We start from the raw sequence: 41,594 nt of genomic DNA on the forward strand, positions 1-41,594 counted from the left end.
CTACGAGCGCAAGGCCGACCACTTCCTGGCCTTCACCAGCATCGCCTGCACCCTCATCTGTTACCGCAGGCTCGCCAAATGAGATGTCCTCTAAGTGCCCGCCAGAGGCGGGCAGGTCGAGCTGGAGGAAGGCCGCCTCGGTGGCCTGCGGGCGGCCGAGGTAGCCCTCGGCCAGGCCCTGGCCGCCGAGGTAGAGCTCCCCTGGCTGGCCCTCGGCGACGGGGTGGTGCTGCTCGTCGAGGACCCAGGCCCGTACGCCGGGCAGGGGGCAGCCGATCGGGGCGGGGTCCTCGCCTGGGCAGATGTGCTCGGCGAACACGGCATCCACGCACGCCTCGGTCGGGCCGTAGGCGTTGGACACGCGGTAGCGCGCGATCCAGGCAGCGAGCGGGGCGGGGTGCAGGGTCTCGCCGCCGCATACGATGCGGCGCAGCGCGGGCAGTTCGGTGAACGGGGCGGCCGCGAGGTGGGCGGGGGTGCAGGTGAAGGCGGTGATGTCGTACCGGGCGAGGAAGCGGGGCAGGGCCTTCCCGGGGGTGCGGTCGGCCGGTGCGGAGATCTGCAGCCGGGCCCCGGCGGCGAGCGCGCCGAAGACCTCCCAGAGCACGGCGTCGAAGCACGGCGCGGTGAACTGGGCGATCCGGTCAGTGGGGGTGAGCCGGGCCAGCCGGGGGATGGCCGCAGCTCGGGAGGCCAGAGCCCGGTGGGAGATGAGGACCGGCTTGGGCAGGCCGGTGCTGCCGCTGGTGTGCCAGATACAGCCGACCGTCTCCTCACTGACCTCCGCTGCCTGGGCTGGTGCTGTCAGCGGCGTCAGCCGCTCGGGGGCATCGGCTACCGGAACGGGACGGGGGAGAGGGAGGCGGCCCACTTCGGCGGGCGCCCGTTGGCGGTGAGGACTCCGGCCGCCGTGCACGCGGTAGCGATCTGGGACAGCCGCGCGGCCGGATGCGTCACGTCGACGGGCACCGCGGCGGCGCCGCTGAGCCACGTGCCGAGCAGCCCGATGATCCAGCGGGGGCCGGGCGGCAGGCCCAGCAGCACCGGGCGCCCGCCAAGGCCCGCCGCCTGAAGGCGGCTCGCGGTGGCGGCCGCCGCCGACCACAGTTCCTTGTAGCTGAACACCTGGTCCTGCTCGGTGACCGCGACGCGGCGGGGATGGGCGGCGGCGGTGGCCTGGAGCAGGCGGGTCAGTTCGCTCATCTCAGGCCGCCTCCGCCCTCGGCAGCGGCAGGACAACACCACGGTGCGCCTCGCGCAGCAGGTCCAGCGTGGTGACCAGGTCCCGGTGGGGGACCGAGAGGTTCACCCGGATCCGGGGCGGCCCCGGATACAGGGTGTGCCAGGACTCCTTGGTGCCGCCGAACAGCAGATGAGGGTTGAGTTTGAGCTGGAACTGCTGCCCGACGGCGTTGACCCAGGCGACGGTCTCCTCGGGCCGGGTGAAATCGGCGGACAGACGGGGCAGAGCGAGTACCCGGCGACCGGCCGCAGGTGATCACCCATCTCCAACAGACCGGCGGCGTGTTCGCTCAGCAGGTCGAAGCCGCGCGCGAAGTGGCCGCTCATCGCGTCCAGGTGGTCGACGATCTCCCGGCAGTCGCCCTCGGAGGGAACGGTGGGCACCTCGTGGCCGGCGTACTGGCGCACGAGCCAGCGGTAGCGGCGGGCGAAGGCCTTGGGGTCGCGGTCGTGGGCGGCCTCGGCGAGCAGCAGCACGCTCAAGTAGAGCAGGACGAGCTGCCCGGCCAGCGGGCTGGAGGAGGCGGTCCGGTCGAATACGTCATCGCGGACCGCGTCGATGAGGGAGCTGTGGCCGCTGATCAGCAGCCCGGGCCGGATGCCGGGAACGCACAGGTCCTTGGACGGTGTCATCAGCACGGCGGTGTCGGCGACCGTGCCCGCGAGCCTGCGGCGGACTGTCTCGGTGATCGCGTGGGGCTGCTCGGCGGCGCCGCCCGCCAGGAACACCACGTCGATGACCCGAAAGTCGGGCGTCACCGGGGGAGGGGAGTACAGGGTACCGGTCACACCGTTGGGGAAGATCTCCACCAGCGCCGTGCGCGCCGCGACGGTGCTGGTCACCGCGAGGTGGCCGTCGTGCCGATAGCGGCCCTGGATGGTGCCGCCCCAGCGACGGGGGGTCTGCTCAAAAGCGTAGTAGCAGGGCGCGGGCAGGATCAGGCCCGCCTCGCAGGCGGCCAGCCAGCGGGTCACCAGGCCGATCCCCTCGGTGGCGCCGTTGGTGAACACGACCTGCCCGCCGTCCAGTTGGACCCCGAGGTAGGTGCCCGCGAGCTTCGCGGCCAGGGCACGATCGTGCGCATCGTGCACGGTGCCGTACTCGTGCAGCCGGCCCAGGTCCGCGCACACGGCAAGCGCCCGGTGCAGGAAGCGGTGGGTGGCCCGGGCGGCCGGGTAGAGGTTGTAGCCGTAGCCGATCTGCGCGCTGGAGCGGGGCACATCGTCGCGCAGCTCGCGGTAGACGGCCACGCACGGCGCGTCCTCGGTGATCGGGGCGATCAGGGCGGTCATCGCGGCACCTCCGCCAGCGCCGACCGGATCACTGCTTGCGCGGACGCGACCGCCTGCGTGCCGAGTTGCGGCACATACGGATAGGGCCGGGCCGGGCGTAACGCGGCTGTCTGGTCAGCGAGTTCGTGCACCGGGCGGGTGCCGTCGCGGGCGTCGGTCATGATCTGCGCGAGACGGGACATGCCGGCCGGGAGCAGGCCCCGCCAGGTGGCCTCGGCCAAACCCAGGCGCAGCGCGGGCTGGGGGAGGGGGGAGGTCGGTGAGCCAGTTGACGTGCAGCCCGGCCGCATACAGGCGCGCCGCGGCCTCCCGGGCGTCCAGGTGCGGGGTGGTCGTGATCCACAGCTGGTGGGTGTTCGTGTAGCCGAACTCGGCTCCGGCCACCTCCCAGCCGCTCTGCGCGAGGTGCTTGCCGAGGGCGCGGGCGTTCGTGATGACCGTGTGCGCGTAGGCGGCGCCCTGGTCGGCGAAGGCCGCCAGGGACAGGCCCAGGGCGGCGACCGCGCCGAGCTGGTGGTTGGACACCAGCTGCGGCTGTACGGCCTTGACCTGCTGGGCCGCGGCTGGGTCGCGGGTGGCGATGATGCCCTTGTGCGGGCCGGGGAACGTCTTGTGCGTGGAGGCGGAGATGCTTCCGGCGCCCGCGTCGAGCGGGTTGGGCAGGGCCCCGCCGAGCACCAGGCCCAGCGTGTGGGAGATGTCCGTGTGCAGAAAGGTCTTGGTGCCCGCCCGGCGGATGGTGTCCGCGACCGGTGCCGCGTCCAGGGCGGTGAGGACATGGCACTGGTCGAGGTAGACCAGTGCGGGCCGGTGCTCGCACAGGAAGCCCTCCAGCGCGTCGAGGTCCAGTCCCCCGGCGCCAACGGGCAGGTATACGGGACGGTGGCCGAGCCGGCGGGCGACATCGGCCGTGGCGTAGTGGCCGCCCTGCTCGGGGGCCAGGCACGCCAGAGTGCCGCTGGCCCCACCGCCCAGGGCGGCGATCGTCATCTCCATGGCGTGCAGCCCGGACAACGGGCGCACGTTCACGTGTTCGGCATCAATCAGGCGGGCTAGGAGCGGGACGGCCAATCCGCTCTCCAGCCAGGCGCCTGTCTTGGCGGAGGGGAAGCGCCACTCGCCCGTCGCCGGGTTCGGGTCCTCGTCGAAGAGGTAGCGGGCGTACAGGTCCGCGATCAGCGGCAGCCGGGCGAGCGGCGTCATCAGGTTCTCCGCGGGCACCAGGCTCAAGGTGCGCTCGGCGCGCTCCTGGTGGGCGGCCAGGACACCGAGCCCCTCAGCCAGCAGCGCGGCGCCGGTAGTGGGGGGTGCGAGGTGGTGTGGCACGGTCAGCCCTTCGTCGTTGAGGTGGGGGAGCGGGCGTACGGGGCGGTTCAGGCACGCGGCCGGGCGGTGAACAGACCGCGCAGCAGCCGGGGGACGGCGGGGGCGTCGCGGTAGGCGGTGCGACCGTGGCCGATCCGGGCGTTGGACACGATCAGGGCCTGACCCGCGCGCAGGGTGAAGTCGGTGCGGTACGCGCTGCCTTCACGGGCCGCGGAGTCCATGAACGCGATCGCCCGGGCCAGGGCGTCCTCGGCGCCGGGCAGTGCGTGGTAGGTGTCGGTGGAGGTGCGGCTGTAGCGGGTGGTCCACGCACCGGGCCGTTCCTCGGCGAACGCAGGACCGGACGACCAGGCATCGGCCGCGAAGGTGGAGGTGCGCTTCAAGACGGCGTCATGGGTGAGCTGGTGGGTGGCCTCGGGGTCGCGGCGGCGCAGCTGCGTGTAGGCGTCCAGAAGGAAGATCTCCCACCCGCCGACCGCCAGGACGTTGGTTCCAGCTGTCAGCGGATCGATCAGGCTGGCGCGGTGGGCGAGGCTGCTGCATCGGCTCGTGGACGCCACGGGCGATGAGTCCTCGCGCTACCTCGCGCAGGACGCCGAGGACTGTGCCACGGCCGCGCGAGCCGGAGCCGAGGCCCTGGCCGCCGAGTGCGGCGACCCGCAGCCAGCGCCGCGCGAGCCGTGAGAGAAGGCCAGGCGCCCGGCCGGAGGTCCGTCACGTCCCACCGTCCGGGCGGCTGGAGACTGCGGGACCGTCAGGGCCGGGGCATCGGCAGGCCGGGCAGGTGCGGGTGCCGCAGGTGCTGCCCGTCGTCGGAGACGTGCAGAGTGAACGCCTCCGGCCCCGGGCGGCCCGCCTCGTCGTACGCGGACATTACGCGCTCGATCCGCTCCCACAGTTTCACCGGACCGCCCTCCCGTACCTCCCACCAGCCCTCGACGGGGGTGAGGGTGGCGGCGGAGCCCGTGACGACGTCGACCAGGTGCACCACATCGCCGACGGTCGTCATCTGCGCGTCCGAGGCGGCGCACTGAGCGAGGAACCGCAGCTGGAACGCCTCCTCGGTCGCGGCCGTGATCCGCTCCGGGCTGTGCCGGGCCGCCCGGCCTGTCTCCGGGAGCCCGGCGGCCCAGTGGGCGGGGTTGCCGAACGCCGGCGCCGCGTGTGTACGGGCGGACATGAACGACACCGTGCCGCCGAGCAACTGCCCCTCGGCGGTGCCGTCGCCGTTCACGGTCAGCAGGACGCGGGCGTATCCGTAGAGCCAGCCGGACAGGGTGAGCAGAATCTTCCCGCCCGGCCGCGCCTGCGCGAGCAGCGCCGGGGGGACGGCGCGGAAGGAGCAGGCGGCCACGATCCGGTCGAACGACGCTTCGGGCCAGTACCCGTACAACCCGTCCGCCACAGCCAGCGTCGGGGTATACCCCAGGGAGTACAGCGCGGCGGCGGCCTGGTCGAGCCGGTGGGGGTCGACCTCGATGGACGTGACGTCGGCGGAGCCAAGGCGTTCGCAGGCCAGCGCGGTGGAGTAGCCGGTGCCGGTGCCGATCTCCAGCACCGTGTGCCCTTCCTGCACGTCCGCGTCCGCCCACATCCGCACCACCAGCGACGGCAGCGTGGACGACGAGGTCGGCGCCCCCCCGTGCCGGGTGGCCGGGGCCTTCCAGTCCGGCTCGTCGCTGTCGAACTGGGTGATCAGCGTGGTGTCCGAGTACGCGGCGGCCAGCCACCGGCCATAGTCCAACTCGGCGGTGACCGCCTCCCACACCGTCAGGCCCTGCTGATCGCGCTCGTCGGCGGGCAGGTAGAACCCGGGCACGAAGGCGTGCCGGGGCACTGTCTCGACCGCCTGGCGCCAGCCGGGATCGGCAAGGACGCCGTCGTCGGCGAGGGCCTTGGCCAGCGCGTCGCGCAGCCGGGCGGCGTCGGTCTCCAGGTCGGCGGGCATCATCGGGCTCCGCCTCCTTCCGTGCTCAGGATGTCGGCGAACGCCGTCGTGATGTCGCCGGCGTCGGGAAGCCAGCCCCACTGGCCGTTGGGGTTGCACTCGATGAACACCCAGTCCTCCGCCGCGTCGCCGTCGCCGGTGAGGGCGAAGTCGAAGCAGCCGAAAACCAGGCCGAACGCGCTCAAATAGCTGTGCAGCGCCGCCTCCACTGGGGCCGGGACGCCGATGGGGGCGTGCAGGAGCTCGTCCCAGTCGCCGCGGCGCCAGTCCAGCGCGCCGTCCGGCGCGGCGATCTGCTGGGCGAACACCCGCCGTCCGACCACGGTCGCCCGGACGTCGCCGGTCTTGGGGATCTCCGCCTGGAGCAGGTGCGCGGTCACCGTCAGGGAGTCGTCGAAGGCGTCCGGGTCGACGCGTTGGGCCCAGATCGCGCCGGCGTGCCCGTCCGCGCCGCGCGGCAGGCCGCGGAACGGCTTGTAGATCACCGGGCTGTGCTCGGCAGCGAACTTCCGGGCCTGCTCGACGTCGTTGGTGACCAGGGTCGGCGGGATGGTCAGGCCGAGCCGGGCCGCCTGCTGAAGCTGGGAAGGCTTGAAATCCGCGGCCGTCACGGCAGACGGGTGGTTGACGTACGTCGCGCCGTGCAGGTGGTTGAGTACCCCGCCGAGCCCGTGCCGGGCCTCGGCAGCGGCGAAGTCGCCCTGCTGGACGGGCAGGTGCGCGAAGCGGGAGACGTACGGGGTGGGGCGGCGGTAGTACACCGCCGCCACCTCCCCCAGCTCCACCTCGCGGCTGGCCGTCCGCAGCCGCCCGCCCCACACCGGCACCCCGGCACCGATGCGGGCGCCGAAGACCAGGCCGGGCCCGATGTCGGCCGGGTCGACGCGAGCGACGGGCACCTCACGCTCGTTCAGCGCGGTGATCACGCGGTCCGCGGTGACGTCCTCCAGGGACGTGATGACCAGGACTAGGGGAGCCGTCATCGGATCAGTCCGACTCGTAGTCGGTGGTGTTGTCGTCCTGCGTCTGTGGCTGCGGGTTCTGCCCGTCACCGCCGCCGGACATCGAAGCGGTGCCGGTCGTCTTGCTGGTGCCGTGCTTGCGCATCTCCACCACCTGGCCGGCGGCGTCGGTGTAGCGGGCGGTCTGCGTCGCCGGATCGAGCGTCACCGCAGCGTACGACGGCGGGCCGACCGGAAGCCGGTCGGTGACCAGCCGCATCGCCCACGGAACCTGGGGTGCAAGCGTCGCCATAGAGAGAATCCTTCCCCTTGCGCCGAAGCAGTAGCCGGGCGGCTACCACCTGAGCAGAATCGACCTTTCGCGCCCGCCCTGACCAGTACCGTAGGTGCCGCGAACCGTGGCGATATGCCACGCTCCGTGACAGAGGTCGGGGAGGGCGTAAGACGCGATGACCGGCAGAACAAGCAATACGCACGCCGGTGGCCGGCTCGGAGTCGGACCTGGCCGTGGACAGCCCTCTGATGGGGGCGCATTGGTTGCCCAGGACCAGCGCCTGCCACTGCGCGGGCAGCCCTTCAAGGTCCTTGAGCAGGGCCGCGGCGTCATCCCCGTGGGCAAGGCGCCCGGCGGATGACGGGGCCCACAGCTGTGTCAGCTCCGCTACGTCCCGGGCCAGGGCTGCGGCCGTGGCGGCACGCAGCGCCTGGCCGGAGCCGCAGCGGCTCAGTAACCGGTGCACCGCGGCCTGGTCGCATTCCGGGAGGTTGGCCCAGATACCGCGGGCGCGCAGGTCGTCCCAGGTGAGCAGCGTTGCGTTGTGGGCCGCGTCCTCGAGCGTGGGCTCGTCGTACTGGCCGGCGGAGGCCAGGATGCTCAGCGCTGCGTCGATCCGCTTTTCCCGTAGTGGATCTTCGCGCAGGGTATCGAGGTGGAACGAGTAGTCCCCGGGGTGGGCGGTGTACAGGCCGCACCGCTGGTCAGGTGCCGGGCCGGAGATGCCGCAGGCCGTGCGGGCGTGGCAGCTCGGCTCCTGTCCGTCAGCCCAGTGGGCCCAGACCGCGCCGCCCTCGGGGACCAGCCTGCGTCCGATCCCCCTATGGGGGTCTCCGTTGTGCTGGGCGAGCGCACACATGACCGTGCGGCGCGGGATGCCGGGCGCTTCGCGGCGCTCGGCGAGGAGCAGCTGGTCGAGGCGGAGGGTGACACGGATCCGTACTCCGCAGGTGCGTGGACGGACAGACGTCACGCTGAACTCCTTGCTTGGTCGGTGGGCTCAACTTGCTGGGCGAGAGGGGGCGTCAGCCCCGGGGTGAATCCGGTGAGAGCTAGGGCGTGGCGCGGGGTTTGGCCCGGCGCGTTCGACGGGCCGGGGCCCTGCGCGGCGGCACGAACGGAGTGCCGGTCAGGGCTCCGCGCAGACGTGCGGGATCGAGGGCCTGGTGCCCCTCGGGCCGGGTGAGCCAGTGGATGTCGGGGCCGTGCACGGCACCGACGGGCGGGATCTCGACGGATACGCCGTCGCGGAGGAAGCGCGTTCCCGGCACGTCCCAGTCGTCTCTGCTGGCGTGGGGAGGCAGCAGGAAGATCAGGTGGCCGCCGGCGTTGCTGCAGATCACCGGTGCGGACAGCAGCCCGGGGTCAGCCTGCAGAGCCCGTCGTGCGTCGGCGTGCGCGACCCGGGCGGCCTGGAAGTAGGTGCCGTTGGGTACGCGGCCCACGGAGCCGGGGCGTATCCATTCCGGGTGGCGGTTGACCGGTGCGGCGGTGTCCTCGAAGGGGGTCCCGGTTCGGGGGGGGGTGATCGCAGGCACGGTCAGACCCCTTCCAGGTCGGCGTACTTGTGGGGGCCGCCGGCCTGGACGTAGGCGTCGTTGAGCAGGGCGACGTGCTGGCGGTCGTGCACGTTGCGGGCCTGCGCCGCGCGTTTGCCCCGGGACAGCCCCCACATCTTGAGGGCGAGGGGATCGGTCATGAACGCTGCGGCGTTGTGCCGGATCAGGTTGGGCGTGTAAACGCCGAGGTTGAGGCCGAGGCGCCAGTGTTCAACCCACATCTGACACATCAGCAGCCCTGCAGCCTCTTCCTGCGTCACGTGCTCGGGGAAGCTCTTCTCCCAGACCGGGTCCAGGTGGGGATGCGTCACGGCGATCTGGAGGATGCGGCTGTGGGATTGGTGGACCGCCAGTTCCAGGAGCTGGCGGTGCTGCCAGTGGCGTTGGGCGAAGTGGGCGCCGGCTGCGACGGTGATGGCCGCGGCCAGGGGAAGAGCGGATGTACTCATCGTGGGCTCACAGGGTTGAGGGTGGACAGGGAGAGCGGGAAAGGGGAACGGGCCCGTCGGCGGGTTGCCGCGTAGCGGGCAGCGGCCGTTCGCCCCAGGTACGGGGGCGATCTCAGGAAAGGTCGCGGAGCCGTGTGCGCAGGCGTTCGGCGTCACGGGCATCGAGCAGCTGGTAGCGGTCGAGGGCCTGGGTGTAGCAGGTGATCGCGTCGGGGATGCGGTTGTCGCGCTGCGCCGCCTCTCCGAGCCATTCCAGGGTGCGCGCAGCCCAGTTCGGGGCCTGGACCGTGAGGAACTCGTCGTGGGCGGCCCGCAGGGTGTCCTCGGCTGTGGCGATGTCTCCCATGAAGGTGCTGACGCGGCCCCGCCAGGCCAAGGCGCGGGCGGCATCGTGCGGATCGTCCTCGTCGAGCAGTGTGGCGCGGGCATCGGAGAACAGACGGCTGGCCTGCCCGAAGTCATGCAGCTGGTAAGCGATTTGGCCCAGGATGATGTCGGTCAGAGCGACCCCCCGGGTGTAGCCCAGGTCCAGCCGGATCTCGCTGGCCTCGCGGAGGAACGGCCGGGCCTTGGGCAGTTTGTCGGCCTCGACGTAGGTGCAGCCGAGCTCGTGCAGCGCCTGCGCTTCCATGTACCGGTCCTTCAGGTGCCGGGCCCGCTCGCGCACCTGCTGGAAGTGGCCGATGGCCTCGTCCAGGTCCCGGGTTCCGCGAAGCCCGAGCCCCAGGGTGTTGAGGATCCGCAGCTCGGCGGCCGGGTTCTGGCAGCGCTGGACGGCATCCAGGGCGAGCCGGTGGATCTCGATCCACTCGCCGTAGCGTTTGTCCGCCCGCCACCAGGGCCACAGAGCCCAGGTGATGCGCCAGGCAAGCTCGTACTCTCCGGCGCCGTGGGCGGCCCGGATCAGTGCCAGCAGATTGGCGGCCTGGGCCTTCAGCCAGGACAAGGCGGCGGCCTTGTCCTGGAAGGGCGTCGTAAATCCAGGCCGGGGGCGCGGGTCGGGCAGGGACTGGCTGTGGCTCCGCGTGACCAGTGCATCGGCGGCGGCCGCCGCAGTGAGTGCCCAGCCAAGAGCCCGGCGCAGGACCTCGGCTGTTTCCCCGTCGGTGGCCTCGGCCAGCGCGCGTTGACGTGCGTGTTCGCGGACCTCGGCGGAGGGCCAGCGGTAGACGGCGCCGCGCAGGTCGTGCGGCGGGGCCGCTTCCAGCAGGTGTGCCGCTGCGAGAGCGGACAGGACGGAGGAGGCGTCGTGCCGTCCACCGGTGGTGAGGGCATCGGCCAGCGACGCGTCGATGTCGTGGACGGGCAGGAGCGCGAGGTAGCGGTAGTAGCGGGCGGCATCCCGCGACAGCTCGGCGTAGGCCGTATCGAGGTGGGGGCTCACGATCACTCCGGTGAGACGAGGGGCAGTGGGGGAGGCGGTGGCGCGGCGCTGGCTCTCCAGGAGCGAGCGGACCACGCTGGCCACGGGCCGGTCGGGGTGGCGGGCCAGCTGGGCGACGGTCAGCCACAGCGCCAGCGGCACTCCGGCGGTCAGCGCGATGAGGCGATCGGTCGGTTCGGGTTCGGCCGTCAGCCGGGCCTGGCCCAGGCAGTTGGTCAGATAGCTGTAGGCCGCGCTCGGTGGCAGGGGACCCAGTGCGTACAGGTCCGCGCCGTCGCCCGCGAGGTCGGCCAGCGGCTTCTGGCTGGTGACCAGGACCAGGTGGCCGCGTCCGCCGGGGAGCAGCCGCCGCAGGGCCGCTGGGTCCGAGGCGTTGTCGACCAGCAGGCACAAGGGGGCTCGTGTGGCGGTCATGGATCTCCACTAGGCCGCCAGTTCGTCCTCGGCCGCCGGCAGGGGTCCCGAGCGCAGGGCCCGCAGGAGTTGTCCCAGCGTGTCGGTGACGGAGCGCGGATCTTCGGGTTCGTAGCTGCGCAGATTCACATAGAGCTGCCCGCCGGGATAGCTGCCGTGCAGGTCGTTGAGGAGGCGGGCGGCCAGCGAGCTTTTGCCGATCCCGGCGCCGCCGGACAGCGCGATGATGCGGATCCCGGCCCGGTGCGGGGTGTCCGCGAGCGGCAGCAGGGTGCCGAGCTCCTGCTCGCGATCCACCCATGCCGGGGGGACCGGGGGTGCCTGAAGAGGCGGTGGCGGCTCGTAGCGGGGCTCGTGGCGGGTGTGGACCGTGAGGTCCGTGATGGTTCCGGCCTGCACGCTGGCTCCGTAAACCGTGCTGTCGCCCAGCGAGTTGGTGACGGCGGTACGGTGCGGGTCCGGTCCGACCGTGCTGGTCATCGCGCCTGGGCCAGTTGTCGCAGCCGCTCGGCATGGGTGGGGCGGATGAGGTCGTACAGCTCCGCGCTGCGCCGGTAGCAGTGCAGCGCGCGCTCGCAGTCACCGGCGGCCTGATGGGCTGCGGCCAGCAGCTCCCAAGTGCGCACCTGCCAGGGGATGCTGCCGGTCGCGGTGATGATCTCCAGGGCCGTTTCCATCTCGGTGATGCCCGTGGCGCTCTGGCCGAGGAGAATGTGGGCGTGGCCGAGCAGGACGAGCGCGCGGGCCGCTTCGTAGGGCTCGTTGACGTCCAGCAGCAGCGTCCAGGCCCGTTCGAGCCAGGCCAAGGCCTCGTCGGGCATTCCCTGGGCGAGTGCAGTTTCTCCCAGCACGATGAGCGTCAGGCCGATGCCGCGTCGGTAGCCGCACTGCTGCCACCGGGCGATGGCGTGAGCGAGCTGTTCCTTGGCCTCTTGCGGGCGTCCGGCCTGCAGGTGGCAGCGGCCGAGCCCCAGGTGGGCCTGTCCTTCGTCGCGCACGTCCGCGCTGTCACGGGCCGCGGCCAGCAGTTGGGTGTACCAGTCGACGGCAGCGTCCCAGCGGCTCGCTCCGGCCAGGCCCACGGCTCCCGAGGCAAGCAGCTGCCGTTGCGCGGCGGGGTTGTTCGCGCAGCGGGCGGCGGACAGCCCCATCTCGTGTGCGGCGGCCCACAGGGTGTAGGGGTGGCGGAAGTGGAAGTGCGGCCACCAGGCGTCGGTGAGTCTCCAGAGGGTGTCGTGCCATCCGGCGCTCTCCGCGGCGCGCAGGATGCCGAGGAGGTTGTGCTGGTGGGAGTCCAGCCAGGCCAGCGCCCCGGCGTCGTCGTCGAAGGGGAGGCGGACCGGCGCCGGGGGCTCTTCGGTGGTGCGGCGCAGCGTGGCCTGGGCCGGGGTGAGCCGGAACTGGATGTGGGTGGCGATCTGGAGCATCCACACGCACAGCCGTCGCCGGACATCCCGACGGTCCTGCTCCGAGTCCTGCTGGGCGGCGAGGTCGCAGGCGTGCTCCCGGGCGGCGGTGCTCATTCGGTACCGCACGGGCCGGGCGGGATGTCCGCCGTCGGCGAGCGGTTCCAGCAGCTGTTCGTCGGCCAGGACCTCCAGCCGCCACGCGGCATCGGCCTCGTGGATGGCGCAGGCGGCGGCCGCCATGTCCGGGTCGACGTCGTCGGACGGCAGGAGCCCCAGCTGCCGGTACAGGCGCTGCGCGTCCGCGTCCAGGCGCGCGTATGTCGCGCACAGAGCGGTGGTGATGCCCATCCGGACACGGTCCTTGGAGTGAGTGCGGGGCTTACTGCCGGACACCGTCGCGGATCCGCTGATCTCATGGGCGGTCATCGCGCACCCCTTGCGGCGCCGCGGCACGCCCGGCGTGGTGAGCGGGGAGACGCAGCGGCCCCTCGTAGAACGTGGCCGTCGGACCGGTGTACCTGCGGGCGCCCGGTGGCCAGGAGGCCAGCAGCTGGCGAAGCAGGAGAGTCACCAGCGGTTCCGCAATCCCCAGCGTGAGCGTGGTCATCGTCACTGGACGCACTCCAGAGCCCCGGGGCGGACGCGGTGGATACGGCCCGAACCGTCGCGCACGGCGCGATGCTCGGCCTGCGCGGGCGCGGGCGGGCCCTCGAGCCCGGCGGGTGACGGCGCGAGGGGCGCAGCGGCGGCCCGGTGGAGCAGGGCCATGACCTCGCTCTGGGTGCGCCCGTCGACCTTCTCCCAGACCCCGACGTCAGTGACGCCGTGGTGGGCGGGGCGGCCCTCGGACAGGACGGCATGCAGTCGGGCCAGCGCCGCACGGCGCAGCTGATGCGGGATGCCGGTGCGGTCCGTCCCGGTCACGCTCTCGATCGCTTGGCCGATCGTGCACGCCGGCACCCCGGTCACGACGTCGTCGGGCCGCTGGAGATACGGAGTCCACCCCCGGATAACCAGAAGATCGCGGGCGACCTGCAGGACGGCTGCGGCGGCCGCGGGTAAAGAGGGAAGGCCCTCCGTGGCGGCTGGGGCGGGGCCGGCCGCGAGGCGCACGTTGTCGCGGACGGCGGGCACGGTGACAGGCATGGGATCTCCGGACGTCGATCGGAAAAGGGGGGTAGCGGCACGAAGGAAGGAGCGCTCCCTCGTATGCGCGCAGGTCGCCAAATCGCACCCGCCCGCACGGCGGGGCTCGGGCGCCGGACGGCGAGTGCCGGGGCGCCGGGGGAGCCCGGCAGCGCGAACCGGGCCTGGGTGCGCCAGGCCGCGTACGCGGCAGCGTGTGCTGTGCACTCGTAGTCGATGAGCACGGTGGTCTCCACGCGCACACGACGCCGGGCCTCGTCGGTGTGGCGGAGCAGGAGGCCGGTGGCGGCTGCGAGGCGGGTGCTGCGGGTGGAGTCGGCGAAGAGCACCACCCGCTCTCCCTCGCGGCCCTGCGCGCAGCCGCCACCGACCAGGTAGGCGCCCGCCGGGGCTGGGCCAGCTCGGTGTCCTCAAGCGGGCGGCGAGCGATGACCGGGCCGTTAGCGGCGATGGCCTCGGCCAGGAGGGTGATGGCCTGGGCAAATTGGTTGCGCGAGAGGCGGTGCCACGAGGGGGCGAGCAGGGCTTTCAACCGGTCGGCCGACTCCTGCGCGGTGGGCCTGGTCATGGCGCCGCCGGTGTGACGGTCTGCTCCGCCAGGGAGACCGTGCTGCTGATCAGGGCGGACAGGTTGGGTATCTCCTCGGCCGGGCACTGCATGAGGACCACTGATGAGGTGGGTGAGGTGGCGGTGAGGTGGGTGACGGTCGTGTGGACGTTGACGCGTTGCCATCCGCATGCTTCTCGGAGGTAGGTGAGCAGCCGCGCAGTCTCCCCGCCGGGAGGCGAGGGAACCTCGGCGCGGACCCATTGGCGTCCCAGGCGGGCGGCGAAGTCGCGCGCCCACAGCGTCATGAGCCGGCCCGGGTAATCGGTGCGGCCCGGGATGACGCAGGCGGCGGAGACCAGCAACGTCGCCTCGGCCCGCTGCTCCGCGCTCCAGTGCTCGAGTGCCGGGGTGCGGTGGAGCTGCAGCAGGCCCACGAGATCGTCGTCCTCGAAGAACGCCACGACGTCGGCGTCCTGGCGGACGGCATCCCGGATGGCCCGGGTGTTGCGGGGCAGGCAACGCCGGTCCAGCCAGCGGGAGCGTGCATCGGCCACGGAGAACGCGGCGATGCGCTCGCTGGGGTCGAGAGGGCGGATCTGATAGATGGTGCCGGTGGTCATGGCGACGTCCTGGGAAGTGGTCAGCGAACGGAAGTCTGGGGTGCGCCGCGGGCCTCATGAGGCCCGGCGGTGCTACGTCGAGGTGAGGTGGCGCGGCGGGGCGGACAGGGGTCCGGACAGCAGCAGTTCAGCGGCCTCGATCACGGTCACCACCGTGTGCGTCGGGGCGGGGTCCCGGGCGGTGCGCTCTTGATCTCCCTTGATCCACACGGTGGTCAGTCCGGCCGCGTTGCCGCCCGCGATGTCCGTGTCGAGCAGGTCCCCGACCATGACGGCCGGGGTCGAGGCGTCGGCCTCCAGGTCATCCAGCGCCAGGCGGAACAAGGCGGGGTCCGGCTTGCGAACGCCGAACGCGCCCGAGATGACGACGCTCGTGAAGTAGGCGCTGAGACCGGCGACGTCCAATTTGAGCCGCTGAGCATCCGGGGTGCCGTTGGTGACCACGCCCAGCGCCCACCCCTCGGCGCGGAGCCGCCCCATGGCCTGGCACACCTCCGGCCGATGCGGAACCAGCTCGGCGGTGCGGATCCGGTAGTCGTCCATCAGGCTCAGCACGGACGGGCGGAGCCGGAAGGCGGTGCGCAAGGCGTGGAAGAACTCGTGGCGTGTGGGGTGCTTTTGGTCGGCCTCCAGGATCTGTTCCAGCGGAATGTCGTAGTCCGCACTGAACTCGGCGGACCAGTCGCTGAAGGCGCGGTCGTGGTCGGTGAGTGTGCCGTCCAGGTCGAGCAAGATGATGCGTGAGGGGGCAGGCATGGCGGGCAGCTCCGGGCCATGAACTAAGGGAAGGGAGGGGAAGCGCTGGCGACCAGGCGGTTGTTGCCGCAGATGGCCTAGGTGGGGGAGCTGTCGCCTTGCCCGGTGGGGGGAGAGGAACGGCTCGTGAGGGATGCTGGCGCCGGGGTGAGGGTGCGGGCTACGCCGCACCCGCCGAAGCGGGGACGGCGTTCGTACCCGGGGCCGGGCCGGGGCGGGCCGGGGCCGGGACCGGCACGTCACAGCGCAGCAGACGGGTGATGTCGGGGTCTCTGAGCGCGGTACACATCAGGCGTACGTACCGGTCCCCGACGCGGTCGGCTCCGGAAGCGGTCTCCCAGCCGCACGACCGCGTCAGGTGGGTAACCAGCCGGGTGTGCGCACCGCGGGTGTCCACGGGGACCTCATGACAGAGCTGTTCCAGGCCCGAGCGGGCGGCGAAGTCGCGGGCCCACCACGTCATCAGCGCACCGGTCAGACGGCGTTGGCCGGCGCGGGTGCAGGCGGACACAATCCGCAGGCTGGGCACGGCGCGGTGGGCGTCGGGCCAGTGGCCGGGCAGGGGGCCATAGTCCAGGAAGAGCAGGCCGTGCAGTTCACCGTCGGAGCAGAAAGCTATGAGCCCTTTGCCACCGGTATGGATGGCCGCACCCAGATCGCGGGTGTTGCACGGCTGGTTGGTCTCCATGGACTGGTAGACACGCGCATCCACGAGTCGGCAGGCGGCGTTCTCGTCGCCGGAGGTCAGGGGGCGTACGTGGTACATGGTGGTCATGGGCTGCGCATTTCCTTTCAGCTGGGGCAGCGTCGGCCGGGGCCGGTCAGGCTGTGGGGCCGCAGTGCGGGGTGAGGCGGGCGAAGCGCCCGGACCAGGAAGCGCGGGGCACACCGTGCTTTCGCTGGCGTTGGAGGTCGACAGGCCTCGCGGGGCGTGTAGGTCGCGGACCGAGCGGTCGGGTGGGTAGGCGGCGAACCCCGTGCCGTGTGCGCGGCCGGAAGCAACGGTGGCTGAGGCTGGCGGAGTCACGAGGCAGGTCCAGTGGCGTGCGCCCCGGCGGCGCCGGGTGTGAAGGAAGCCTCCGGGGTTTCCTGCTCCTGCAGTGCCTGCCGCGCGAGCAGCAGCGCCTGGACATCGTTAGTGCCTGCGGGGGGCTCGAGGCACCAGGCGTCACGGAAGAGCCGCTCGATGCGCTGCCCGGACTTCAGGCCATGTCCGCCGTGGAGCCGGAGAGCAGCCGCAGCGGAATCGTGCAGCGCCTCGATGCCGTAAAGCTTGGCGTGGCACAGCAGAGGATCGTGCTCGTGACGGTTGTCCAGGTACCCGATGCCCCCGTTTGCGTCCAGGGCCCCCGCCGCGGTGTACAGGGCGAGTTCCGCGCCCAGCAGGCGCGAGTGCATGCGGCCGAGGTCCAGCTTGACGTTGCGCAGGTGGTGCAGAGGCTTGCCGTAGCGGGGGCGGCGCTGGGTCATCTGCCGGGTGGTGTCCCAGATGGCGCGGTGGAGTCCCAGGGCGACGGCGGCCAAGTTGGGCCGTCCGTAGCAGAGGCTGGAGTCCAGGGCGATGTCCCGTCCTTGGCCCTCCTCGCCTAGCCGATGGGAGAGGGGGACTCTGCAGTTGGTGAAGTGGATGTCGTCGAAAGAGAATCCGCGAAGCCCCAGGCCGGGTACGTGCGTACCGGCACGGACGCCGGGCTGGTCGGCTTTCACCAGGAACATCGTCAGACCGTTGTCTCCTGGGGCAGTTCGGGCGAGCACTCCGTGGAGCGTCGCTCCGCGGGCTCCGCCGACCAGGACCTTGCGGCCGGAAAGAAGGTAGTGGTCGCCCTCGCGCCGGGCCGTCGTTTCCGCAATGCCGTCTATCTGGCTCCCCGAAGCATGCTCGGTGACCGCGATGGTTGGCAGGCACTTGCCCCGCGCGATCTTCGGCAGCCAGTGCCGCTTCTGGGCATCGTTGCCGTGCTGAATGATCAGAGACGAGCCCAGCTGGTACGCCTGCACGGAAGCCCCCACGGCCCCGCTGATGTAGGACAGTCGCTCCAGGATCATCGTCTTGGCCCTGTGGCCCATCCCCATCCCGCCGTAGTCGGGGCTGATGGTCACCCCGACCCAGCCCTGTTGCGCGATCTGGTCCACCAAGTCGCGTTCGGGCCGACACCGCGCTTCCATCACCGCCACGCGCGGAGCGATGACCGTCCGTGCGAACTCGGTGACGGCAGAGTCAAGTTCGTGCTCCCTTGGCGTCAGGCTGTTCGTAGTCAGCAACGGTGTCTCCTCCTGTCGGGGGTGGTCCGAGGCGGCATGGCGGGGAGCCGGGTATCACTGGCGGACGTTGAAGCCGGACCGGCGCAGGAGCATCACCAGAAGCTCGTCTCGCTTGGACTTGATCATGTGCAGGGTCGGCCTGCCGGTTTCCTGACCGCGGGGCTCCGGTCCCAGGAAGCAGACGGTCCCCAGGACGTGGCCGACGTGGATCAGCGGAGCTCCGGCGTAGGTGCGGGCGTCCAGGATGTCCACGACCTCGTTGGACGCCAGATCACGGGAGGCGTAGAGGTCCGGGTGTACACGGGCCAGCCCCGTCTCGACGACCTCGGGGCAGAATCCAGCGGTCAGTGCCATGCTGCGCCCGACCGTGGGCAGTTCGCTGTCCTCGCCGGGCGTGCACAGGCCGTCGAAGCACTGCTGCTGGGTGCGGAAGATGTTGACCATGCCGTAGGGCACACCGGCCTCGTGAGCCATCTGCTGCGCGAAGGCGTCGAGATCCGGGTCCGGGCCGGTGAGGCCCAGGTCGCGCAGCAGTGTGTCGCGGTCGGGGGCATGCGGCGCTTCGGGGAACAAGAGGCCAGATTCGGAGAGGGTCATCCTGTGGCTCCAGAGGCTGAGGGGTGGCTGTGCTGTCGGATGCTGTGCTGCTGGAGGCTGTGCTCGACCAGCGCGTACAGCACTTTCCAGGCCGAGGACCGCTCCCGGGCGTCGAACACCATGAGCGGTACGTGCGCGTCAAGGTCCAGGGCTTGGCGTATTTCGTCAGGCTCATAGGGAAGTGCGTCGTCGAACCGGTTGACGGCGACGACGAACGGCAGGCGCAGATGTTCGCACCAGTTGATCGCGACGAAACTGTCGCGCAGGCGCCGGGTGTCGGCCAGGACGACGGCGCCGACCGCGCCCCGGCCGAGTTCGTCCCACATGAACTGGAATCGTTCCTGGCCCGGCGTGCCGAAGAGATACAGGATGATGTCCTGCTCGGGAAAGGTGATGCGTCCGAAGTCCATGGCGACCGTTGTGGTCGTCTTGTTCGAGAGTCCGTTGAGATCGTCGACGCCTGCTCCGGCCGTGGTGAGACCGGCCTCGGTGGTGAGGATGTCGATCTCACTGACGGAGGCGATGGTGGTCGTCTTCCCAGCGCCGAACCCACCGGTGACCACAACCTTCAGCTCATACCGGGGAATGGGGCCGGGGTCGGTCGGTGCGGTGTCAGAGTCTGTAGCGCAGGCCATCGAGCAACTTCTCCATCAAGTGGGCTTCGGGGTCGGTGGGGCCAGCAGGGTTGAGAAGCCTGAGGGCTCCGCTGTCGATGAGGTCGCCGAGGAGAACCTTGGTGACCTGGACTGGAAGTCCCAGACGCGCCGAAAGTTCGGACACCGAGAAGGCGGAGTCGCGACACAGGTCCACCAACGCGCTGTGCTCTGCGCTGGGCATGAACGGCAGCGGGTCGGCCTCGCCGGGGATCAGGCGGGAGATCAGGTCCAGGGCGTGCCGGGGGCGGGTGCGTCCCTGGGTGAGCACGTACGGGCGTACATCACCCAGTGCCGGGTCGGTGATCGGCATCCTGCCGCCCTGGATCACTGCTGGGGGGACAAGTTGGGGTGGCGTGCGGCGATCACCAGGCTCTCCTGCAACTGCCTGATGAACCTCTTCATCTGGTGGCCCACCAGACCGACATCGGCGCTGATCGACACCTCGACCGCCAGCACCGTGTTCTCAAGGTCCGCGCCCTCGAGTCCGGCGTGTATGACGAACAGGTAGGCGCCGTCGTGCTCGTAGATAGCCTGCCGGGTGCGGCCGTTGCGGTCCTTGAAGTGGTGCTGGGCCAGCGACAGCATGCCGGTAATGGTGGCGGCCATCCGGTCGGCGTCATCCTGGGGCATCGCGGTGTGAGACAGCTTGAGACCGTCTCCCGCCCCCAGCAGGGCCTTCTCGGCTCCGGGGATGTCGTTCATCAGCCGGTTGAGCTGCCTGTCCAGTTCGGCGCGTGCCCTGCTGCGCTGGGCCTGGTCGGTGACTGCGCGGCTGTGCTCCATACCGTGATCGCTGTGCATGATGTTCCTGTCGCTCGAAGGGTGGGCCCGGGCATGGGCTGGCTCAATCGGTGTGTGCCGCCGGCCGGCCCTGGCGGGCCTGGAAGCTCGCCATCAGGTCGGCCGTGGGCTCCCTGGGCGGGAGCTGGTCCTCCGGCGCCGGCGTTGGGGCGGCTGCCACCGGACGGGTCCGTTGGGGCAAGGCAGGAAGGGCACGGGACGGTGCTCGCTCCGTGCCCTGGGCGGAGGACACCGAAGCCGCAGGGGAGACCTCCCCAGAGGTGCTGGTCCGCGGCGTGGGGGAAGGCGCGGCGGGGGCGGTGCTGCCTGGAGCAGGAGACGTCGACCAGACGGGCCGGGATGCCACCTCGGGGGACTCCACCAGGATCTTGCTGGGAACAGCGACCACCGCTCGGGTGCCCCCGACGAGGTTCGGCTGCAGGTGGATACGAATGTGGTGGCGGTGGCCCTGGAGCGCGGCCACCAGAAGGCCGGTCTGGCCCTCGCGGAGACGGGCCAGGGGGTTTTCCAGATCGGGACGTTCCAAGAGCCGGTTGAGCGTCGCCCGCTTCTCCGCCGACATGATGTCGCCGCGGTCGAGGATCTCGATGACGAGTCCCTCACGGTTCAGGTGGGCGTGGATTTCCACCTTGTCGCTGGAGTAGTCCGTGGCGTTCTGCGTCAGCGCGGCCACGATCTCGGTGACATCGGGAACCGCATACCCGACCACACCCTGGGTCGAGGGCAACTGCCCCAGGCGGGCCCGGTGGTATTCGGGGATCTCGGAGACCGCTCGGCGTAGCAGGTCGCGGATGCCCAGAGCCTTGCTCTTGTGGTTGACAGAGTTGCCGCTCAGGACCAGAAGGCTCTCGGACGCGCGGCGCAGCTGGGCGAAGAGGTGGTCGATGACGTAGAGCTCCTGGAGCAAGTCCGGGTCTTCCACCATCCGTTGGGCGCCCAGCGACCGGTGGAGGCCGCGGGTGACCAGCGTCAGGAGCCGTGGGGCCACCGTCTTGAGGATCTCCGCGAGCTCTGCCTTGGTATCGAACGACTGCTGTGTGCGCACGGCCCCCGTCATCACCGTCTGCCAGGCCTCCGTGAGACTGTGCGCCACCGCCGCCAACGCGTCGTGCCGGAGGTCACCGGTGGGACGCGGCGCCTCGGCCGGGGTGAAGCGGGCCTCCGCCCGGCCCTGCGTGACCTCCTCCAGCGCCCACTGCAGATGCTGGCGCCCCTGGGCCGTTACCCGAAGCACCTCCTCGAGCGCGCGTACCGCCGTATCGCGTTCGCTCACCAGGGCTGCCACCGTCTCTGCATGCCGGGCACGGGCGAGCCGTTCGCGTTCGGATTGTGCACGTTCCGCCTTCCGGCTGCGCAGAACGGCCCAGCCGATCTGGCCGCCCACCGCACAACCCGCCACAGCAACGGCGAGCGCTGGCGGCACGACGTTCAGCGACTCCGCACCCCACGCCGCGGCCACCGCTGCCGCACTCACGCTTCCACCGACCACGGACTGCGAGAACGGGACCGCAGCGTCGTGGTGCTGGATCCCGGAGCCGGACAGGTCGGGGGCCTTGTGTTCAGACATGGATTTCCTCAAGAGATGTATGACGGGTAGGGGAGCACCGGACCGAGCGGGCGCCGGGCAAAGGGCAGCCAGCCCGGTCGGCTGCCGCCGGCGGGGCGGGGCTCGTACAGGGCGGACGGGCGCTCGGTGTCGCCGACGAGTACGCCGCGAACCCACCGGTCCGCCGCTTGCCTCTCCCCGCCATCAGCGGGACCGGGCGGCCCGTCACCTGTCACCCTCCTGAGCCTGCGCCAGGTCGATGACCGTGAAGGAGAGCAGCGCGGACGAGCCGGGAGGCCGCGACCCAGTGCAGCTCGGGATGCCCGTAGGGGATGGGCGTGTTGGGGGTTCCAATGCCTCAAACCCGTCAGTGGTGAGGATGTAGGGCGTTCCGATGACGCCGCACATGCGGGCTCTCTGCGCCCGCACGGGGACATACCCGTGCTCAACAAGCTCGGGGTTGCTCTTCGCGGCAGCGGCCGCGTGCTGCCGGCAGACTGGCGGCTGGTCGGTGTGGATGCCGGCGCTGGTAGCGCTGGGCATACCGTTCTCCTTGCTCACCGGGAACAGAAGGCCTTCGGGTGTCCGCGCGGCCTGCCCGCAGTCCTGGCACTTGAGCTTGAGCATGTCCTCGCGCTGCCCGAGTGACTGGGAGGTGCGCGTCCACAGGACGTCGTGCATGTCCCGGTTCTCGGGCTCTTCGTCCCAGTAGCCAAGGCACATGACACCGGAGTCGGAGCGGGTGAACGCCGTGCGAAGTGGCAGATGGGCGTGGGCGGCTGCTTCCTCCCCCTCTCGTACGGTGACGTAGGGGACAGCGCGCTCGTGGACCGTGTTCACGCGGCCGCTCCCGTCATCCCAGCGGGACGGCACGGAGCCACGAGGCTGCCGTCGGGCAGCAGCTTGCCGGTGTCCTCGAAGAGCAGGACGCCGTTGCAGAGCAGGCTCCAGCCCTGTTCCGGGTGGCTCGCGGTAGGGAGCGCGGCATCCAGGTCGGAGGAATCAGCGGATGGGCACGGGGTCTCGTGCGGACACATCACAATGACCTATCTCAAGGGTCGGGGGCAGGGAGGCGCGTCGGGCCGGGCGTTGCAGAAGAGGGTGTGGCCGGCCGCCGCTCACCGCAGGCAGTGGCGGCGGCAGGGGCGCCTCCCGCGTGCGCCGGGCTACGGGAGCGCCGCTTCCTCCCGCGGTCGCCTCGGTTGCGTCCGTGCGGGGGACACGGCGTTCACGAGGTCAGAGGAAGCCCAGTCTGTGAAGGCTCATAGCCGCGCAGGAGGACTCAGGCTGTGGCCCGCCTCAACATCGGCCACACGTACGGCCTGGAGGAGCACCCCGCCCAGGCGAGCCAGGTTCTGCGTCCTTACGGCGGCTCGGCGCCGCTTGTGAAGCACCCGCTCCGTGAGCCGCCGGTGTCCTCACCGAGCGTTGTCTGCACGCGCCGGCGCAGATCCCACTCCCGCGGCATCCGTTCGACCGCGGTGTGCAGCACGTCGCTCAGGAGCGACGCGTACCCGGGGATTCCCTCGATGACCCCCAGCCTGAACGCCAGAACTGGCAGGTCGTCAACGCTGCGGAGGCCCAATACCAGAGCCTGCTCGACGAGCTGTCGCGGGGGCGCCGTTTCTACGCCCGGGTGGTTGTGTGTGCCGCTGTGATCAGACATGGCATACCACCCGTGGTCCGGCCCCCGCCGTTTGACGGGTGGTGTGCCGCAACTGGGTGCGCGTCAGGCCCAGGCTGTCGTACAGGCGCTGCGGATCGGTGGTCGCATAGACCCGGGGCTCGGGCGGCAAAACCCAGAACCGGCGGCCCACGCAGACGGATTCGGGGCCCTGAAGGGAGCAGTGCAGCATACGCCCGCGGCCATAATCAGAGTGCGGCGCACTCCACCAGGACGCCGTACCCGATACGACCGGCACAAGCAGCCGTTTATGAAGTGTGCAGCACAGTAGTGGTCCGACGGGCTCCCCGATATCGATCATCGCGTCGATGCTGGCCATACCGAGACCCCAGCCGACCCGGACCATATCCGTCTCGCGCGGCACCAGATCAGGCAGCGGTGTCTCTCCGCCGCTGAGCCGCCAGCAATGGCGGCTGCTCATAAGGGGAATCATCAGCTCTCCGGTCAGGAAACAGGACAGTGGATCCGAAAGTTGGGCCCCGGCAGGGAGTCCGACCCACCCGCCGGGCGGGCGGGGCCGTGCGGTGTGGCCGCCGCCCATACCTGACTGGGCGGCGGCCTATCGGCCGCTGCACACCTCGCCCGCATGCAAGGGGTGCGGCGGCACAGGCCCCTTCGATCGGTCACCGCATGGACGACGCGTGGCCGGGCACGTCGTCGGCGGGATCGAAGGGGGTTGGGCCGTCCGGTTGCTCCCCCACAGAGCACGGACGGGACGCCGGCAGGCGCCACCTCCCTCGTCGTAGCTGGTCTCGGCATCTGCCCGCGTGTGGACGGTCCGACGACCCCGAAGGGAGGCCCCAAGCCGGGGATCACCTGTGTGCGGGCGGGCTGTGCCCTGCGGCGATGACGGCGACGTAGACCCGCGGCCGCCTCGCGAAATAGGCGCAGGCGAGCGGTACTTGACGGGTCAGGACAGCCACGTGCGCACCTCCTCCTCCACGGTCACGAAGCGGTACTGCAACTGGCGGGTGACCAGGTGCGGACGAGTCGCCGCCTGCAGGACGCCCGTGAGTTTGCGGAAGTCATAACCGACAGATGCCGGAAACCGGCCCACCAGCAAGGCCATCTGGGCATAGGTCTTGCCCTGGATGACCAAGGGGAGCAGCCGGGCGTGCTGCTGAGTAAGGCGGATATCACCCGTCTCCGCGGGAGGTTCCGGAAGGACCTCGAATGCGTAAGCGGCACCGACGGTAGGAAGCTCCTTGCGTACACCCAACTTCCGCCCGGCCAGGTACAGATAAGCGCGCAGAGTCTGTGGCCTGAGTATGCAGTCTCGCGCAGCCTGGCGTGCGGTCAGGCCGTCGGCCGCCCACTGCAGTACGCGTACTTCCATCTCGGTTACGCCAAGGGGCGAAGTAGCAGTGGTCATCGCTGGGCACCCCCGCGCACAGCGGAAGACTGGCGGCACACCTGGATGAACCGGCTTTCATCGAGGGCGACCAACCGTTGCATGGGCTGCGGCCGGAGCGGCCCCAAGCGCCTTATCCACCGGAGAACGACGGCCACCAGAGCGGCGGCGAGCACAGAGACCCGGTGACGCGAACCCCGCTCGACGCGTGCTGGGTTCGAACTCTGGCCTCCGGTAGACCAGCACCGACGGAGCCAGGGAACCGAGGCCGCCGCCTCCCTCTCGATCTCCGCGCGGTCAGGAACGCATTCGACTACGTCAGGTAGGGCAGGTGGCGCATCCGGCGTTCGTACCGCCTCGGCAGTCGCTGGCCTCGGCCGCAGCAGTTCCTCCACGACCGCCTGGACACGCAATGCAAGGGCACGGAGGTACACCCGCGATGGCATGAAGCCCTCCGGCAATTCATCCCCAGCCAGGGCCCGGGCCTCATCGAGAGCCTCGGCCAGGGGCCTGGCAGGGCTGTCGAGTGCCGGGCCGAGCTGCGCAAGGTGGCCCCGCAGCCGGAGCACCAGGTCGCGGACGTCCTGATCGGTCTCGGGGACCGGGGATCCCTCGTCCAGGACGAGGGATACGGTCTCCTGCATCGCCACCACGAACGAGCGTCCGACGGCAGGAGTGGAAGTAGCGCGCTCCCGGAGAGCAGCGCCGGTTGGTCCGTCAAGGGTGTGCGCAGGGACAGGCACCGCTGCCACCCTGGTCTTCCGGGTCAGCCGCCCGGCTTTCGCTATCGCCATGAAGGGTCGTACCACGTCATGATCTCCCGACGGCGTAGAAGCAGGCCCATATGGTCTTGCCGTCGTCTTTGATGCCCCAGACGTCGCAGAAGGCATCAACGAGGTACAGGCCTCGGCCGTGCACGTCATCGGCACCAGCAGGTCCCGGGTGCATCGCCGGGGCGGTTGTGCTCTGGTCGGTGACCTCGATGCGCAGACCCGTGTGTTCCGGCCGCATCGTCACGTGGACGGGCCCTTCGCCGTGCACGACGGCGTTCGTCACCAGGTCGGACAGAACGAGCACCGCGTCCCCCGCCAGCCAAGCGGGCACCGCCCACTTCCACATCTGCTCAGCGAGATCGTGCCGTATCTCCGCAACGCGAGCGGGCTCCGGAGCGATGGTGCGATGAAAGCTGTCCGTCGGCTGTGACATCGGCTTCATACCTTCAGCAACGACGGCTGGGACGGGACTCATCGGGTACCTCCCGGGTGGGCGGTGTGGGGGAGTGCGGTGTCGCTGGCGCGCATGACGGATCTCGCACCATTGGGCAGGCGTGGGCTCTGCTGACCGGACCAGCGCCGCTTTCAAGGATTCCGTGTCCTGCGTGGCACGGATGCGCCATGGGAGTGCCATTTCGCTGCCATTTGAGACGGGTGACAGGCGACTTGCTTTGGCGAGCCGCACGTGTCAGCGAGGCGAACCGAGGCTGCCAACCGGCATCTGAGGCAGACCTGCTCGTCAGTTCGAGGAGACGCCGCTATGCGCAGGCGTGTGGCCCGCGCATAGCGGACTCCGACGCAACTGTTGCTGCGCTGCCCTCAGGTGGTGCACGTTCATCGGTGCATCTCCTCGCCTGCCGCCGGATGAGCAGCACTGCTGCCCAGGCTGGGACCCGTGGATGAGGTCGTTGATCCTCCTTGCCCTGTTGGGACTGGAGGAGTGTGCCCTGGGCGTGCCAAGAGTGTGACGGACTCGGGGATTCGCAGATATCGCTGTAGCGATATCAATGTCCGCATAGCCTGTTACCAACAGTATGCAGAGGAACTCAGTACGGCGGTGCTGCCATGAAGACGCCTGTCCGCGCGTGCGCGAAGTGCGGATCCCGGCTGAGTCAGTACAACCCTGACCCAGTCTGTGGAGTCTGCTCGCGCATCCCCTCCGACCTCAGGGTCCCGGATCGTGCCTGGCGTGATGAATGCGTCCAACAGGCCCTTGCGGGCTGGGATTTCGGCGAGCTGCTGCGCCTGCTGCGTCGTCGCTCGGGTCTTACACAGGTAAACGTGAGAGCGCTGACGGGGCTCACGCAGTCGCACATCTCGGACCTTGAGAACGGGCGAAAGCAGATCAGCGGACGTGACGCGATCATCGATCTGCTGAACGGCCTGGGGCTGCCTGCGGACCTTCGAATTCTGCTCTTGACACCGTTCAACGAACGTGCCCAGGGTCTCACTTCGGGCACCCTCGACCCTGCGATGCCGTGGACCGCGACTCGTATGGTGACGTCACTTGAAGTGGCAGTCGGAGGCCCCATGAAACGTCGAAGCGTACTGACCGCCGTAAGCGGCGCGGCTATCAGCCAGTACATCCTGCAATCGGCCATCGCCCCAACGGAGGCGCTGGCTACAGAACTACATGATGGGACTCCGCTCACACCGCCGCTGCTCGCCTCCTTGCAGGCCACGACGGATGAACTGCGTCAGCTTGACGCGAGCAGCGGCAGCGGCAAGCTCGCCCACACTGCGAAGCAGCACCTGCGGGTGCTGCTGGGACTGCTCAAGACCGGTACCTATAACGAGAGCCTGGGGCGCCATCTCGCTGCGGTGACCGCCGACACGGCCATCCAGACCGGCTGGTACACATTCGATGGTGGACAACACGCTGCGGCCTCTGAGCTCTTCCTCGGGGCCCTACGTGCAGCGCACGCCTCTGGGGACTCCAGGCTTCGTGCGGGCGCGCTGTCCTTCATCGCCATCCACGGCTATTCGGTCGGCGATCCCCGAGATGCGGTCACTGCCGCCAGGACAGCCCGCCAGAGCATCCGCGATCAGGATGCGCCGGCGCTCCACGCCATGCTCTTGACGAGGCAGGCAAGGGGTCATGCACGGCTTCGCGAAGAACGGCATGCGCTGACGGCTCTCGAAGAAGCTGAGGAACTGTGTGCGCGCGGCAGCGGTGAAGACGACCCTCACTGGCTGTACTGGATGAACCGCGGCGAGATCCTCGGCCAGCGCGCCAGTTGCTACCTGGAGCTCGGCCGCCCGGCGGAGGCGGCACAGGCCTTCGCTACCGCCCGGGGCGTGCTGAGTCGGGAGGAAGTCCGCACGCGAGCGCAGTTCCTGTCCCGCGCAGCGACCGCACAGATGCGTGCAGGGGACGCGGATGCGGGCTGCCTCACCGGACAAGAGGTACTTTCGCTGGTGGACGGCATCCGCTCAGCCCGCCTCGATGAACATCTGCAGGTGATGCTGCTGGAGGCCCAGCAGCATCGCAACGCAGGCCCCGTCAAGCCCCTCCTCGAACAAGGCGAGGCAGTCCTGAGGCAAAGGGCCCTGACATGATCTTGGTGCTCTGGGACATTGACCGAACGTTGTTGTACGTCGGGGACACCGATCGCCTGGTGTACCGTGAGGTGTTCCGCGAAGTGATCGGACGCGACGCCGAACGGCTGCCAGAACGAGGAACCGGCATGACAATGCCGATGGCGGTCCGGGAACTCCTCGCCGCGAACGACGTCCCCGACGCAGAGGCTGACCAGCTCGCTCGGCAAGTCATCGACCGTCTGCCTGGCCGTCTGAAGCGACACGGCGAACGAATGCACCGCAGCGGCCAGCTCATGCCCGGAGCGGTGGCCGCTCTGGCCGCGGTGCGTCAGGCAGAAGCCCTCGTGCCGACGGTCCTAACCGGAAATCTAAAGGCCAGTGCCGAGATCAAACTCTCTGCCTTCTCCCTGCTGCAGTACGTGGACACGGCTGTCGGCGGCTTCGCTTCAGACAATTCCTACCGACCTGCACTGGTCGCAGTTGCCCAACGGCGAAGCGCACGCGCGTACGGGCATCGGTTCGACCCTGGAAATACCGTGATCATCGGCGACTCGCTGCAAGACGTCCGCACCGGCCGAGAAGGCGGTGCCAAGGTCATCGGTGTCGCCTCGGGAACAACCTCCGCTCAGCAGCTCGCCGAGGCAGGAGCTGATCATGTGATGCCTGGCCTCACGGACGTGGAAAGCCTCCTGGAGACGATCTACGACCTCGGGAAGGACAGATCCTCGTAGGGCGTGCAACGCCGAACCCATGCTCAGACATCACGTTGCCCCTAACGCCTCCGGCTGCAGCAGCGCAGGTGCCCCCTGGACGGTAGCTCTGACCATCTTGAGCCACCTCTCCAGGCAGGGCGGACTTGGCAACGGCAGTGAAATGGCACCTCTATGGCGCACCTGCGCCACGCCGGATAGACCAAGGTGGAATTCGGCCCTGGTGAGCACCTACCGTCCAGCCGGTTCGGGCAGGAAGGTCGTAGCGGTGTACACCTGGAACGACGGGGAGAGCACCGGATCATGACCTCATCCACTGAATGCCCGAGATTTCTCGCACCGGGACTCACGGCACAGCCGCTGGCCGTCGGCTGCCGGGCCATCGGAGGACTATCCGTACAAGACGGAGTGCCGGTGAGGTGCAGCACCAGCTCAGATGATGTTGCTCTCGAGGGGTTACGCACCGCGGTGTCTACAGGAGCGAACCTGTTCGACACCGCTGACTCTTTCGGTCTCGGGCATTCCGAGCGGCTGTTGGGGCGCCTCGTCGCGGAGGTAGGACGCAGTTCGGTCCTCTTGTCTAGCAAGGCCGGCCAGGTGCGGGGCACTGCCCCGCACCCCTACGCCGGTCCGTCGCTGCGGCACCGGCTCGAGCAGACCCTGGACAACCTCGACACCGAGTACGTTGACCTGTACTCACTGCACACCCTGGACTTCGGACGGGAGGACCGCTACCTGCATGTCGCGATCGAGCAGCTGCGAGCCTTCCGTGATGTCGGCTGCGTGCGTGCGATCGGTATGCCCGGACCACCCTCCCCCGAGGGGGCGGGTGGTCCGGGCAACGCGGCAGTCTCTGACAGGCAAGCCCGATTCCGCCAGATTTTCGGCCTGCTGCGCCCCGACGTGCTGTGGACGAGCTGCAGCCCGTTGGCGGAGCCGCCGCATGTTGCGGGGGAGCCGCTCGCAGCGTTCGCTGCCCGGCACGGTATCGCGCTGCTGCTGACGGAGCCGCTGGCTCAGGGGCTGATCACGGGAAAGTACACGCCAAAGTGCCGTCCGCGTTTCGCACCCGGTGACCAACGTCGAAGCAGCCCGCTCTTTGGCACGTCAGCTCTGCGCGTCATCGACGAGGAACTCGCGGCACTGCGCGCACGGTTCGGGCCAGGACCCGATGACATGGCCAGAGTTGCCCTGGGTTTCGCCCTGCAGCAGGGCGACCACACCGTAGTCGCAGCAGGGTTTTCATCGCCATGTCAGGTCGCGGTGAACCACTCCCTTGGTCCCATCCTGACCGCGCAGGAGATGGCGTGCGTGGCCGGGGCCTACGGCAGAATTCGCCGTCGGCTGCATGAAGTGATCCACGGCCAGGGGCGCCGGCGGCTCCCTTCAGGCGACGCCTTGCAGGGGCACGGAGTGAAGGACATCCCACCGGTAGGTTCTGGCCGCGCGCCGTAGCTCGACCAGCTCCACGCTCTCCACCCGCAAGGAGATGGGGTGGCGCTTCCGCAGGGCCGCCACTGACCGGATCAAGGGGGCGGCTGGCTGTTCCTTGGGGCAGTAGAGGATGCCGAGATGGGGGCGGAAGAGGCTCGTTGGCCTTCCCTGGGAGGGGATCGCCGCGGTGTGGACGGCCTCGCCGAGGGCGGCGTGGAGCTCGACGAGCGGGGACCACGGCGTCACGCTGAAGCGGACAGCTCCTGGGGAGCCGGCCATGGGGTGCGCTTGGATGGCGAAGGGCGCGCCGGCCAGACGGGCGGCCTGGCGGGCCAGCTCGTCCACTCCGCGGGGGGTGATGTCGTGCGGGGAGCCGATTCTGTTCATGGTGAGGTGCAGGCCGTCCTCGGGGACGGGGTCCAGCTGGTGCGACGCCAGATGCTCCTGGCAGAAGAGGGCTTCCTCGATGAGGCTGGTCGCGGTAGGAAACGTGAGCATCCAGTACAGGGTGCGGTTCTTTGCGCCCCACCCGGGCCGCGCCCAGTGGTCAGTCATCCGCTCGATGCCGCGAAACGCCTCCCAGTCCGCTGCCAGGACGGAGCCGATGTCGTTCATGTCCAGCGGCGGGGCGGGCGGGAAGGCACGGCTGTCCGGGACCAGCGGGGCGGTCACGCATCTCTCCTTGCTCAGGGTGCGTTGGCGCTCACCAGCTCTGGGGGCGGGATGCGCTCCAGAGCGACGAGTTCCTCCGCATACTCGCGGACCGGACGTTCCGTGCGCCATCTGTCGGCCCGCGCGAGCAGTTCGCCAGCCCGCTGACGCACCGACTCGATCGGCCTGGCGTTGCCGGCCCGCACGGCAGCCTGCCCCAGGGAGATGGCGCGCTCCACGTCTGGCCGCGGTTGTTGCAGCAGGGCCGTTGCGACGTCGAGGCCCACGAGTGCTTTGGTCCATTGTGAATCCGAACCGGAGACCAGCCCCTCGATCTCTCCGGCGTACTGCAGCACCTGTTTGACGTCACCGGCTGACAGATGCGCCGTGATGGCGTTGGCGAGGGTGCGCGCGTAGCTGTAGGGCGCAAATGAAATGCAGGAGGTGATGCCCTGGGGTAGATGCGGCTGTCGCTCGCTCAGGCTCAAGGACCGGGCGACAGCGTGACCGGCACCCTTGCTGTCACCGAGACGCGCCAGTGCCCGCGCCTGACCGTTGGCCAGCAGACGGATCGCGTGCGGGCTCCGCGGGCCCAGGGCAATGCCCGCCTCAGCGGCTTGGTTGGAGAGCTGGTATTCGCCCATGTAGTAGAAGTTCAGCGCCCGTGTTCCCTGGACCCACATGCGCGACGGCGTATCTCCAGCCGCGATGGCAAGGGAGTCGGCCTCCGTGCAGTACCGCTCCGCGAGCTGGTGCTGTCCCGCGTTGACGGCCATGTAGGCGAGGAGCCCTGATGTCTTGGACGCCACGACCAAGTGGTCGGCCTGGGGGCGGGGGGCGGCCGCCATCATCGTGTGGAGGACTCTGCGCAGCAGGAGTGTCTCTCCGGCCAGTTGGTGTGGCCCCTGTGACTCGTATCGGTCCACGATGCTGTCGATGGTCTCCGCAGCCACACGTTGCATGCCGCTGCTGAAGCTCTCGCCCAGAGCTGCGCCAGGGGACGCCAGACCGCGAGATGCACCGGCACCGGTGTGTGCCGTGTGCGGGTCTGCGCCGGTTGGGGGGCGGCCCATGAGCGTGGCCACAGGAACACCGAAGATGTATTCCAGGATGCGTGCCGCATCTGGACGCGGTGGTCCGGCAATGTCACCGCTCAACCAATGAACGAACGTACGCCGTTTCACATCAACGCGAGCTAGCCGAGGGTCGCCGTCCAGCCGCGCGAGGTCTTCTCGTGAGCGCTTCCAGACGCTCGCGAACGCGGGGTAGCTCCAGTTGCGCTGACGAACCACGACGCTGAAGTAGGTGCCCTCCTTCGGCGCCGCCATCAGGTGCTCCACCGGCAGGCCGAAGAGATGCTCCAGTACGCGAGCGGCCGTGCGGCGCGGTCCCGCGGCGACCTCGCCGTTCATCCACCGTTGGAAGGTGCGCTTGGAGAGCGGAAGATGGGCAAGCTGCGGTTCCCGGTCCTGGCGCGCCAGGTCCTCGCAGGCGTTCCTCCACTGGAGGGCGAAAGCCGTCCAAGTCCAGTTGCGCCTTTGCACTTCTAACCGGAAGTTCGTCGTTCTGGGTTGCTGGGTCATCGCCACTTCGGCTTTCTCAACGGTGTGCTCGTTCGGTCCGGGCCTGGCGCGCAAGTAGGAAGAGATCCGCACGGTCAGCTCAGGACACAAGGGAACATGGACGGTCGCTGGTCAGGCCGCCGTCGGGTAGCTGCGCTCTACTTGTGGGCACCGTTGCGGAGAGACCGTGGCCTCCAGAACAGTCAGCACTGTGTGATCGCGGGACTGTCCCTCAGGCGGACCACCACAGGTCAGGGGCGACGGGTGCTCAGCACAAGGCCGGCCTTGGTCTCTGCCCATGAACCGGCGAGCCTGGGGAGCTTGGAACGCGCCGAATCCAGCAAGACACTGCTCGGGCACCTGTCGGCCCGGTGGGCGTCTTCCGTCAGCCGAGCCCGTAGGCGGAGGCAATGAAACGTGGCCTGTCGGTAGAGCATCTGGAACCTTCCTGGGGGTGAAGGCATGCCGCATGTGCAGTGTGAGCTGGCCCACACCCAACTATGCTGCCCACACAGACAAGTTGGCAAGTGGCACTCTGTTACTAACAGACTGTTCACGCGTCGAGAGCCGTGGCAGACTGCAGCACCGCCAGTGGTTCGACGGGGAGAGGGCCTCATGTGACCGAAGCGAAGTCGTCCCCGACCGTCCTGCAGATTGTTCTCGGTCGGCGGCTGGCCGCCCTACGAAACGCCGCAGGCCTCACCGCGGCCCAGGCTGCCGATGAACTACGCGTCACCCTGCCCACGATCACGAGGATGGAAAAAGCCGAGACCTCACTGAAATTCGCCAACGTCAAAACGCTCCTGGAGATCTACGGTGTCGGCCGGGCAGAGACCGAAGAGTTCCTTTCCTTGGTCGGCGAGGCTGCAACACCGGGCTGGTGGCAGAGCTTTCGCGACGTGCTGCCGAACTGGTTTGGTGTGCACGTCTCACTGGAGAACGCCGCCACCCACATTCGCACCTACGAGCCGGCCGTCGCCCCCGGCCTGCTGCAAACACCCGACTACGCCCGCGCCGTACTGGAACGCGGTCTGCCTCACGTACCCGCCGACGTCCTCGAACGGCGCGTACATCTGCGCACCAAACGCCAAGAACTCCTCACCCGCGAAGACCCCTCCCCTCCCCAACTGTGGGCGGTCATCGACGAGACGGTCCTTCGACGCCCCGCGGGCAGCCCGGACGTGATGCGCGGACAGATCGACCGCCTCATCGAGATGGCCGAACTGCCCAACGTCGCCTTGCAGGTTTGCCCCTTCGCTGCAGGACTGCACCCCGGCGCCTTCGGGCCTTTCACCATCTTCCGCTTCGAACAGCCAGAGCTGCCCGACATCGTCTGCACCGACAGTCTGAGCCGCGCCTCCTACGGCGAGGCAAAGGATGAAGTCGCCCTGTTTCGCGAAGCCCTGGCTGAAACAAGCGTATACGCAATGACAAAGAAGGATACCAAGGAATTCCTTGGTGACATCCGCAAGGAGCTGTACCAATGAGTCATGTCCCCAACGCCGCCTCTGACCTTGGAACAGGGGAATGGGTGAAACCCTGGAGCGGTACCAACGGTGGCAACTGCATCGAGGCGAAGAGGCTCGAGGACGGCCGAGTGGCCCTGCGCCAGTCGACGGCTCCTGAGGGACCAGCCCTCATCTACACAGCAGCCGAAATCAAAGCCTTTATATTGGGGGCCAAGTCCGGTCAGGCGGACTTCCTCCTCCTCTGACGCGCACCTGTGTCTGACCGGTCGTATGCACAACAACGCGCAGAGGAGCACAAACGAGCAATGAACTTAAAGCCAATCGACACCAGCCGCCCCCACTCGGCCCGCATGTACGACTATTACCTGGACGGCAAGGACAGCTACCCCATCGACGAGCAGGCCGCTGAGCACGTCATCTCCCTCGTCCCGGAAATCCGGACGGTCGCACGGGCCAACCGGAGCTTCATGCAACGAGCTTCACGACTCCTGGCCTCCCGCGGCATCGACCAGTTCCTGGACATCGGTACGGGCATTCCGACCGAGCCCAACCTGCACCAGGTCGTACAAAGCGTGAACCGTAGTGCTCGGATCGTCTACGTCGACCACGACCCCATCGTTCTGCGGCATGCCGAGGCCCTCTTGCGCAGCACGCCCGAAGGCCAGACTCGATACGTCGAAGCGGACGTCATGGAGCCAGAGGCGATCATTGACGCGGCCCGCGAGACCCTCGACCTTGGAAAACCGGTAGCGCTGTCGCTGGTCGCCCTTTTGCACTTCGTCCCGGACGACAAGAAGCCCTACGAGATTGTGCGCGAACTGGTGGGGGCACTCGCCCCCGGAAGCTACCTCACGCTCTCCCACGTCACAGGGGACTTCAACCCCCAGGGCTGGGCGAAGGCAGTGGACATCTACCGGAAAAGCGGAGTGCCGGCTCAAGTGCGCTCGCGTGATGAGTTCACCGCCTTCTTCGAAGGACTGATCCTCACCGAGCCAGGTGTCGAGACCGTCACACAATGGCGGCCAGAGTCCGACCATGGGCACGATGACGACCAGGTAGCCCTCTATGTCGGAGTCGCACGGAAGCCGTAGGCGCCGCCCGGCCCGGGCGCCGCGGGTGCGCCGAGCCGGTCATGAGGGGGCCGCGGGTGCGCCGAGCCGGTCATGAGGGGGCCGCGCCGTTCGACGAATCCGATATCGGCGCCCCACCCTGGCTCGATGGAGGTGCCTTCGCGGGCGCCGACCGCCGCGTACTTCCAGTGCAGTGTGTCCGTCCCCGTGCACGTGGTGACGACGCGCCGGACCCTGAGGAAGGACGCCCGGGAGTCCTTCAGTTCGGCGAGGTTCCGGAGCAGTCGGGGATGGACACCGCGGACATCAGCTGGCCGGTGACCGCCGATGGAGGCCAGGAGAAGTGCGGGCCGGGGGCCTCGATGACGGATGACTCCGCAAGATGCTGCCTGCGAAGGAGGAGTGGCCGAAGACGTCTCGTGATGTTCGCCGGGTCCCTACAGTCGCGCGGGTGAGTTACGTGAGCCTGCTGCGGCAGCGTCCGGTCCTGGTTCTGTGGCTCGCCGAGACGCTGCCCGTCTTCGGTGACCGCTTCTTCACCCTCGCGCTGGCGTGGACGGCGTGGCAGAGATCCGGTGCGGTGGCCATGGGCCTAGTCGTGGTGGTCGAGTCGGTGCCGCACCTGCTGATCGGGGCGTTCGGCCGGAAGCTGATCGCGCGCTTCGCCGCCTTCAGGGCCCTCGCTGCGGTGGAGGCCGTGCAGGTGGTCATCGTGGGCGCGATGCCGTGGCTGTGGCAGTCGCTCGGCCTGACGGGCGTGCTGGTCGTCATCATCCTGATCGGGACGTGTGACGCACTGACCGGGCCGAGCCTGTCGACGCTGGTGCCGGGGATGGTGGCCAAGGACCAGGTACGGCAGGTGAGCGGGCTGATGGATATCTCCAACCGGCTCACCTGGTTCCTGGGCCCCGGATCGGCCGCGGTGCTGCTGGCGTTCATGCCCGCCGAGAAGCTGTTCCTGCTAGACGCCGCGACCTTCGCGGTCTCCGCAGTGGCGTTCGCCTGGCTCGGCCGCCACATGGCGCCCCAGCCCGAGAGGGCGGAAAAGACCCCGGACGGGGACGCGGGCCCGGGCGTCGAAGGGGAGGCGCCCCGGGCCTTCGCAGTACTGCGAGCCCATCCGCGGATCGGATGCGCGCTCGCGCTCAGTGGCGTGGGGGAGTCCTTCTCCACCGTGCTCACCATCGGCATCCCGATCTGGCTGACCAGCCAGGTGCACGCCGGCGCCGGGGCGTATGCGGTGGTGCTGTCATCGATGGGCATCGGCGCGGTGGTCGGCAACCTGTTGACCGGGAACGTGTCCCTGCCGGGCCGGTTCCCGGACGGATACTGCCTGGCGTAGACGGCGCGGGGACTTCTGCTGGCCGCGTTCGCCTTCAGCGGCAGCCTCTACGAGGTGGCGGTCATCGCCGCGACCGTCAGCGCGCTGGTGCCGCTGACCTCGATCAGCCAATGCGGAGATCGGGTTGCTGCCGGGGCCGGAGCGGCTGCGGTTGTTCACCGCCGATTCCGTCAAGCTGCACGTGGCCAGCATGAGCAGCATGCTGCTGCTTCCCGTGCTGCTGGAGCGCGCGCCGCGGGCGTCCTTCGCGACGGGCGGCGTGCTCACCGCCGTCTCTAGGTTGGTGGCATGGATTGTGTCCAGGGCTGTGGCCCGGCGGTCGACGGCGGTGGAATACGGGCTCGCTTGATGCTCTCGCCGTTCAACTTCGTTGGAGTAGTGGGCATCGGGTAATCGGGCGCCGGTGCTCAGGGTGGGGTTGTCCGCTCCGCGGCTCTGCCCCGAGAGGTGCGCGGATCCCTGCCACGAGGCTGCTGTACTACGGGCGGGTAGCGGCTCCCTTCTGGCTTGGGTGCGGCAGGGTTCCGCTGGCTAGACATGCAGGATGACGTCTACAGGAGGGGCGGCTGAGGGGAGGCCGAACAGGTGGCGGCATCCGTCGACTCCTTCGGCCGGGGTGGCCGGCTGGACACTACGGGCCCAGTCGTGCGCGGTGATGACGGCGTCGTGGACTTCTACGAGGCGGCCGTCGGCGGTGAGGCGGCGGACGCCGTTGGGGGTGTAGCCGAGTTTCTCGGAGACGCGGCGCGAGGCCGCGTTGTCGGCGAAGGCGCAGGATGTGACGCGCTCGGCATCGAGGTGGTCGAAGGCGAGGTGGAGGGCGGCGAATCGCATCTGGGTGCCGAATCCGCGGCCTTGGTAGCGGCGGCCGAGCCAGAAGCCGGTGCGGGCCTCGCGGGTGATACGGAAGCTGCGGGCGGAAAGGTTCTGCTGACCGATCGGCTTGCCCTCGTGGAAGACGGCGAGCAGGAGGCGCCAGTTGTCCTCGCGCCAGTCGCCGCGCGCCCACCAGTGGTTCTGTACGACGTTGCGCGCCGTCTCCTCAGGGCTGCCGGAGGCCCAGGGTTGAGGGAAGTACACAGCCCCGGGCGGGAGGACGCCGTCGGCGGCGACCTGGGCGAGGACGTCGAGCTGGTCGTCGTCCGGGATACGCAGGACCAGGTCGGGAGTGGTGAGGATGAGCTGGGTCAGCGGCCAGTGGCGCATCGGTGTCCTCCAGAGGGGCGGGTCACAAATCCGTCGATCCCGAACACGTTGCCGAATGGATCTTGTAGTTGCGCGATGCGGCGGCCGGATCCGTCACCGACGTCGAGGGGGCCGCGGTGGTGGCTGCAGCCTGCGTCGAGGAGGTGCTGACGTACGGCGTCGATGTCGTCGACCGCCCAGTAGGGCACGGGGCTGGCGCCGCGCTTGTTGCGCTTCTCGTCGAGCGGGTGGAAGCCGAACTCGATGCCCGCGACGTTGAGCCAGGCGTAGACGTCGCCGTTCGTCTCGTTGACGTCGCGGTGGACTTCGGCATCAAGCACCTTGCCCCACCAGGTCGCTGACGCGTCCGGGTCCTCCGCGAAGATCATGATGGAGCGGATGCCGTTGAACACGAGGGTCTCCATGGGCTATTGGTCGACGCCGTGCAGGGAGGCGAGACCAGTAGCGTCGGCGAACGCGCGCAGCGCGCTGACGAGACCGGCGTCGCTCCACTGGGCGCCGAGGCGGTTGGTGTGACGACGGTACGTGTGGCGGACCGACTGCGGAGACAACGCGCGGCTCTCGCTCTGGCTGAGGTGGGCGAGGGTGATCAGGTCGGGCAGACCGGTCAGGTCAGGGCGCAGGGTCTCCGTGTCGATGAGGGCGAGACGGCCGTCGTCGCGACGCCGGGCGTGGTCGGCCTTGAGGTCGAGGTGGCCCAGCGGCACGTGGTCGTCGCCGTGCGCATCCGCAGTGAGCCGAACCAGGCGCCGCCACGCGGCCGGTTCGCGTAGCCATGCCGGAGTGGAGGAATTGGCCGCGACGTCCAGTCGCCACCGGTTCATGGCCTCGGCGGTGGCCGGACTCCAGCGGGAGGGGGCGGTGTGGATCGCCGCGACCGTGGCGATCAGTTCGTCGAATCCGTCCTCGGTGGTGATGTCCGCGTCTTCGTCGAGGAAGTCGACGACCAAGGTCAAGGTGGCGTCGCTCGCACTGTGCAGGTTCGGCAGAACCCCTTCGCCATGCAGGAGTTGATAGGCGAGGACTTCGCCGAGGTAGGCGGCCTCGTCACCGTGGCGTTTGAGGAGCTGGCGGGGCGGGGCACCGAGGGCGAAGGCCGCCGTGCGGTAGCGGGCGGTCAGGCAGCGCACCGGTCCAGGGGCGGCCGGGTGATGGCGGTAGATCAGCGAGCGGGCCTGCGCCTCGGCGTGCACGGGGTCGGTGGTGAGCGGGGTGGCGAGCCACCCGTCGGGCCGCATGCGGGCGGCGCCGGCGAGTGGCCCGGCCGTGGTGGTGGTCATCCCGTCGCCGCCTGGGTGTAGCCGAGGGCGGTCAGGCTGTGTTCGTAGCAGCGGGCGGCCAGGTCGGGGCGCTGGTGCTCGCCGAGCGCCGCGAACAGGGCGTAGACCGGGGAATCGAGAGGCTCGCCGATGTGCCAGCCCTGATACGAGCCACCGACGACGTCCCAGATCTGGGCGCGGCCCTCGAAGACCGCGAGCAGATCCTGGTAGAAGATTTCGATGCCGAACGGGAAGGCTGCCATGGCCTCCTCGCGGCCGGTGGACTCCACCAGCTCGAAGGCGGGGCCGGTGATGTTCCAGGCGTACGACTCGATGCCGTTCTTGCTTCCGGGCGGATCGAGCAGCCGCAGTACGGCCCGCTGTGAGCCGACCGGCCCCTGGAGGTAGTCGTGGATGCCGGAGGCCAGCGCCCCGGTGCGGGTGGCAATGAAGTCGCGGGCCAGTCGGGGAAGTTCGTCGGCGAGCCGGGCCCGCGCGGCCTCCCAGGTCTCCGGCGCCAGGGGCGGGGTGATCGGGGTGGGCGCTACGTCCTTCGGGGTTGCGAGGAAGTCGCGCTGTTTGGCCAGGGCGCTCGCCTCACTCCCGGCGTCGATGCGGACCCACTCGGCGCCGGAGCTGGAGAGCGCGCCGTCGTCGTACGGGACGGTCAGTCGCTCGCCGGGCCGTGGTCCGTGCACACGGAAGAGGTGCTGCAGAGAGTTGGCTGTGGCCGCGAGGGCGGTGTGGTCGGCGTAGAGGAAGGGGCCGTGCGGGCTGCGCGGGGCGGTGAAGCCGTTGCCGCACAGGGCGACATCGCGTACGCCGTCGAGCGGTTTAAGGTAGTCGATCAGCAGGCCGTTGAGGATCTCGATGCCGGTCTTGCGGTTGCGCGGGCCGTCCATGCCGGGCAGCAGGTTGTTGTCCGCGCCGAGCGCACCATAGGGCACGGTCTGGGCGTTGTTGGACACGATGGCGAGCCGGGGCGCTTTGAGTCGGCCGTCGGTGAGCTGCTCGATGTAGAGATCGGAGACATCGGCGTCGACGCCGATGAACACGTCATGGTCGGTGGTGCCGGCGCGGCGGACGAGTGGCTGGGCGACCCGCTGCTCCCAGAACAGGGTGCGGGCACCGGCCGGGAAGAGGGTGATCTCGATGTCGCCGATGGTGAGCGGGGTCGTGTGGTCGAGGCGTACCACGGTGAAGCCGAGGACCTCGATGGCGTCGGTGACGGCGGCCGGGGTGGTCATGCCGGTGTAGACCGGGACGGCCTTCGGCAACAGGTCGAGGGAGGGCAGGTGGAAGTGGTCCAGGTGCTCATGGCTGAGGATCACCGCGTCCGGCAGCGGCATCGTCTCGGTGTCGACGGTCCGCGGCGGCCAGATCGGGAACTCGAGGCTGCCAGCGCCGAAGGCTTCGGCGAGTATCGGATCGAGCAGTACCGTGGAGAGGCCATCGGTGATGTGCCACGTCTGGTGTCCCAGGAACGTGAACTCCAGTCCGGCGGGAGCGGCCATGGTGCTTCTCCTCTACATAGTCGTGAACGACGGGCAGAAAACAGCCGGGGGCGATACCAGCGCCCCCGGCCGCGTTTCCATCAGCAGCGGCACCTCACCGGTGGTACGTAGTCGGCGCATGGCTGGTGGCACCGGTCGCGGCGAACGCCTTCACCCGGCGCTGAAGCACCTGCACCGCCTCAACGGACACCTTCGGCGTCTTGGCCTTCTTCGGGTGGCTCATCGCGTACCTCCTCTCATCACTGAGCCCCGCCTTGGGAATAGCGAGGAACTTCTTGCAGTACAGCTCAACTGTTCGACGCCGCCCAGAAGCTGGGCGTAGTCCCGGTGTAGTCCCGCACGCACGCGCAGTACGCTGACCGTCACGCAGGATGATGGGATAGCTCCGTGGACGACTTGATCCGTCACCCCCTCACCCATGCCCGTATCGAACGCGGCTGGACCCAGCCCGACCTCGCCCGACAGATCCGGCGTGCCGCGCTGCGCCGCGGATTCCGCTCCGGCGTGGAGAGACAACGGATCTGGAAGTGGGAAAACGGTCGGGCCATCCCTGACGACGACTCCCAGCTGCTCCTCGCCGACGTGTTCGAGATCGACCAGGGCGCCATCACTGCTCTGGGCTGGCCTCACTGGTTGCCGGGCCGGGACAGCTCCATACCTCTGAGCCCCCACAGCACCGTTCCTGCTCTACGAGAGGCTCTGCGAAGCTCTATGGACCGCCGCACGTTCCTGACGTACAGCTCCGCCGCGTTAGTCGCCATCGCCCACCAGTGGGCTGCCACCGAACCGCAGGCCGTCGCCAGCGCGCTGGACGGCCAGGCCGTCGACGCCGAACTCGTCGACCTCCTTGAAGCCACCGGCCAGAAGCTCACCACCCTCGTCACCGAGCAGCGCCAGCACACCCGCACGCTCCTGGACGCCCACCTGGCGACCGTCACCGACCTGATCGAGGCCGGCAACTACACCGAGCCCGTCGGCAGGCGGCTGCACACCCTGGCGGCGCGGCTGTCGCAGACCGTCGGCTGGCACCGCTTCGATCAGGGCAAACACGCCGCCGCTGGCCGCTTCTGGCACGGCGCCCTTCACAGCGCCCACGCCTCCGGCGACCGCGACCTTGGAGCGGGCGTCATGTCCGATCTCGCGTACCAGGCCACCTGGTTGAAGGAACCCAAGACAGCCGCCGAAATCCTGGAAAGCGCCGTGACCCGCACTGAGCATCCAGCGGCCCGCTCCCTGCTGCACCTGCGCCTCGCCCGCGCGCGGGCTGCGCTCGGGGAAGCGCAAGCCTGCCGCAGCTCCCTGAGCGCAGCCGAGCGGGAACTTGCCCGGACTGCCGGAGAAGCCCCCGCATGGTGCTCGTGGATGTCGCCGGCCGACTTGCTGGTCGACAGCGGGCAGTGCCTGCTCGATCTCGGCCAACCTGAACGGGCTCACCAGCTCATCGGAGAAGGGATGGCACTGCTCCCCGGCGCCCGCGACAAGATCCGGGCGGTCTTCCTCACCTACGAAGCGGGCAGCTTCCTCAAGGCGGGGGAAGCCGACCAAGCTGCGGCCGCCGCATCCCAGTCCCTCACCCTTTCCAGCAAGATCGGCGCTCCCCGGTGCGTCTCCCTGGTGCGTGAACTCACGCCCGGCTTTGAGAAGTACGCAGGGACTGGCGACGTGGACGATCTCTTGGAACGAGTAAGAGCGAGCTGACCAAAACCGCCTAGTACTGCAACGGTGCTTGTTCTGAGTGTTGGGCAGTTGTCATGGGCTGTGCCCGCGTCGTTTGTAGTGACTGATGCGGGCTTGGTGTTGTCGTCTGCGGCGCCATGTCGACCAGTGCAGGATG

47 protein-coding genes are annotated in these 41,594 nt (G+C 69.3%); 10 read left to right on the top strand and 37 right to left on the bottom strand.

Annotated elements, in window-relative coordinates:
- The 5 genes from ACFVYR_RS35870 to ACFVYR_RS35890 form a co-directional block, all read right to left on the bottom strand.
- On the bottom strand, positions 1-871 hold an 871-nt coding region (locus ACFVYR_RS35870; protein ID WP_384261914.1), incomplete at its 3' end, for an AMP-binding protein.
- Positions 835-1,203 (bottom strand): AMP-binding protein, encoded by a 369-nt coding sequence (locus tag ACFVYR_RS35875; RefSeq protein WP_384261917.1) that lies wholly within the window; start codon positions 1,201-1,203, stop codon positions 835-837. The genes ACFVYR_RS35870 and ACFVYR_RS35875, both read right to left, overlap by 37 nt.
- Positions 1,204-1,305: 102 nt before the next feature.
- Positions 1,306-2,535, bottom strand: a complete 1,230-nt coding sequence (locus tag ACFVYR_RS35880; protein ID WP_384261920.1) for a hypothetical protein — start codon at positions 2,533-2,535, stop codon at positions 1,306-1,308.
- Between the two features lie 114 nt (positions 2,536-2,649).
- Positions 2,650-3,861, bottom strand: coding sequence for a hypothetical protein (locus ACFVYR_RS35885; RefSeq protein ID WP_384261922.1), 1,212 nt, complete (start codon positions 3,859-3,861; stop codon positions 2,650-2,652).
- A gap of 47 nt (positions 3,862-3,908) precedes the next feature.
- Positions 3,909-4,421 carry a TauD/TfdA family dioxygenase gene (locus ACFVYR_RS35890; protein WP_384261925.1) on the bottom strand — a complete coding sequence of 171 codons (513 nt, stop codon included), beginning with the start codon at positions 4,419-4,421 and terminating at the stop codon, positions 3,909-3,911.
- Between ACFVYR_RS35890 and ACFVYR_RS35895 the strand changes: the two genes are divergently transcribed.
- Complete coding sequence (locus ACFVYR_RS35895) at positions 4,411-4,545, top strand: hypothetical protein (protein WP_384261928.1); 135 nt, start codon at positions 4,411-4,413, stop codon at positions 4,543-4,545. The two genes, ACFVYR_RS35890 and ACFVYR_RS35895, sit on opposite strands and share 11 nt — an antisense overlap.
- 70 nt (positions 4,546-4,615) lie before the next feature.
- Here the strand turns inward: ACFVYR_RS35895 and tgmC are convergent, their stop codons facing one another.
- The 25 genes from tgmC to ACFVYR_RS36020 all read right to left on the bottom strand — a co-directional run bounded on the left by tgmC (position 4,616) and on the right by ACFVYR_RS36020 (position 25,636).
- Entirely contained in the window at positions 4,616-5,812 is a 1,197-nt protein-coding gene (tgmC, locus tag ACFVYR_RS35900) for an ATP-grasp peptide maturase system methyltransferase (RefSeq protein WP_384261931.1), read from the bottom strand.
- On the bottom strand, positions 5,809-6,792 hold the full coding sequence (tgmB, locus tag ACFVYR_RS35905) for an ATP-grasp ribosomal peptide maturase (RefSeq protein ID WP_384261934.1): 984 nt from the start codon (positions 6,790-6,792) through the stop codon (positions 5,809-5,811). The genes tgmC and tgmB overlap by 4 nt, the downstream gene beginning before the upstream one ends.
- Positions 6,793-6,796: 4 nt before the next feature.
- Entirely contained in the window at positions 6,797-7,063 is a 267-nt protein-coding gene (locus tag ACFVYR_RS35910) for a putative ATP-grasp-modified RiPP (RefSeq protein WP_384261937.1), read from the bottom strand.
- 1,034 nt (positions 7,064-8,097) lie between these two features.
- The gene (locus ACFVYR_RS35915) at positions 8,098-8,583 is read right to left on the bottom strand and encodes a hypothetical protein (protein WP_384261939.1); all 486 of its coding nucleotides are present in this window, start codon (positions 8,581-8,583) and stop codon (positions 8,098-8,100) included.
- Positions 8,584-8,585: 2 nt separating this feature from the next.
- Positions 8,586-9,053, bottom strand: coding sequence for a DUF6082 family protein (locus ACFVYR_RS35920; RefSeq protein ID WP_384261942.1), 468 nt, complete (start codon positions 9,051-9,053; stop codon positions 8,586-8,588).
- 112 nt (positions 9,054-9,165) lie between these two features.
- On the bottom strand, positions 9,166-10,851 hold the full coding sequence (locus ACFVYR_RS35925; RefSeq protein ID WP_384261944.1) for a tetratricopeptide repeat protein: 1,686 nt from the start codon (positions 10,849-10,851) through the stop codon (positions 9,166-9,168).
- A gap of 9 nt (positions 10,852-10,860) precedes the next feature.
- On the bottom strand, positions 10,861-11,331 hold the full coding sequence (locus tag ACFVYR_RS35930) for an ATP-binding protein (RefSeq protein ID WP_384261946.1): 471 nt from the start codon (positions 11,329-11,331) through the stop codon (positions 10,861-10,863).
- Positions 11,328-12,686: a tetratricopeptide repeat protein gene (locus ACFVYR_RS35935; protein WP_384261949.1), complete on the bottom strand. Its 1,359-nt coding sequence runs from the start codon at positions 12,684-12,686 to the stop codon at positions 11,328-11,330. The genes ACFVYR_RS35930 and ACFVYR_RS35935 overlap by 4 nt, the downstream gene beginning before the upstream one ends.
- A 183-nt stretch (positions 12,687-12,869) precedes the next feature.
- On the bottom strand, positions 12,870-13,406 hold the full coding sequence (locus ACFVYR_RS35940) for a hypothetical protein (protein ID WP_384261951.1): 537 nt from the start codon (positions 13,404-13,406) through the stop codon (positions 12,870-12,872).
- Between the two features lie 564 nt (positions 13,407-13,970).
- Entirely contained in the window at positions 13,971-14,576 is a 606-nt protein-coding gene (locus ACFVYR_RS35945) for a hypothetical protein (protein ID WP_384261953.1), read from the bottom strand.
- A 72-nt stretch (positions 14,577-14,648) separates the two neighbouring features.
- Positions 14,649-15,332 (bottom strand): HAD family hydrolase, encoded by a 684-nt coding sequence (locus ACFVYR_RS35950; RefSeq protein ID WP_384261956.1) that lies wholly within the window; start codon positions 15,330-15,332, stop codon positions 14,649-14,651.
- 160 nt (positions 15,333-15,492) lie between these two features.
- Complete coding sequence (locus ACFVYR_RS35955; RefSeq protein WP_384261958.1) at positions 15,493-16,107, bottom strand: hypothetical protein; 615 nt, start codon at positions 16,105-16,107, stop codon at positions 15,493-15,495.
- Positions 16,108-16,355: 248 nt separating this feature from the next.
- Positions 16,356-17,594 carry an acyl-CoA dehydrogenase family protein gene (locus ACFVYR_RS35960; RefSeq protein WP_384261960.1) on the bottom strand — a complete coding sequence of 413 codons (1,239 nt, stop codon included), beginning with the start codon at positions 17,592-17,594 and terminating at the stop codon, positions 16,356-16,358.
- Between the two features lie 54 nt (positions 17,595-17,648).
- Complete coding sequence (locus ACFVYR_RS35965; protein WP_384261962.1) at positions 17,649-18,191, bottom strand: GAF domain-containing protein; 543 nt, start codon at positions 18,189-18,191, stop codon at positions 17,649-17,651.
- Positions 18,188-18,826 (bottom strand): ATP/GTP-binding protein, encoded by a 639-nt coding sequence (locus ACFVYR_RS35970; protein ID WP_384261964.1) that lies wholly within the window; start codon positions 18,824-18,826, stop codon positions 18,188-18,190. The genes ACFVYR_RS35965 and ACFVYR_RS35970 overlap by 4 nt, the downstream gene beginning before the upstream one ends.
- Positions 18,804-19,157, bottom strand: coding sequence for a DUF742 domain-containing protein (locus tag ACFVYR_RS35975; RefSeq protein WP_384261966.1), 354 nt, complete (start codon positions 19,155-19,157; stop codon positions 18,804-18,806). The genes ACFVYR_RS35970 and ACFVYR_RS35975 overlap by 23 nt, the downstream gene beginning before the upstream one ends.
- A gap of 14 nt (positions 19,158-19,171) precedes the next feature.
- Positions 19,172-19,648: a roadblock/LC7 domain-containing protein gene (locus ACFVYR_RS35980; protein WP_384261968.1), complete on the bottom strand. Its 477-nt coding sequence runs from the start codon at positions 19,646-19,648 to the stop codon at positions 19,172-19,174.
- A gap of 43 nt (positions 19,649-19,691) precedes the next feature.
- Positions 19,692-21,215 carry a hypothetical protein gene (locus ACFVYR_RS35985; RefSeq protein WP_384261971.1) on the bottom strand — a complete coding sequence of 508 codons (1,524 nt, stop codon included), beginning with the start codon at positions 21,213-21,215 and terminating at the stop codon, positions 19,692-19,694.
- 204 nt (positions 21,216-21,419) lie between these two features.
- On the bottom strand, positions 21,420-22,034 hold the full coding sequence (locus ACFVYR_RS35990; protein WP_384261973.1) for a hypothetical protein: 615 nt from the start codon (positions 22,032-22,034) through the stop codon (positions 21,420-21,422).
- Positions 22,031-22,231 carry a DUF5999 family protein gene (locus tag ACFVYR_RS35995; protein ID WP_384261975.1) on the bottom strand — a complete coding sequence of 67 codons (201 nt, stop codon included), beginning with the start codon at positions 22,229-22,231 and terminating at the stop codon, positions 22,031-22,033. Before ACFVYR_RS35995 ends, ACFVYR_RS35990 begins: the two co-directional genes overlap by 4 nt.
- Positions 22,232-22,557: 326 nt before the next feature.
- The gene (locus ACFVYR_RS36000; protein ID WP_384261977.1) at positions 22,558-22,860 is read right to left on the bottom strand and encodes a hypothetical protein; all 303 of its coding nucleotides are present in this window, start codon (positions 22,858-22,860) and stop codon (positions 22,558-22,560) included.
- On the bottom strand, positions 22,853-23,299 hold the full coding sequence (locus ACFVYR_RS36005) for a hypothetical protein (RefSeq protein WP_384261980.1): 447 nt from the start codon (positions 23,297-23,299) through the stop codon (positions 22,853-22,855). The genes ACFVYR_RS36000 and ACFVYR_RS36005 overlap by 8 nt, the downstream gene beginning before the upstream one ends.
- 489 nt (positions 23,300-23,788) lie before the next feature.
- Positions 23,789-24,214, bottom strand: a complete 426-nt coding sequence (locus tag ACFVYR_RS36010; RefSeq protein ID WP_384261983.1) for a hypothetical protein — start codon at positions 24,212-24,214, stop codon at positions 23,789-23,791.
- Between the two features lie 32 nt (positions 24,215-24,246).
- Positions 24,247-25,152: a DUF6415 family natural product biosynthesis protein gene (locus tag ACFVYR_RS36015; protein ID WP_384261986.1), complete on the bottom strand. Its 906-nt coding sequence runs from the start codon at positions 25,150-25,152 to the stop codon at positions 24,247-24,249.
- A complete protein-coding gene (locus tag ACFVYR_RS36020; RefSeq protein ID WP_384262035.1) occupies positions 25,040-25,636 on the bottom strand; it encodes an ATP-binding protein in 597 nt (198 codons plus the stop codon). The genes ACFVYR_RS36015 and ACFVYR_RS36020 overlap by 113 nt, the downstream gene beginning before the upstream one ends.
- Before the next feature lie 431 nt (positions 25,637-26,067).
- Between ACFVYR_RS36020 and ACFVYR_RS36025 the strand changes: the two genes are divergently transcribed.
- The 3 genes from ACFVYR_RS36025 (at position 26,068) to ACFVYR_RS36035 (ending at position 29,708) form a co-directional block, all read left to right on the top strand.
- A complete protein-coding gene (locus ACFVYR_RS36025) occupies positions 26,068-27,561 on the top strand; it encodes a helix-turn-helix domain-containing protein (protein ID WP_384261989.1) in 1,494 nt (497 codons plus the stop codon).
- Entirely contained in the window at positions 27,558-28,274 is a 717-nt protein-coding gene (locus tag ACFVYR_RS36030; RefSeq protein ID WP_384261992.1) for an HAD family hydrolase, read from the top strand. Before ACFVYR_RS36025 ends, ACFVYR_RS36030 begins: the two co-directional genes overlap by 4 nt.
- A 282-nt stretch (positions 28,275-28,556) precedes the next feature.
- On the top strand, positions 28,557-29,708 hold the full coding sequence (locus tag ACFVYR_RS36035; protein ID WP_384261995.1) for an aldo/keto reductase: 1,152 nt from the start codon (positions 28,557-28,559) through the stop codon (positions 29,706-29,708).
- Here the strand turns inward: ACFVYR_RS36035 and ACFVYR_RS36040 are convergent.
- Together ACFVYR_RS36040 and ACFVYR_RS36045 are read right to left on the bottom strand one after the other, a co-directional pair.
- Positions 29,640-30,359, bottom strand: a complete 720-nt coding sequence (locus tag ACFVYR_RS36040) for a 2'-5' RNA ligase family protein (protein WP_384261998.1) — start codon at positions 30,357-30,359, stop codon at positions 29,640-29,642. The two genes, ACFVYR_RS36035 and ACFVYR_RS36040, sit on opposite strands and share 69 nt — an antisense overlap.
- A gap of 14 nt (positions 30,360-30,373) precedes the next feature.
- Positions 30,374-31,927: a hypothetical protein gene (locus ACFVYR_RS36045; RefSeq protein ID WP_384262001.1), complete on the bottom strand. Its 1,554-nt coding sequence runs from the start codon at positions 31,925-31,927 to the stop codon at positions 30,374-30,376.
- A gap of 590 nt (positions 31,928-32,517) precedes the next feature.
- On the opposite strand from ACFVYR_RS36045, the gene ACFVYR_RS36050 reads away from it, so the two are divergent.
- The 5 genes from ACFVYR_RS36050 (at position 32,518) to ACFVYR_RS36070 (ending at position 36,130) form a co-directional block, all read left to right on the top strand.
- Entirely contained in the window at positions 32,518-33,387 is an 870-nt protein-coding gene (locus ACFVYR_RS36050; RefSeq protein WP_384262004.1) for a DUF5753 domain-containing protein, read from the top strand.
- Entirely contained in the window at positions 33,384-33,614 is a 231-nt protein-coding gene (locus tag ACFVYR_RS36055; RefSeq protein WP_384262006.1) for a DUF397 domain-containing protein, read from the top strand. The genes ACFVYR_RS36050 and ACFVYR_RS36055 overlap by 4 nt, the downstream gene beginning before the upstream one ends.
- Positions 33,615-33,674: 60 nt before the next feature.
- Entirely contained in the window at positions 33,675-34,460 is a 786-nt protein-coding gene (locus tag ACFVYR_RS36060; protein WP_384262009.1) for an SAM-dependent methyltransferase, read from the top strand.
- 430 nt (positions 34,461-34,890) lie between these two features.
- Positions 34,891-35,781 (top strand): MFS transporter, encoded by an 891-nt coding sequence (locus ACFVYR_RS36065; protein WP_384262012.1) that lies wholly within the window; start codon positions 34,891-34,893, stop codon positions 35,779-35,781.
- Between the two features lie 124 nt (positions 35,782-35,905).
- Entirely contained in the window at positions 35,906-36,130 is a 225-nt protein-coding gene (locus tag ACFVYR_RS36070) for a hypothetical protein (protein ID WP_384262015.1), read from the top strand.
- Between the two features lie 182 nt (positions 36,131-36,312).
- Here the strand turns inward: ACFVYR_RS36070 and ACFVYR_RS36075 are convergent, their stop codons facing one another.
- The 5 genes from ACFVYR_RS36075 to ACFVYR_RS36095 form a co-directional block, all read right to left on the bottom strand.
- Positions 36,313-36,987 carry a GNAT family N-acetyltransferase gene (locus ACFVYR_RS36075; RefSeq protein ID WP_384262018.1) on the bottom strand — a complete coding sequence of 225 codons (675 nt, stop codon included), beginning with the start codon at positions 36,985-36,987 and terminating at the stop codon, positions 36,313-36,315.
- Positions 36,969-37,391 (bottom strand): VOC family protein, encoded by a 423-nt coding sequence (locus ACFVYR_RS36080; protein ID WP_384262021.1) that lies wholly within the window; start codon positions 37,389-37,391, stop codon positions 36,969-36,971. The genes ACFVYR_RS36075 and ACFVYR_RS36080 overlap by 19 nt, the downstream gene beginning before the upstream one ends.
- A gap of 3 nt (positions 37,392-37,394) precedes the next feature.
- Positions 37,395-38,267: a hypothetical protein gene (locus ACFVYR_RS36085; RefSeq protein ID WP_384262024.1), complete on the bottom strand. Its 873-nt coding sequence runs from the start codon at positions 38,265-38,267 to the stop codon at positions 37,395-37,397.
- Positions 38,264-39,760 (bottom strand): MBL fold metallo-hydrolase, encoded by a 1,497-nt coding sequence (locus ACFVYR_RS36090; RefSeq protein WP_384262026.1) that lies wholly within the window; start codon positions 39,758-39,760, stop codon positions 38,264-38,266. Before ACFVYR_RS36090 ends, ACFVYR_RS36085 begins: the two co-directional genes overlap by 4 nt.
- 94 nt (positions 39,761-39,854) lie before the next feature.
- Entirely contained in the window at positions 39,855-39,983 is a 129-nt protein-coding gene (locus tag ACFVYR_RS36095) for a hypothetical protein (protein WP_384262029.1), read from the bottom strand.
- Positions 39,984-40,147: 164 nt separating this feature from the next.
- Here ACFVYR_RS36095 and ACFVYR_RS36100 point away from each other — a divergent pair, with 164 nt between their 5' ends.
- A complete protein-coding gene (locus ACFVYR_RS36100; protein WP_384262032.1) occupies positions 40,148-41,458 on the top strand; it encodes a helix-turn-helix transcriptional regulator in 1,311 nt (436 codons plus the stop codon).
- The last annotated feature ends 136 nt before the right edge of the window (positions 41,459-41,594 follow it).

Origin of the sequence: Streptomyces sp. NPDC058284, from assembly GCF_042881135.1 — a bacterium.
Classification (GTDB): domain Bacteria; phylum Actinomycetota; class Actinomycetes; order Streptomycetales; family Streptomycetaceae; genus Streptomyces.

Bases quoted from the DNA above. Each gene is read 5' to 3' on its own strand.
- ACFVYR_RS36030 (WP_384261992.1), top strand. From the start codon at position 27,558: ATGATCTTGGTGCTCTGGGACATTGACCGAACGTTGTTGTACGTCGGG.
- ACFVYR_RS35975 (WP_384261966.1), bottom strand. From the start codon at position 19,157: ATGCCGATCACCGACCCGGCACTGGGTGATGTACGCCCGTACGTGCTC.
- ACFVYR_RS35955 (WP_384261958.1), bottom strand. From the start codon at position 16,107: ATGACCACCATGTACCACGTACGCCCCCTGACCTCCGGCGACGAGAAC.
- ACFVYR_RS36085 (WP_384262024.1), bottom strand. From the start codon at position 38,267: ATGACCACCACCACGGCCGGGCCACTCGCCGGCGCCGCCCGCATGCGG.
- ACFVYR_RS36075 (WP_384262018.1), bottom strand. From the start codon at position 36,987: ATGCGCCACTGGCCGCTGACCCAGCTCATCCTCACCACTCCCGACCTG.
- ACFVYR_RS35945 (WP_384261953.1), bottom strand. From the start codon at position 14,576: ATGACCACCGGCACCATCTATCAGATCCGCCCTCTCGACCCCAGCGAG.
- ACFVYR_RS35965 (WP_384261962.1), bottom strand. From the start codon at position 18,191: ATGACCCTCTCCGAATCTGGCCTCTTGTTCCCCGAAGCGCCGCATGCC.
- ACFVYR_RS35980 (WP_384261968.1), bottom strand. From the start codon at position 19,648: ATGCACAGCGATCACGGTATGGAGCACAGCCGCGCAGTCACCGACCAG.
- ACFVYR_RS35925 (WP_384261944.1), bottom strand. From the start codon at position 10,851: ATGACCGCCACACGAGCCCCCTTGTGCCTGCTGGTCGACAACGCCTCG.
- ACFVYR_RS36005 (WP_384261980.1), bottom strand. From the start codon at position 23,299: ATGAGCAGCCGCCATTGCTGGCGGCTCAGCGGCGGAGAGACACCGCTG.
- ACFVYR_RS35920 (WP_384261942.1), bottom strand. From the start codon at position 9,053: ATGAGTACATCCGCTCTTCCCCTGGCCGCGGCCATCACCGTCGCAGCC.
- ACFVYR_RS36035 (WP_384261995.1), top strand. From the start codon at position 28,557: ATGACCTCATCCACTGAATGCCCGAGATTTCTCGCACCGGGACTCACG.
- ACFVYR_RS35910 (WP_384261937.1), bottom strand. From the start codon at position 7,063: ATGGCGACGCTTGCACCCCAGGTTCCGTGGGCGATGCGGCTGGTCACC.
- ACFVYR_RS36020 (WP_384262035.1), bottom strand. From the start codon at position 25,636: ATGGCACTCCCATGGCGCATCCGTGCCACGCAGGACACGGAATCCTTG.
- ACFVYR_RS36055 (WP_384262006.1), top strand. From the start codon at position 33,384: ATGAGTCATGTCCCCAACGCCGCCTCTGACCTTGGAACAGGGGAATGG.
- ACFVYR_RS35930 (WP_384261946.1), bottom strand. From the start codon at position 11,331: ATGACCAGCACGGTCGGACCGGACCCGCACCGTACCGCCGTCACCAAC.
- ACFVYR_RS35950 (WP_384261956.1), bottom strand. From the start codon at position 15,332: ATGCCTGCCCCCTCACGCATCATCTTGCTCGACCTGGACGGCACACTC.
- ACFVYR_RS35940 (WP_384261951.1), bottom strand. From the start codon at position 13,406: ATGCCTGTCACCGTGCCCGCCGTCCGCGACAACGTGCGCCTCGCGGCC.
- ACFVYR_RS36025 (WP_384261989.1), top strand. From the start codon at position 26,068: ATGAAGACGCCTGTCCGCGCGTGCGCGAAGTGCGGATCCCGGCTGAGT.
- ACFVYR_RS35970 (WP_384261964.1), bottom strand. From the start codon at position 18,826: ATGGCCTGCGCTACAGACTCTGACACCGCACCGACCGACCCCGGCCCC.
- ACFVYR_RS36060 (WP_384262009.1), top strand. From the start codon at position 33,675: ATGAACTTAAAGCCAATCGACACCAGCCGCCCCCACTCGGCCCGCATG.
- ACFVYR_RS36010 (WP_384261983.1), bottom strand. From the start codon at position 24,214: ATGGAAGTACGCGTACTGCAGTGGGCGGCCGACGGCCTGACCGCACGC.
- ACFVYR_RS35875 (WP_384261917.1), bottom strand. From the start codon at position 1,203: ATGAGCGAACTGACCCGCCTGCTCCAGGCCACCGCCGCCGCCCATCCC.
- ACFVYR_RS35995 (WP_384261975.1), bottom strand. From the start codon at position 22,231: ATGTGTCCGCACGAGACCCCGTGCCCATCCGCTGATTCCTCCGACCTG.
- ACFVYR_RS35985 (WP_384261971.1), bottom strand. From the start codon at position 21,215: ATGTCTGAACACAAGGCCCCCGACCTGTCCGGCTCCGGGATCCAGCAC.
- tgmB (WP_384261934.1), bottom strand. From the start codon at position 6,792: ATGACGGCTCCCCTAGTCCTGGTCATCACGTCCCTGGAGGACGTCACC.
- ACFVYR_RS36080 (WP_384262021.1), bottom strand. From the start codon at position 37,391: ATGGAGACCCTCGTGTTCAACGGCATCCGCTCCATCATGATCTTCGCG.
- ACFVYR_RS36095 (WP_384262029.1), bottom strand. From the start codon at position 39,983: ATGAGCCACCCGAAGAAGGCCAAGACGCCGAAGGTGTCCGTTGAGGCG.
- ACFVYR_RS36000 (WP_384261977.1), bottom strand. From the start codon at position 22,860: ATGTCTGATCACAGCGGCACACACAACCACCCGGGCGTAGAAACGGCG.
- ACFVYR_RS36015 (WP_384261986.1), bottom strand. From the start codon at position 25,152: ATGACGTGCACGGCCGAGGCCTGTACCTCGTTGATGCCTTCTGCGACG.
- ACFVYR_RS36090 (WP_384262026.1), bottom strand. From the start codon at position 39,760: ATGGCCGCTCCCGCCGGACTGGAGTTCACGTTCCTGGGACACCAGACG.
- ACFVYR_RS35935 (WP_384261949.1), bottom strand. From the start codon at position 12,686: ATGACCGCCCATGAGATCAGCGGATCCGCGACGGTGTCCGGCAGTAAG.
- tgmC (WP_384261931.1), bottom strand. From the start codon at position 5,812: ATGATGCCCGCCGACCTGGAGACCGACGCCGCCCGGCTGCGCGACGCG.
- ACFVYR_RS35880 (WP_384261920.1), bottom strand. From the start codon at position 2,535: ATGACCGCCCTGATCGCCCCGATCACCGAGGACGCGCCGTGCGTGGCC.